The following is a 56,432-nucleotide window of genomic DNA, read 5'->3' as shown; positions in this document are numbered from 1 at the left end:
CCTCCTCGCGCCGCAGGCCGGGGGTGCGCCTGCGCGGGCCCGGGGCGAGCCGCACCATCTCGGGCGTGATCCGCTCGCGCCTCGTGCGCAGGAACGCCGCGAGGTCGCTCCGCTTGCTCTCCTTGATGTCCGCCATCGTCATGTCTCCACTATGGGCCGCCGGGCAACAACGATCCAGGTGGTGCCAGTACCAGTATAAAGAGGCTCTCGTTACTGGTACCGGAATGCCCTCATCCTAGAACCATGACCCAAACAGCCGTTTCCCCCTCTTCTCCGGCCGTACAACAGCCGGAGAGGACCAGGGCCGGCGGTCTGCTCCTCACGGTCATCCTGGTGGGGCAGTTCCTGGCCATCCTCAACGTCAACATCGTCAACGTGGCCACGCCGACCATCCGGGCCGACCTGCACTCCTCCGGCGCGGGACTCCAGATGATCGTGGCCGGCTACACCATTGTCTACGCCGTCCTGTTGATCACCGGCGCCAGGGTCGGCGACCTGTTCGGCTACCGCAACGCCTTCCTGAGCGGTCTGGCGCTGTTCGCCGTCACCACGCTCGCCTCGGGCCTCGCGCCCTCGACCGGGTGGCTGGTCGCCTCCCGCCTGGCCCAGGGCGCCGGCGCGGCGCTGATGATGCCGCAGGTGATGACGCTCATCCAGCGCAACTACCAGGGCGCGGCCCGGGGCCGGGCGCTCGGCCTGTGGTCGGCCGTGATCAGCGGCGGCATCGTGGTCGGCCAGGCGCTGGGCGGCGTCCTGCTCGGGCTGGGCGCCGGCTGGCGGATCGTGTTCCTCGTGATGGTGCCGGTCGCCGTGCTGCTGCTGGTCGTGGGGATCAAGGTGCTGCCCCCGGACGCCGGCGGCGCCCGGCGCGCCGGTCTCGACCCGGCGGGCCTGGTGACCCTGTCGGCGGCCGTGCTGCTGTTCGTGGTGCCGCTCGTGCTGGGCAGGGACCTGGGCTGGCCGCTCTGGGGCTGGATCTCCATGGGGCTCAGCGTGGTGATGTTCGTGGTGTTCGTCCGGGTCGAGCGCTGGGTGACCGCGCGGGGCGGCCGGCCGCTGGTCGACGCGTCGGTGCTGCGGGCCCCTGGCATGCGGCCCGGGCTGGGCGTCCTGCTGTTCGGGCCGGCGACCTGGGGCGCGTTCCTGTTCACCTCGGCCCTGCACCTCCAGGGCGAGCTGCACCTGTCGCCGCTGGCCTCCGGCATGATGCTGGTGCCGTGCGCCCTCGCGTTCGCGCTGGTCGGCCTGGGCTGGCCGCGCCTGCCCGCGCGGCTGCAGCGCCGGCTGGTGCCGTTCGGGTACGTGGTGGCCGCGCCGGCGTACGTCGGCCTCGGCCTCGCGGCGGCGGGCGGCCTGCCGTACGCGGCCATGAGCGCGCTCATCGGCGCCGGGCTCGGCGTGCAGGTGGCCGTCACGAACCTGGCGACCGAGCAGGTCGCCGACGAGTACGCGGCGGACGCCAGCGGAGCGCTGCTGACCGTCATGCAGCTCGGCCAGGTCATCGGGGTCTCGACGGTCGGGACGCTGTTCGTCTCGCTCCAGGGCCACGCCTCGGCCTCCATGTCCACGGCGGCCGCGCTCGCGGGACTGGCCGTCCTGGCCGGGATCAGCTCCCTCTTCCTCGTACGGCGCCGCACCACCACGGCTCCCGTGACCTGAGCTCAAGACCGGCTCCGCACATGAAACGGCCCGTGCCCCCGAATCGGGGGCACAAGCCGTTTCGGCGTGTCAGGGTGAAATCATGTCCCCCCGCTTCGGCCATGATCGTTCGCGCCTCGTGGTCGCTCTGGTCACGGCTTTTTCGATCGGCTGCGTCATCGCGGCGACGATGTCATCGCCACTCCTGCTGCAAGCCCTTCTTCCGGTCGGGTACAGATGGCAGGAACTGAGCGACATCGGGCAGGCCTATGGCGTGGCCTCGGCCATTCTCTCAGCTCTTGCACTGGCAGTGGTCGGCCTGTCGTTCTTCCTCCAGGCCAAAGAGGCGAATTATGCGCGGCATACGGCGCAACGCACTCATCATCTGAACCTGATGCAGCTACAGATGGAACACCCGGAGTTGCACAATGCGTTAGGGGGCATGGCTTCCGGATTGAATCCGCGACTTCACCTGTACCTCAACCTCATCCTGTCCTACTGGGAGATGCTCTACGAGGTCGGGGAGATGTCCGGACCAGTGCTTCTGGAATACGCTCGCGCCGACTTCTTCGGCACTCCCGCGGGGAGGATTTTCTGGGAGAACACCCGAGAACACCGCCGTGCGGTCGCGCAGACCCGGCGAGCGGCCCGCTTCGTCTCGCTGATCGATCGCGCCTGGGAGATGGCCGGCCCGACGGAGAGCGAGCAGACGCCGATCCCCGCACGGACTCCTTCACGCCAGGCACGTCGCGCCATGGCCGTCGCCGCGGCACTCGCCACAGGTGCGGCGGCGGCGGTGCTCCTCCGCGCCCTACGGTCGCAGACCGGCACATGAAACGGGAGAAACAGGAACGGCCCTGGATCGCCCAGGGCCGTTCGGAGTCATACGCGTGGCGCTAGTGCAGCCACATCGAACTCACCCTCGCGCACCCCTGCCACGAACGCCGCCCATTCTTCTTCGGTGAAGACGAGCACAGGACTGCCGTCGATCTTGCTGTCCCTCAGTGCGACACCGCCGTCGCCGAGCGGGGCGACTTCGACGCACGTGTTCGAGCTGCAGAAGCTGCTCTTCTGCCAAGCGGCCGCGCTTATGTTGATCTGCATTGTTTCCTCGTATGGACAGAAGGGCTCCATTGCCCTTTCTTGCGCTAATCTCGCCACTGCATGGCTTTACGCTGGATGAGCACGCGAGATTCATCCTCATCAAGTGCCTCTGCACTCAGATATTCGAACGCCGCCTCATAGCCGGCGACGCGCTCGAGATTTTCGACGAAGTGCCCTGAATAAAGCTGCTCCAGGTACACGACATCATCGAACCCCGCACATTTTAGGTGGACAAATCCTCCCGTATTGACCGCGTGTAGCGACTCCAAGGTAAGTACGCGAATGCTGACGTGCGGTCGCAGCGAAGTCTCCAGGAGATGCTCCATCTGTGCCCGCATGACCGAGGACTCGCCGTATTTGCGCATCAGGACCGACTCGTCCAGGACGAAACGTACGTCCGGCGGATCGGGGCGGTGCAGGACGCGCTGCTGCCGGTCCATGCGCGCCTCCACCCGGCGCTGGACACCGCTGTGCGTGAATCGGATGATGCTCCGAAAGGCTGAGATCACCTCACGCGCATAGTCCTCGGTTTGAAGGAGGCCTGGCACGATCTGGGGTTCCCAGTTGCGTTGGCACACGGTCTCCGCCTCCAATCCGAGGAATTTCGTGTACTCCTCGGACAGAGCGTCTTCGTAATCCTCCCACCACCCCCGCTGATCCGCGTCCCGCAACAGGCCGAAGAGTTCGTCAAGCTTCGCGTCGTCCGCACGGTAGAGCTTGGCCATGGACTCGACGTCCTCGGCACTGGGCATGGTCTTGGATGCTTCAATGCGGCTCACCTTGCTGGCGGACCAGCCGAGGTCGCGGGCGGCGGCGGCCCCCGTGAGCCTTCGGCGCTCGCGAAGGAAGCGGAGCTCCTGGCCGAGCCGGAGCCTGCGGACAGTCGGGCTGCCCTGTTGCGATGGCACCGTCCACTCTCCTCGTCGGGAAGGAAGGTGTAACCGGATGTGTCGTTTGGAAACCGGAGACGGGTGGACCGTTCGCCCAATCTTACCTTGCAAGTTGCATTCGTCACTGCACAACAGCCAGCGGCGTCTGAGTGACATCCCCAGTACAGCGCGCTTCCATGCAACTTGCACCGCAATTGGTGCGGCAAGGTGCGAAGAAATCTAAATCTTCTCTTGCGCAAGCTCTTGCAAGCAAGGAATGCCGGGAGGACCATCAAGGCCAGGAGGGAGATCGAGCGTACGAGGAGGCCGGGATGACCAGGACACGGCCCGGCTCCGAGAGCTCCTCCCCCACGATCACGCGCGGCCACGCGGGCCGCACCACCGGCAACGGCGCCGTCCCGGATCCGCAGATCTACGCCAGGGAGGCCGCTTGCCGAAAGGGTCCCGCAACCGTCTGAGAGAACGCCGCGCACGCAGCTCCGCCCGGCCGTCCGCCACGAGCGCCGCTCATCCGAGCACAGGTCAGGGGAGCACCGAAGAGCCGGACCCAGGCCGGGCACCGATTGCCGCATATGGGCTGCCACCCTGCGACGACGCGGTCACCAGCCTGCAGTCCGGCTTGAGAAGCCACCTCGAGTAATGCCGCGAAAGGGGGTCTTCTATGTACCCACAAGGTACCAAGGGACTCAGCCGAATCAAGTCCCGGATCCGGGAACTCATCGCCTGGGCCGACCGAGAGATCTGCATGGAGCCCGACGAGTTCGCCTACCGGCGGGGCTGGACCGTGAACCGCGCCGGGTTCGGCTGCCGCGTGTACCGTGACCCGCGCTTCGACCAGCTCACGCTTCCCGCCAAGGTGGCCGAGGAGGTGTCGTGAGCATGCCGCGCAACCCTCGCAACCAGATCTATCCCGCCAACGAGGACCTGCCGGCCGCGGGCCGCGGCGGCCTCCTGGCCCGGTTCTGGCGCTGGCGCACCGAGCTGCTGCTGCTCGCGCTGCTCGGCCTGGTCGCGCTCACGCTGCCGGCCGCCGTGCGGGGCGGCCACTGGACCCCGTTCGCCGTGCTGGCCGGGGCGGTCTCCGCGCCGGCCGTCACCCGGACGGGCCGCAACTGGGCGGTGGCGCACTTCTGGTGCGTGGTCTCCCGCCACCGCCTCCAGCGGACCTGCCTGGAGACGACCATGCACACCCGCTCCGGCCGGATTCCACTGGTGCTGTGGATCACGCCGACGCGCACCGGCGAGAAGGCACTGATCCTGACGAGGGCCGGCATCAGCGCCGCGGAGTTCGAGGCGTACGCGGAGGAGATCGCCGCGGCGTGCTGGGCGAGGAGCGCGAACGTCTACCGGCACCGCCGGTGGGCCCAGCTCGTGGTGGTCGAGGTCGTGCGGCGCGAGGAGCTGCCGGGCGCGCTGCCGCCCGGCCTGGAGCGCCTGTACGGCAGGCGGGCCTGGATGGCGCTCCGCCACGACCTAGAGGAGCCGCCTGATCTCCTCCCGCGCGAACGGGCCCTGATCGCGGCCTGACCCGCCCGATGAGCCCAGGGAGCGCCCACCGCGCCGGGCGTTCCCTGGCCGAAGCCCCGGAGATCGCGGGGGCTCCGGGGCTTCCCCCTCCGGTCGGTACGAGCCAAGATGAGTTCAGTCCGCGAACCCAGGAGTGGCGATGACGACCGTCCACCGGACCTGTCCCCTGTGCGAGGCCGTGTGCGGCCTGACCCTTACCCTCGACGAGGGCGGGCACGTCACCCGCGTCCGCGGCGACGTGGACGACCCGTTCAGCCGCGGCTTCATCTGCCCCAAGGGCGCCAGCCTGGGCCGCCTGGACGAGGACCCCGACCGGCTGCGCCGGCCGCTGATCCGCGAGGGCGACCTGTGGCGCGAGGCCGGCTGGGACGAGGCGTTCGACCTGGTCAAGGCGAACCTCGACCGGGTCGTCGAGACGTACGGCCGGCAGGCGCTCGGCATCTACCTGGGCAACCCGAGCGTCCACAGCATGGCCGGCTCCCTCTACGGCGGTCCGCTCATCAAGGCCCTGGGCACCCGCAACGTCTTCACCGCGAGCACCGCCGACCAGATGCCGAAGCACGTGGCCAGCGGCCTGATGTTCGGCCACCCGCTGGCCATCCCCGTGCCCGATCTGGACCGCACCGACTTCCTGCTCATGCTGGGCGCCAACCCGCTGGAGTCCAACGGCTCGCTGTGCACGGCGCCCGACTTCCCCGGCCGGCTGAAGGCGCTGCGCGCGCGGGGCGGCCGGCTCGTGGTGGTCGATCCGCGCCGCACGCGTACGGCCGCGCTGGCCGACGAGCACGTGTTCGTCCGGCCCGGCACCGACGCCTACCTGCTGTTCGGCCTGGTCCACACGCTGTTCGCCGAGGACCTGACGCGGGTGGCGCAGCCGGTCGGCGGCCTGGACGAGGTGCGCGAGGCGGCCAAGCACTTCCCGCCCGAGGCGGTGGCCCGGCGTACGGGCGTGCCGGCCGACGTCGTCGTACGGCTGGCCAGGGAGCTGGCCGCGGCGCCCACCGCCGCGGTGTACGCCCGGATCGGCACCTGCACGACCGAGTTCGGCACGCTGGCCCAGTGGCTGGTGGACGTGCTCAACGTGCTGACCGGCAACCTCGACCGGCCGGGCGGCGCCATGTTCCCCAAGGCGGCCACCGAGTCCCCCGGGCGGCGCCGGCCGTACACGGTGGGGCGGTGGCGCAGCCGCGTCCGCGGCCTGCCCGAGGCCAACGGCGAGCTGCCGGTGGCCACCCTGGCCGACGAGATCGAGACGCCGGGCGAGGGCCGGATCCGGCTGATGGTGACCGTGGCCGGCAACCCGGTGCTGTCGGCGCCCCACGGCGACCGGCTCGACGCGGCCTTCGCCGGGCTCGACTTCATGGTGAGCGTCGACCCGTACCTCAACGAGACCACCCGGCACGCGCACGTCATCCTGCCGCCGCCGCGCGTGCTCCAGTCCGGCCACTACGACTTCGCGCTGCTCGGCCTGGCCGTGCGCAACTACGCGCGGTACTCGCCGCCGTCGCTGCCGCTGGACGGCCGGCCGTCGGAGGCGCTGATCCTGTCGCGGCTCGCGGGGATCGCCTCCGGGCTTGAGGGGGACCTGGACGAGTTCGTCATCGGCGGGATGCTGGCCAGGGCGGTGGAGACGCCGGGGTCCGCCGTGGAGGGCCGCGACGTGGCCGAGCTGAGGGCCGAGCTGGACGGCCAGACGGGCGCGGAGCGCCGGCTGGACCTCATGCTGCGGCTCGGCCCGTACGGCGTGTGGGCCGGCAAGGGCGACCTGTCGCTGCGCAAGCTGCTCGACCACCCCCACGGGCTGGACCTCGGACCGCTGGAGCCCCGCCTGCCCGAGGTGCTCAGGACCGCGTCCGGCATGGTGGAGCTGGCCCCGCCGCAGCTCCTGGAGGACGTCGAGCGGCTGCGCGGGCGGCTGGAGGAGGAGCCGCCGGAGATCGTGCTGATCGGCCGCCGGCACCTGCGCTCGAACAACAGCTGGATGCACAACGTCGCGCCGCTGGTGGGCGGCAGCAACACCTGCACGCTGCAGATCAACCCGGCGGACGTGTCCCGGCTCGGCCTGGACGGCACGGCCGTGGTGCGCTCGGCCCGGGGCGAGCTCACGGTGCCGCTGGAGCCGACCGACACGATCATGCCCGGCGTGGTCTCGCTGCCCCACGGCTGGGGGCACGCGGGCAGCGCGCAGGCGGTGGCCGCCGAGCACGCCGGGGTCAGCGCCAACACCCTCACGGACGAAACGGCGATCGATCTTCCTTCCGGAAATGCCGTGTTCAACGGGGTGCCGGTCACGATTTTGCCAACTGGGGTGATCACCGCACATTAAGGTGTCGCGCGTGACTATCGCACCAGAAGAGGACCGCCTGACCGCCCAGATCGCCTTCGCCGTCGAGATCGACAAGTTGAAGCGGGTCATCCGCCGCAACCTGCTGATGGACGGCTCGCGGCGGGAGAACGACGCCGAGCACTCCTGGTACGTAGGCATGCTGGCCCTCGTGTTCGCCGAGCACGCCCCACCCGGCACCGACATCCAACGGGTGATCGCCATGCTCCTGGTGCACGACCTCGTGGAGATCGACGCCGGCGACACCTTCATCTACGACCCGGTGGCGGTGGCCGCGCAGGCCCAGGCCGAGCGGACCGCCGCCGAGCGGATCTTCGCGCTGCTGCCGGGCGACCAGGCGGCGTCGATGCGGGAGCTGTGGGAGGAGTTCGAGGCGCGGGAGACCCCCGAGGCGAGGTTCGCCAAGGCGCTCGACCGCTTCGCGCCGATCCTGGCCAACCACAACACCGAGGGCGGCACGTGGCCGCTGTTCCGGGTCACGGCGTCGCAGGTCAAGGAGAAGGTGCGGCTCATCGAGGAGGGCTCGCCGTCGCTGGGCTCGTACGCCATGGAGCTGGTCGAGCTGTCCGTCGCGAGAGGTCACCTCTCCGAGTGATGCCCTCACCCCTGGGGTAGGGGACTTGTCGTGAAAGAGATAGTACGACCGAGACGTAGGCAGATGCGTGTTTTGGGGGGACCGCTGGACCTGGCCGACCGGCTCGAGAAGTCCAAGGCCATGGACAAGCCCATCCAGAGGCTGGCCAAGGCCGTGCGTGACCGGATCCGGCCGGGCCTGCTGCGGGACGTGCTGCACGGCGTCCCCACGGGCAAACCCCTGCACCCGCCGCTGGCGACGGTGAGCCTGGGCTGCTGGGCCTCGGCCGGCGTGCTCGACCTCACGACCATCGACCCCCGGGCCGCCCGGCTGCTGCTCGCCGTCGGCATCGGCAACGCGCTCCCCACGGCCGCCGCCGGCCTGACCGACTGGTCCTCGCTGCACCGCGAGCAGCAGCGCGTGGGCTTCGTCCACATGCTGGCGAACGTGACGGCCCTCGGCCTGTTCACCGCCTCGCTGGCCACCCGCGTGGCCGGCCGCGAACGCGTCGGGCGCGTCCTGTCGTGGACCGGGCTCGGCGTGGGCAGCCTCGGCGCCTACCTGGGCGGCCACATGGCCTACCGGCAGGCGGCCGGCGCCAACCACGCGCCGCAGGTGGCCCACCTGGTGCCGCTCGGCTGGCACGACCTGTGCCGGCTCAGCGACCTGCCCGACGGCCGGCCGGTCGCGCGCCGGCTCGGCTACATCCAGCTCTTCGTGCTGCGGCGGGGCGAGGCCGTCACCGTGCTCGCCGACCGCTGTCCCCACCTGGCGGGCCCGCTCCACCAGGGCCGGCTGGTCTCGGAGAACGGCGAGGTCTGCGTGGTCTGCCCCTGGCACGGCAGCACGTTCCGGCTGGAGGACGGCTCGGTCAAGCACGGCCCGGCCACGGCCCCCGCTCCGGCGTTCGAGGCGCGGGTGCGCAAGGACGGCACGATCCAGGTACGGCCGGGCTTGATCTGAACCTAGCTTGAGGTTCTACGGTCGGAGGCATGAACAACATCCTCGTGACCGGTGCGACCGGCAACGTCGGCAAACACGTCGTCTCCCAGCTCGCGCAGGCCGGGATCCCGGTCCGCGCGCTGGTGCGCGACCCGTCCCGGGCCAGGCTCCCCGAGAACGTCCAGGTGGTGGCCGGCGACCTGACCGCCCCCGAGACGCTGGAGCCGGCGCTGCGCGACGTGGACTCCGTCTTCCTGGTCTGGCCCGGGTTCGCCGCCGAGACGGCCGAGCCCGTGGTGGAGGCCGTCGCCAAGCACGCCCGCCGTGTCGTCTACCTGTCGGCGGACGTGCCCGGCGCCGGCGACGACGACGAGCCGACGATCTTCCACCAGCGGATCGAACGGCTCATCAAGCGCACCGGCATGACCTGGACCTTCCTGCGCCCCGGCGGTTTCGCCGTCAACACGCTCGGCTGGGCCGACCAGATCCGGGAGGGCGTGGTGCGCTGGCCGTACGGGGCGGCCTCCCGCTCGCTCATCCACGAGAAGGACATCGCGGCGGTCGCGACGCACGTGCTCACCTCCGGCGGCCACGCCGGGGCGGCGTACGTGATCACCGGGCCGGAGCGGCTGACACAGGCCGAGCAGGTGCGCGTCATCGGCGAGGCGGTCGGGCGGGAGGTGCGCTGGGAGGACATGCCGCCGGAGGAGGCGCGCCAGGTGCTCACCGCCGCCTGGGGCGACCCCGGCTTCGTGGAGTCGGCGCTGCGCGGGTGGGAGTCGTTCGTGACCGCGCCGGAGAAGGTCACCGACACGGTGGAGCGGCTGCTGGGCCGGCCGGCGCTGACGTTCCACGAATGGGCGCGGGACCACGCCGCCGACTTCCGCTGACGATCCCTGCTGCTTACGCCGTCAGTCCTCGCCCCCGCCGTCCCCGGCGTACCGCCGCGCGGAGTTCTCGTCGGCGGGGTGCTCCACCAGGGCGAGGATGCGGCTGGACATGAACCGCGCGGTCCGGACGGCCGTGCCGCCGCGCGTGACCTCGCTGACCTCGACCAGGCCCCGGCGCGTGGCCACCTCGACGCGGCGGCCCGCACGGGTGGCGACCACTTCGTAGGTGCGCGGGGTGCCCCCCGCATCGATGACGATCTCCACCCGATCACCCTTCATGTACGGATTTATGCCCAAAAAGCTGAGAAATTATCCGTACACCAGTTTGATAATCGCGACGATCCCCACCGCCACGATGATCCCCCGCAGCACCGGAGCCGGGATGCGCCGCCCGATCCGGGCCCCCAGGAAGCCGCCGGCCGTGGCGCCCAGCGCGACCGCCAGCACCGCCCACCAGTCGATGGGAGCGATGAAGAGGAACAGCACGGCCGCGGTGGCGTTGACGACCAGCGACAGCACGTTCTTGGCGGCGTTGACCCGCTGGATGCCGTCGTCGAGGAAGCTGCCGAGCAGGCCGATCAGCAGCACGCCCTGCGCCGCGCCGAAGTAGCCGCCGTACACGCCCGCGGCGAAGACGCCCAGCCAGAGCGCGATCCCGCCGTGCGGATGGGGATGCTCGCGGCGCGCCGCCAGCCAGCCGTTCAGCTTGGGCTGGATCACGACCAGGACGCACGCCAGCGCGATGAGCACCGGCACCACGACCTGGAACACGCCCCGGTCGAGGAACAGCAGCAGGATCCCGCCGATGAGCGAGCCGAGGCAGGAGGCCGGAGCCAGCCGCAGCAGCCGCTCGCGCTGGCCCTTGAGCTCCTCGCGGTAGCCGTAGGCGGCGGTGAAGGAGCCCGGCACCAGGCCGATGTTGTTGGAGACGTTGGCGACGACCGGATCGACGCCCACGGCGACCAGGGTGGGGAAGGTGATCAGCGAGCCGGACCCGACGACCGCGTTGATGGCCCCTGCCGCGACACCGGCCGCGCAGACCGCGACCCCTTCCCAGAACATCACCCGCCCGAGCCTAGAGGGCCCGCCCCCGCGCGGAAGCGCTGGGGTGCCGGGTCACAGGGCGCGCGCGTACCAGCGGCCACCCGCGCTGCGGTCGAGCGTCAGCGGCACCCCGAACGTCTGCGACAGGTTGTCGGCCGTCATCACGTCGTCGAGCGCCCCCTGCGCCACCACCGAGCCGTTGCGCAGCAGCAGCCCGTGCGTGAACCCGGCCGGCACCTCCTCGACGTGGTGCGTGACCAGCGCCAGCGTGGGCGAGCGGTAGTCGTGGGCCAGCACCGACAGCCGGCGCACCAGGTCCTCCCGGCCGCCCAGGTCGAGGCCCGCGGCGGGCTCGTCGAGCAGCAGCATCTCCGGGTCGGGCATCAGCGCGCGGGCGATCTGCACCCGCTTGCGCTCGCCCTCCGACAGCGTGCCGAACCGGCGGCGGATCAGGTGCGCCGCCCCCAACATGTCGATCAGCTCGACGGCCCGGGTCACGTCGTTGGAGTCGTACTCCTCCGTCCAGCGGCCCATGATCCCGTACGAGGCCGTGAGCACCAGGTCGATGACCTTCTCCTCCGGCGGGATGCGCTCGGCCAGCGCGGAGCTGGCCAGCCCGATCCGCGGCCGCAGGTCGAAGACGTCGGTCTGCCCGAGCCGCTCGCCCAGCACCTCGACCACGCCCTCGGTCGGGAACAGCAGCGTGGCCGCCACCTGCAGCAACGTGGTCTTGCCCGCGCCGTTGGGCCCGATCACCACCCACCGTTCGTCCTCGTTGACCGTCCAGTCGATGCCGCGCAGCAGGGCCGCTCCGTCGCGCCTGACGACGACGTCCTGGAGCCGCAGCACCTGACCACCCATCCCCGGATCCCTCCTTTAGGAGAACGCTCGGGACAAACCTATTGCAGGGCGAGCGCATATCGTGGACCGGTGCACCCTGAATCGCCTGTCTGCCGGGTCATGGTCGCCTGGGGCAACGCCTGGCTCGCCGGTCACGTCGGCCTCGACGAGGCCGCCGACCGGGTCGAGAGCGCCGGCGGCCCCACCGTCCTGGGCGAGGTCACGCTGCGCCGGCACCTGGCCGACCTGCGCGGCGACGGGCTGAGCGAGTTCCGGCTCGCGCTGCCCGCGCCCGGCGACCCGCTCGGGCTGTCCGGTCCGCCCGAGTTCAACGCCGCGGCCGTCGAGGCGCGCCAGGCGGTCATCGCCGTGCTGCCCGAGCGGCGCCTCGGGCTGGTGCCCTTCACCGACCGGCGCGGCTCGTCGTACGTGGGCGTGCGGATGTCGGTGCACGAGGCGGGGCCCGTACGGCACGACCTGCCGTCGGTGGCGGAGGCCGAGCGGGAGCTGTCCGGCGCGATGCGCGCGGCCACCGAGGTGCTCGCCGGGGTCGACGGCCCCGCGCCCGTCCGGCCCGACCGGCTCGGAGCCGGGGGAGGCGAGCTGGCGCCGGGCTACCCGGCCCGGGCACACCGCGTCGCCTCGCTCGCCGCCCGGCTCGCCACGGTGCTGCGGCTCGCCGGGGAGCGCGGGCTCACCTCGGGGCAGGTCACCGCCCGCGACGCCGCCCTCCGCGAGCTGGACCACGCCGTACGGCGGGCGCTCGTGGCCTCCTGCCACGCCATCCTGGAGCCGTCGCCCGACCGGCCGTAGCCCCTCCGGCGGGAGGTCAGGCCAGGCCGTGGCGCACCGCGTACAGCGCGGCCTGGGTGCGGTCCTGCACGCCGAGCTTCATCAGCACGTTCGACACGTGGGTCTTGACCGTCTTCTCGGCCACGGCGAGGCTCCGGGCGATCTCCCTGTTGGAGCGGCCCGCCGCGATCAGCGCGAGCACCTCACGCTCCCGCTCGGTCAGCGGCGCCGGCCCGGGCACGCCTCCCCCGCCGCCCGCGTGGGCGCCCGCGGCCGCGCCGAGCATGGCCTCGGCCGCCTCGGGCGCGAGCAGCACCTGGCCGCCGTGGACCGCCCGCACGGCCTGCGCCAGCGCCGACGGGTCCACGTCCTTGTAGAGGAACCCGGCCGCGCCCGCCCGCATCGCCGGCGCGACGTCCGACCGGTCGCTCACCGACGTGAGCACCAGCACCCGGGCGGGCGAGCCGGACAGCCGCTCCAGCGCGCCCAGCCCGTCGAGCACCGGCATCCGCAGGTCGAGCAGCACCACGTCGGGGGTCAGCTCCGCGGCCAGCTCGACGGCCCGCTCGCCGTCGCCCGCCTCGCCCACGACCGTGATGTCGTCCTGCAGGTCGAGGAACGTGCGCAACCCCTGCCGCACCACCGGATGATCGTCGGCGATCAGCACCCGGATCACACGCCCACCTCCACGCGGACCGTCGTGCCCCGGCCCGGCGCCGAGTCCACGGTCATCACCCCGCCCACCGACTCCGCCCGCTCCCGCATCGACACCAGGCCGAGGCCGCGCGAGCCGCCCTGCTCGAAGCCGCCGCCGTCGTCGGAGACCGACAGGGAGAGCTTGCCGCCGGCTTGGCGCAGCCGTACCGCCACCTCGGCGGCGCCCGAGTGGCGCAGCGCGTTGTGCAGCGCCTCCTGCGCCACCCTGAGCAGCGCCACCTCCACGGCGGGGTCGAGCGGCGGCGGCTCGTCGCAGTCGAAGACCACGCGCGCCGGGTGCAGCCGGTCCAGCAGCCGTACGTGCTTGCGCAGCGTCTCGGCCAGGCCGTGGCGGTCCAGCTCGGCCGGACGCAGCTCGACGATCACCGCGCGCAGCTCGGCCAGCGCCTCGCCGGCCAGCCGCTGCACGCGCTCCAGCTCGGCCGCCGCCCGGTCCGGCGCGCGCTCCAGCATGGTCGCGGCGGCCTGCGCCGTCAGCCGCAGCGAGAACAGCTTCTGCGTCACCGCGTCGTGCAGCTCGCGCGCCATCCGGTTGCGCTCCTCCAGCATGGCCAGCTCGCGGCCGCGCTCGTACAGCCGGGCGTTGGTCAGCGCGATCGCCGCGTGCGCCGCGAACAGCGTCAGCAGCTCCTCGTCGGCCGCCGTGAAACCGCCCGGCGTGCGCTTGTTGGCCAGGAAGACGATGCCGAGCACCTCGTCGCCGTCGCGGATCGGCACGCCGATGAAGTCCTTCATCACCGGGTGCGCCTTCGGCCACCACTCGAAGCGGGGATCGTCGCGCAGGTCGGGCAGCCGCACCGGGGCGCCGTCGCGGAGCATCGCGCCGAGCATGCCGTGCTGGCGGGGCAGCGGCCCGATCGCGTCCCACTGCCGGTCGGTCAGCCCCTCGGCGACGAACTCCGCGAACGAGCCGTCCTCGTCGGGGACCCCGAGCGCGGCGTAGCGGGCGTCGAGCAGCCGCTGCGCCGAACGGACGATGACCTGGAGCACCTCGCGCACCGACAGGTGCCGGGTGACGGCGAGCACGGCGCCGCTCACGGCCTGCAGGATCTCCTCGCGGTCCGACGACCGCGCGGGCAGCCCCTCCGGCGGGGCGTCCTCGCGGTCCGGACCCTCCTGCGGGGCGTCCTCGCGGTCAGGCCCCACAGCCCCGCTGTCCTGCGGGATCTCCTCATGGTCCGACGTCACGAGACCCACTCTAGGGTCCCCCTCACCGGAGTCCCTCCCGCGAAGGTCCTAGGACGAAGTGCCCAGACCTGGACGGGTCCGCGGCCCGATGTCGTACGGGCGCCGCCTTCCTACCGTCGAGACATGACGAACACCGCACTGATCACCGGCGCCTCCCGCGGCCTCGGCCTGGCCCTGGCCCGGTCGCTGGCGGAGGCCGGCTGGGACCTCGTGCTCACCGCGCGCGGCCGGGACGACCTCGACCGGGTCGCCGCCGAGCTGGGCGCCACCGCCATCGCCGGCGACGTGACCGACCCGGCGCACGTCGAGCGGCTGTCGCTGGCCGTGCCGGAGCTGGACCTGCTGGTCAACAACGCCAGCGACCTCGGGGTGACGCCGCTGCCGCCGCTCGCCTCGTACTCGCTGGAGGCGTTCAAGCTGCTGCTGGAGACCAACGTCACCGCGCCGCTCGCGCTCGTCCAGGCCACGCTGCCCGCGCTGCGCCGCCGGAGCGGCGCGGTCGTCAACGTCACCTCCGACGCCGCCACGGGCGCCTACCCCGGCTGGGGCGGCTACGGCGCCACCAAGGCCGCGCTGGAACAGCTCTCCAACGTGCTGGCCGCCGAGGAGCCCGGCCTGGCCGTCTGGTGGGTGGACCCCGGCGAGATGAACACCCGCATGCTCGCCGACGCCGTGGGCGAGCAGGAGGCCGCCGGCGCCACCGACCCCGCCAAGGTCGCCGCCGCGCTGCGCGACCTGGTCACGTCCCGGCCCGCCGGCGGAAGGGTGAGCCTCCAGTGACCGCGACCCTCGACTTCGCCCTGCCCGACGCCCTGTCCGCGCACGAGCCGCCCGAGGCCAGGGGCCTGGCCCGCGACGGGGTGCGGCTGCTCGTCTCGCGCGGCGACGACGAGCCCGCCCACCACCGGTTCACGGACCTGCCGTCGCTGCTCGCACCCGGCGACCTCGTCGTGGTCAACAACTCGGCCACGCTGCCCGCCGCCGTCCGGCTCGACCGGCTCGCCGTCCACTTCTCCACCGCGCGCGAGGACGGCACCTGGCTGGTCGAGCTGCGCCGCCGTACGCGGGCCGCCTCCGAGCCGTACGCGGGAGGGGAGCCCGGCGAGTGGCTGCCGCTGCCCGGAGGGGCAACGCTGCGGCTGCTCGGCCGGGAGACGCCCCGGCTGTGGCGGGCCCGGCTCGACCGGGACGTGGAGGCGTACCTACGCGAGCACGGCATGCCGATCCGCTACTCGTACGTGGCCGAGGACTGGCCGATCGACGCCTACCAGACCGTGTTCGCCACCGTGCCGGGAAGCGCCGAGATGCCCAGCGCGGGCCGGCCGTTCAGCGCGGAGGTCGTGACGGCGCTGGTGGCGCGCGGCGTGCGGATCGCGCCCGTCACCCTGCACACCGGCGTCGCCTCACCCGAGAAGGACGAGCCGCCCTACGCCGAGCGGTACGAGGTGCCGGCGCCGACCGCGCGGCTGGTGAACCTCACCCGGCGCGACGGCGGGCGGGTCGTCGCGGCCGGCACCACCGTCGTCCGCGCCCTGGAGACCGCGGTGGACGCCGGCGGGCGGGTCACGGAGTCGGCGGGCTGGACCAGCCGCGTCGTCACCCCCGACGACGGGGTGCGCGTCGTCACCGGCCTGCTCACGGGGCTGCACGAGCCGCGCTCCAGCCATCTCATGATGCTGTCGGCCGTCGCCGGGCGGACGGCGCTGGCCCGGGCGTACGAGGCGGCGCTGCGGGAGGGGTATCTGTGGCACGAGTTCGGCGACTCCCACCTGCTGCTGGCCGGGTGAACGCCAGTGATCCACGTCATGAACACCCACCCCTGGTCCGCGTCCACCCCGCGCGGCACAGTAGCGTGACTGGATGTGGACCAGCGGACCCTCCTGATCACTCTCAACGGCCCTGACCGGCCCGGCGTCACCTCCCGGCTCTTCTCCGTCCTGTCGGGCTTCCCGGTGACCGTCTCCGACATCGAGCAGGTCGTCATCCGGGGGCGGCTCACCCTCGGCGTGCTCGTCGCCTACGCCGGAGGACCGTCCACCGGCACGGGCACCACCCTCGGGGCCCTGTGGACCTCCGTGGAGCGCGTGGCCGAGGACCTCGGCATGGAGGTGGAGCTCTCCACCGGCTCCCTGGCCAAGGAGAAGCGCCGCCGCGGCCGGCTGTCGGTCAGCGTCCTCGGCGCCACCCTCCAGCCCGCGGCCATCGCCGGCATCGCCGGCCGCATCGCCGCCGCGGGCGCCAACATCGACCGCATCGAGCGCCTCGCCCAGTGGCCCGTCACCTGCATCGAGCTGTCCGTCTCCGGAGCCGACCCCGACGCGCTGCGCGTCCAGCTCGCCGCCGAGGCGGCGACCCAGCAGGTGGACGTGGCCGTGCAGCGCACCGGCCTGTCCCGGCGGGCCAAGCGGCTCGTCGTCATGGACGTCGACTCGACGCTCATCCAGGGCGAGGTCATCGAGCTGCTCGCGGCGCACGCCGGCTGCCTGGACGAGGTCGCCCGGGTCACCGAGGAGGCCATGCGGGGCGAGCTGGACTTCGCCGAGTCGCTGCGCCGCCGGGTCGCCCTGCTCGAAGGGCTGCCGGCCGACGTGCTGGAGCGGGTGCGCCAGGAGGTCGTGCTCACGCCCGGCGCGCGCACCCTCGTCCGCACGCTCAAGCGGCTCGACTACCGCTTCGCCATCGTCAGCGGCGGCTTCACCCAGATCACCGACGCGCTCGTCGAGGACCTCGGCATCGACTACTCCGCGGCCAACGTCCTGGAGATCATCGACGGGCGGCTCACCGGCCGGGTCGCGGGCGAGATCGTCGACCGGCCCGGCAAGGCGCGGGCGCTCGAACGGTTCGCCAGGGAGGCGGGGCTGCCGATCAGCCAGACCGTGGCCATCGGCGACGGCGCCAACGACCTGGACATGATCGCCGCCGCCGGCCTGGGCATCGCCTTCAACGCCAAGCCGGTGCTGCGGCAGGCGGCCGACACGACCGTCAACACGCCGTACCTCGACTCGATCCTCTACCTGCTCGGCATCTCCCGGGACGAGGTCGAGGCGGCCGACGCCGAGGACACCGCGCTCACCCGCTGACCCGCCGGCCCAGGGGCGCGGCGGCCTCGCGGGCCAGTTCGAGGGCGTCGGAGCACAGGGAACGCAGCGCGGGGTGCGCCGTCACGGTCAACCGGAGCTGACGGCGCACCGCCGAGGTGTCCACGGCATGGGAAGGCGTCGCGGCCTCCTCCCGAGGCGCGTGCCCCTTCTCCTGGGGAATGTGCTCCTTGGCCGCCGCCTCCTTCGCGGCCTCCCTGGCCACCGCCTCCTTGATGATCGACGTGACCTCGCCGGCCAGCTCGGTGAGCCGTTCCTCCAGCTCGTCCGCCTCCGGAGGGGGCTCGCCGCTGCGCACGGTCTCGGCCACGGCCGCCAGCCGGTCCGCCACCGCGTCCAGCACGGCGACCGTGGCGTCGGAGCCCACCTCCGATCCGCGCAGCACGGACGCCACCGCCAGCGCGTCGTCCCGCAGCCTGCGGGCCGCCGTGACCGCCTCCCGAAGCTCCCGCGGCACCTGTCCGCCCGGCTCCTTGTCCAGCTTGTCCAGCGTCGCGGTGACGGCGTCGGCGGCCTGTCCCGCCGCTTCCGCGTGTTCCACCACGGTGTGGAGGTCCCGCTCGCCCACCGCTTCCACCATCGCCCCGTGCTGCTCCAGCAGCTCCGCGGTACGGGTGCGCAGCCGTCTCCTCTCACTGCGCGGCCACAGCAGCCGCGCCGCCGCCAGCGCCAGCAGGCCGCCTCCCACGGTCAGCAGCACCCGGACCCCGGCCGCCCGCCAGTCGAGCGGGGTGGAGAAGTCGGCGAGCATCATGGCCAGCGGCGTCGCGAACACCATCCAGTAGGCGTAGCTCACCTCCCGTAGCGCGTACCCCACCGTGGCGAAGCCGAGCACGGTCGCGGCGATCGTGTACGGCCCCGGGACGGCCGCCAGGACCACCGCGGCCACGGCCGCGCCGAGCACGGTCCCCGCCACCCGCAGGACCACCCTCTCCACCGTGTCGCCGTACGTCGACCGCAGCGCCAGCATCACGGTGATCACGAACCACTTGCCGTACACCTCGTGCGTGCCGATCATGAGCGTCATCGCCGCGGTAACGGCGATGCCCAGCCGTCCCGGGTGCTCGGCGGTTCCCTCGGCCCGCAGCGCCCGCCACGCCCGCCGGGGCACACGGGCCGCCCGCCGCCACGCCCTGCGCAGGCGCGCCGGCCGCCACCAGCCGTGGCCGCCCCGCCAGATCGGCCGCCACACCACCGGCCGCCACGCCCTCGGAACCACGGCCGGCACCCGGATCCCCCGCGCGGCGAACACCCCAACCCCGCGCACCCCCACCACGATCCGGTCCAGGCAGCGCCGCACCTGCCCCAGCACCGCCATCCGCCGCAGCGACGCCGGATCGGCGCCGATCCTGGCCCGCTGCTCGCCCACGTACTCCCCGAAGGCCGCCGCCGCGGCCAGCGCCGCCTCCACGTCCTGCGGCGTCTTCGTGCGCAGCGCCACGGTCAGGGCCCGTACGACCGCGTCGATCCCGCAACGATCCCCCACGGCGAGTGCCCGCACGACCTCCTCACCCCCGCGACGATCGCGGTCCCCCAGAAGCGGCGTGACCTCGTCACCCCCGCCACGCCCCACGTCCGGCCGAGCCCGCGCAACGTCGTCACCCCCGCGGGGATCCTCTTGCCCCAGCCCCCGCATGACCCGGTCGCCCCTGCGGCGGTCCTCCTCCGCCGCCTGCGCGCGCAGCCCGCGCAGCGTGACCGTCTCCACGAAGACGCGGACGAGGGTCCGCACGTAGGCGTCGGCCGAGCGGGTGTTGTCCTCACCGGCGTGGAAGGCGGCCGACGCCGTGCCCGCCGCCTCCAGCGCCTTCGACGCGCGTTCCCGGCGCTTCCCCCACCCCTCGTCGTCCAGGTCGACGCCGTCGAGCATCGAGGCCAGCGACTCCCGTGCCCCGCTCAGCGCCTCGTGCAGCGGGTCCAGCCGCCGCACCGGCCACGGAGCCAGTGCGAGGACGGAGAACCACACCGCACCCAGCGCCATCTCCAACGGCCCTGACGGCCCGACCGGCGCGTGCAGGTAGAAGCCCAGAACCGCCGCGATCGCGGGCGGCGTCCCGACGATCCGCCACCGGGCCGCCGCCGCCACCAGGCCGATAGCCACGGCCCCCCACCACGGGTACGGCGCGACCAGCATCCCCAGCGCCATCCCCGACGGCACCAGCACCAGCTTGGCGACCAGGTTCCAGGCGCGTTGCGCGTACGGCTTGCCGTACATGTCGCCGAAGGCCGTCAGGTACGCACCGAGCGCCACGAACGCGCCCCCGTGCGGCACCCCGGCCGTCACCCCCGCGAACAGCGGACCCGACACGGCCGCCCCGCACAGCAGCCCGTACCCCCATGGAGGCCGCGCCGGCAGCGCGAACCCCACGCGCAACGCTCTGGCGGCCCCCCGCATGCGTGTCGCCCTTGGTCAGTGTTCCTTGGGATCCCAGCGCGTGACCAGGTGTCCCTCCCCTGGGGACAGGTCTACCCAGGACGATTGCGTCCGGATCACCGCGAACGACCCCGGCCGGAATCCGTACTCGCCGCCCGCCAGACCGAGCGCCAGCTCGTGGACCCCAGGGTTGTGCCCGCACAGGACGAGCGTGCCGACCTCGGGGTCGGTGCGCCTGACCAGCTCCAGCAGCTCGTCCGGGTACGCCTCGTAGATGTCGCGCTCGTAGCTCACCTCGACGTCCGGGAAGGCCAGCTCGGCGGTGCGCCTCGTGCGTACGGCCGGTGAGCACAGGACGAGGTCGGGCACCAGCCCCATGGCACGCACCCCGTCACCGGCGCGCCCGGCGTCACGCTCGCCCCGCTCGGTCAGAGGCCGCTCACGATCGCTCAACCCGGGCACGTGCGCGGCCTTGGCGTGGCGGAGCACGATCAGCGTCGGCACCTCCTCACACCCCCCTCGACGCCCACATGGCCAGCGCCACGATCGCCGCCAGAATGATCAGCATCGCGAGCAGGATGAAGGCCAGCGTCTTTCCACCGGTCGGCCGCTTGTCGTTCATCCGCACAGTTTCCCATCGAGGGGGTCAGGTGTCCCGTACGGGACCGATCACCTGCCCCTGAGACACCCCGCACACGACCTCCCGGCCTGGCCCCCCTTCTCGCAGTACCCCCGCACCCCGCACCCCGCACCCCGCACCGAAAGGGCGAAGCACCAAACCCGACGTCCCGAAGCCCTGAAACCCTGAAACAGCCGCCCTTCTGCGTGAGACGCCCACCCCAGAAGGCGCTCACCCCAGAAACGCCCCAGCCTCCCCCGGGCCCGAAACGCGAAAGCGCCCGCCCTCCCCGGCATCACCGGGAAGGACGGGCGCCTCAGACGACGCGACCCGCCAGGACCAAGAGGCCAGCCCTAGGAGGCCAGCACCACGAGAGCGAGCCCCAGAAGGCCAACCCCAGAAGGCAGGACGCGACCTGCGCTCTAGGACGCGACCGGGGTCTGCTCCCGCTTGTGGTTGTTGGCCGGCTCGCTGGTCGCCGAGCGGCGCTTGGAGACCACGATGGCCCCGACCACCACCGCCAGCGCTAGCACCGTGACCCCGACCCGCAGGGCGGTGTTGCTCGCGTACATCACGACGGCCGGCGCCACCAGCAGGGCGACGAGGTTCATCACCTTGATCAGCGGGTTGATGGCCGGACCGGCGGTGTCCTTGAACGGGTCGCCCACCGTGTCGCCGATGACCGTCGCGGCGTGGGCCTCGGAGCCCTTGCCGCCGTGGTGACCGTCCTCGACCAGCTTCTTGGCGTTGTCCCAGGCGCCACCGGAGTTGGCCAGGAACACCGCCATCAGCGTGCCGCAGGCGATCGCGCCGGCCAGGAACGCGCCCAGCGGGGCGTACCCGAAGGCGAAGCCGACCGCGATCGGCGTCATGACCGCCAGCAGACCGGGCGTGGCCAGCTCGCGCAGCGAGTCACGGGTGCAGATGTCGACGACCCGCCCGTACTCGGGCTTCTCGGAGCCGTCCATGATGCCCGGCTTGTTGCGGAACTGGTCGCGCACCTCGAACACCACCCGCATGGCGGCCCGCCCGACCGCCATGATCGCCAGGCCGGAGAAGAGGAACACCACTGCCGCGCCGACGATCAGGCCGACCAGCACGTTCGGCTGGTCGATGCTGAGGCTGAACGACGACGTCTGCGCGAGTTGCGACTCCACCGCCGTGCGGAACGCGCCGAACAGCGCGGTCGCCGCGAGCACGGCCGTGGCGATCGCGATGCCCTTGGTGATGGCCTTGGTGGTGTTGCCGACGGCGTCGAGGCTGGTCAGCACCCGGGCGCCCTCGCCCTCGACGTCGCCGGACATCTCGGCGATGCCCTGGGCGTTGTCGGAGACCGGGCCGAAGGTGTCCATGGACACGATGACGCCGACCGTGGTGAGCAGACCGGTGCCGGCCAGCGCCACCGCGAACAGCGCGATCGTCACGTTCCCGAAGCCCAGCAGGAACGCGCCGTAGACCGCGCCCGCGATGATCAGCGCGGAGTAGACCGCCGACTCCAGGCCGACGCTGATGCCGGCGAGGATGACGGTGGCGGGGCCGGTGGCCGAGCTCTCGCCGATCTCACGGACCGGGCGGCGGTTGGTCTCGGTGAAGTAGCCGGTCAGCAGCTGGATGGCGCTGGCCAGGACCAGGCCGATGAGCACGGCGCCGATGGCGATCAGCCGCGGGTCGGCGTCGGACTTGACGGCCGAGCCGCTCAGACCGCTGAAGCTGTCCGGCAGGTACCAGAACGCGGCGGCCGCGACGAGCACCGCGGAGATGGCGGCGGAGATGAAGAAGCTGCGGTTGATGGCGGACATGCCGCTGCGGTCGCGGTCGCGCATGCCGGTCACGAAGATGCCGATGATGGCGGTGACCACGCCGATCATCGGGACGATGAGCGGGAAGATCAGACCCTGCTCACCGAACGCGACCTTGCCCAGGATCAGGCTGGCCACCAGCATGACCGCGTACGACTCGAACAGGTCGGCGGCCATGCCGGCGCAGTCGCCGACGTTGTCGCCCACGTTGTCGGCGATGGTCGCGGCGTTGCGCGGGTCGTCCTCGGGGATGCCCTGCTCGACCTTGCCGACCAGGTCGGCGCCGACGTCGGCGGCCTTGGTGAAGATGCCGCCGCCGACACGCATGAACATCGCGAGCAGCGCCGCGCCGAAGCCGAAGCCTTCGAGCACGCCCGGCGCGTCGCCCTGGTACAGGAACACGACGACCGCCGCGCCCAGCAGGCCGAGGCCGACGGTGAACATGCCGGCGACGCCACCGGTGCGGAAGGCGATGCGCATGGCGCGCTTCTCGCCGGTGTCGCGGGCCGCGGCGGCGACGCGCACGTTGCCGCGCACCGCCAGCCACATGCCCATGAACCCGGTCAGCGCGGAGAACACCGCGCCGACCACGAAGAAGATGGAGCGGCCGATGCGCACATCGGTCTCGCCCGGTAGCAGGAGCAGCAGGAAGGGGATCACGACGACGAAGATCGCCAACGTGCGGAACTGCCGCGTCAGGTAGGCGGCGGCGCCTTCCTGCACGGCCCGGGCGATGTTCTGCATGCGCTCGGTGCCCTGGTCGGCGCGCAGCACTTCACGCACCAGGCCGCCGGCGACGGCAAGGGCGATCAGTGCGACCGCGGCGACCACGATCACGATGGTGAGATTGTTACCGTTCAGGGCCAGATTGGACGCTGGCTCAGCGGCCAGCACGTGCCTAAACATCGGGTTCTCCTCGGCAAGACCGGTCGTCCTGCCCGGGCGGTGCTGCGAACATCGGCTGGCGGGTGCGGCACCATCCGGGTTGTGGGTGCCGCTTCCGGTTGAGTCCGCAGTTCCGCCGGATCACCTTGGCCGGTGCCGGGAGTCTACGCAGCGTCTGCCAGGATATGAAGGCTCTGCAGCCGGTTAATTGTGCGCGCGTCCAGTAAACCGCTGACAGGGGGGCGATTTGGGAACTGACAAGGCAAATTTCCGCCAGTTTACGGCCCTGACAACAAGCGATAACGACACGCCCGAAAGACCCCCCAGCCCCAGGGGCACCCTTACCACCGATCCCGCACTTCCCTCAGGCTGCTGAGCACCGCCCTGGTTTTCCACCGTCGTTCGTCGGGACACCGTCCCTACGGATCCTGCTCGGGGGCGCGTCACCTCTCCAAGCTTCCCGGGGGGCACGTCACCCTCAGGACTCAGTCCCGCGTCGCGCCATCCCACAGAGCCTTCTCTGGCGCGCACGTCACCCCTCAAAGCGCCTCCGGAGGCGGGGCAGCCCTCGGAACCTCAGTCCGCTCCCTGAATCCACATCCCGGCTCTCCGCCCTGAGCACCATGGGCTCTCCGAACTCCGGCCCCCGAGTTCTCCCCCTCATCGACGTCACGTGGTTTGCGCTCAGGCCCGGAAGTGTTGTGCACAGTCAGGGGACTGCATGTGCATCCAGAGCTACGGGTGCTGTCGGCCGGAAGTTCAACTCCACCCGAAAGATCAACATCAACTTAGCGGCTGACATAAACCCGGCCAAGCGGTCAGCATTTTCTCAATGATCAAACTCGACCGGAAGATCAAAGTCGCCCTTGGCGACCGAATCCTGAAAGGCGATCAATCCCCGGAGGCGTTCCACGCCCTGGCAGGAAGCCCGCCCCCGAGCAACGATTCAACGCCTTGGAAGGAAGCCCGCCTCCCAAGCGACGATCCACGCCTCCGGAGGAAGCCCACCACCCGAGCGACGATCCACACCTCCAGAGGAAGCCCACCCCCCGAGCGACGATCCACACCTCCAGAGGAAACCCGCCCCCAAGAGGCGATCCACACCTTGAGAGTCCAACCGGCGCAGGGAATCCGACCGTGCAAGAGGAGTCCTGAGGCGACAGATCGGCCACCGGAGGTATCCCCATCTCAGCTGGCGAGCCTCACCCGGCCGACAATGCCCCCCGATTCACGTGCTCCGGCTGCACTCGACCACGCATCGACCCACCTGTATCGACCCACGCATCAGGTGCAGGCATCGACGCAGTGTCAGATGCACGTATCGACCCACCTGTCGGGGGCACGCCTCGGGCTGATCACGCCTCGGGCTGAACCAGAGCGTGCGCCTCCTCCTCCCGCCAAGCGGAGGCCATGGGTCCGGTGCGCACGTCACGGCGCTCAGCTTGCGCCGCTGGAGGAGCGTGCCCCTGGACAGCGCCCAGCCCCGGTCGGCGGATGGGGCCCACCGTGCTGAGCCGTACAAGCTGGATCGACCACGAGAGGCGAAACGGCCGCACGCGCCCGCCGAGCCCCCAGCAAGCCAGCCCAGCCGAGCCCGCGCACCAACATCCACTCATCGAATGACTGACTGCGGCTCCTGATGCCGGCCAGCGCGCAAGTGCCCGCTACACCCCCGCACGGCCCCGCCCACACCTGAACACGCCAGGCTCATGCACGCCTATGCGGCCGCCACATCGCCTGTGGAACGCAGCCAGCAAGGGCGACGACTTAGCCGATGCACGCCCACTGAACCCACTTCTAGGAACCCACTCCCGGGGAAGCCACCACAGGCGCGCACGCCAAACGATGCGTGGGGGCACAGACACCGAAGCACCTTCTACGCTCCGGAACCCCGAGAAACCGGGCAGCCCAAGCCGCCATCCACACCCGAGAAACCGTGAAACCCAAGCCGTCCGCGCCCCGAAGGCCGAACCTCCCCACGGCCGCCAACAACCACGACCGCCATCAACCACGACCGGGGATCCCGCCGACAGCGGATCGCCCCTCACATCGGCCCTACCGCCACGCCGGCCCTGTCGACCGCCGGACCTGCGGGCGCTGCGAAGAGGCGGCCACGTGGGCACCGTACGAGGAGCGCCGGCACCCACGCGAAACACCAACCATCACATAACCACGTGAAGCCCACGCAACCACATGAAGCACCAGAAAAGGGATCTACGGGGATCTACACGGGAAGGCGGCCGTTGGGGGCGGCAGGCCAGCTCATGCGGATGCGCATGCCCTTGGGACTGGGGAATACCTCGACATCGTCGGCCAGGCCCGCGATGACCGCGATGCCGAAACCCGTCGCGAACGGGTCCGAGAGCATCCCCAGATCCAGGGGCTGCTCCGGCTTGATCTCGTCGCTGGGGGCCTGGTCGCTTACCGTTACCTCGAAACGTCCGGAGTCGTCACGCAGCTCGATGCGGATGGGCTCGCCCGGGCAGTGGGCACGATGGGCCTCCACCGCCCGAGAGCACGCTTCACCCACGGCGAGCCTGACCTCGTCCAGCAGTGACTCCTCCACGCCCGTGCGCCGGGCGATCGCCGTGGCCACCAGCCGGGCGGTCCGCACATGCGCGGGGAGGGCACTGAACGTGAGCTCGACAGTGGCCATGACTACTTGTCTTTGCCGTGAGCTTCCTTGGCTTCGTCGACGGAAGCGTAGATCCCGAAGACCTTCGTCAGACCGGTGATCCGGAAGATCTTGAGGATACGCTCCTGCGTGCAGACCAGCTCCAACGAGCCGTCGTGCGCCCGAACCCGCTTGAGCCCCCCGACCAGCACGCCCAGGCCGGTCGAGTCCAGGAAGTCAACCTTCTCCATGTTGACGAGAAGGTGGAAGTTGCCCTTGTTCACCAGATCGATGAGGAGCTCACGCAATCTCGGCGCGGTGTAGACATCGATCTCACCCTCAACCTCGACGATGGTGAGTCCGTCTTCGGTGCGGTGATCCAACTTCAGATCCACAGATCCTCCAGCGCCTCGCCTGCGAAAGTACCCTTATGAGCCTGGTCGTCCGGAGCATAGCCCCTGGCCGACCGACCCTGACGCGCGGCATTCAACCATGCGTCTCGCTTGTGTCTACACGAAATCACGATTCCCGACGACTTTGCCCACGGATGCAGACTGGAAACAGTGACTTCCACCGCTTCCTCCCCACACCGACCAGGTCCACTCCTGCGGCACCTGCTCGGCGTTCCCGCACGTCACGAGCGTGTCACCCATGTGGAGCATGTTCCAGCACGTCAAGCCGGTCAAGCGAGATGGCCGAACTGGGCGCCGGAACTCCTGGTTACGCGCTTGGCGAACCGCGGCATCCCCGGCATGTGGCCTCATCAGTACGAAGCCGCCGACCTGGCCTATCGTGGCCGAAACGTGATCATTTCCACGGGCACGGCCTCGGGCAAGTCGCTGGCGTACCTGACTCCGGCGGTGGCCTCCTGTCTCGACGGCGGCACCGTTCTCTATCTGACGCCGACCAAGGCGCTGGCCGCCGACCAGTTCCGCGGGCTGCGCGAGCTGCGCATCGCGCAGGTGCGGGCGGCGACGTTCGACGGTGACACACCGTTCGAGGAACGGACGTGGGTGCGCCAGCACGCCAACTACGTCCTGACGAACCCCGACATGCTGCATCGCAGCATCCTTCCCCGGCACTCGCAGTGGTCGTCGTTCTTCCGCCGGCTACGCCTCGTGGTGGTGGACGAGTGCCACGGCTACCGAGGGGTGTTCGGCTCGCACGTGGCGCAGATCCTGCGCCGCCTGCGCCGGGTCTGTGCCCGGTACGGCTCTCGTCCGGTGTTCATGCTGGCCTCGGCGACGGCCAGCGAGCCGGGGGCGTTCGCGCGGCGGCTGACGGGGTTGGAGATGGACGAGGTGACCGTGGACGCCTCCCCCAAGGGCGCGACCACGTTCGCTCTGTGGGAGCCGCCTTTGACGGAGTTGCGCGGCGAGGGCGGCGCCCCGGTGCGCCGCACGGCGACGGCCGAGGCCGCCGACCTGCTGGCGGACCTGGTGCTGGCCGACGTGCGCACGCTGGCCTTCGTCCGCTCGCGCCGCGGCGCCGAGACGGTCGCCTTGTCGGCTCGCGCCAAGCTCGCCGACGTCGCTTTCTCCCTCGGTCGTCACGGCCTTCGCGCCTCCGGCTCCCACGGCCACCTCGAGGCAGCCGCCCCACCACAACTCCCTGACCACCATGACCTCCTTGATCCCCACTTCCACCTGAACGAACTGCCGGGCCAACGATCACCAGAGGATGACTTCACCCCCCTCTCGTCCACGATCGATTCGTCGGCGGACCGCACCGAAGGCGGCCCGACCACGGCCCACTCGCCGGCAGCCGCCTCGTGGACGTTGCCCGGCGCGTCGGCCGGTACGTCGCCCGACGCATCGGCCAACGCATCGGCTGGTGCGTCGGCCGACGCGTCCACTGGCCCGTCCCCCAGCCCGTTGTCCAGCACGCCCCTCGACGCCTCCGCTGGCGCGTCATCCAGCACGCCGATCGACGCCACCGCTGACGCGTCATCCAGCACGCCGATCGACGCCACCGCTGACGCGTCAACCGACGCGTTCACTGGCCCGTCGCCCGGCCCGTCGCCCAGCACGTCCGCCGACGCCTCCGCTGGCGCGTCATCCAGCACGTCCGGCGGCCCGTCGTCCAGCACGCCCGTCGATGCGTCCGCCGGCCCGTCGCCCAGCACGTCCGCCGGCGCGTCGTCCAACGCTTCTGCTGACGCGCCGCCTGGGGGCCACTCCGGCGTGGCGGATCTGCCTGCCAGAGTCGCCGCCTACCGGGCCGGCTACCTCGCCGAAGACCGTCGGGAGCTGGAGAGGGCGCTTCGCTCCGGCTCTCTCATGGGCCTGGCCACGACGAACGCCCTTGAGCTGGGCGTCGACGTCTCTGGATTGGACGCCGTGCTGATCGCCGGCTGGCCCGGCACCCGGGCCTCTCTCTGGCAGCAGGCTGGTCGGGCGGGTCGCGACGGTCAGGACGCGCTGGCCGTCCTCATCGCTCGGGACGACCCGCTGGACACTTACCTGGTTCACCACCCGGAGGCGCTGTTCGGCCGACCTGTCGAGGCCATCGTGCTCGACCCGGACAACCCGTACGTCCTCGGTCCGCATCTCTGCGCGGCGGCCGCGGAGATCCCGCTGACCGAGGACGATCTGGCCACCTTCGGCCCCACGGCCCCGGGCCTCCTCGACGACCTGGCGGCCCAGGGCCTGCTGCGGCGGCGTCCCGCAGGCTGGTTCTGGACCCGGCGGGACAGGGCCACCGACCTCGCCGACATCAGGGGCGCTGGCGGCGCTCCGATCCAGGTGGTCGAGGTGTCCACCGGCCGGCTCCTGGGCAGCGTGGACGAACCGTCGGCGCACACGACGGTCCACACGGGCGCTGTGTATCTGCACCAAGGCGAGACCTTTCTGGTCGAGCAACTCGATCTGGAAGCCGGGGTCGCTCTGGTCAGCAGCAGCGAGCCGGACTATGCGACGTTCGCCCGGGATGTCACTGACATCTCCGTGCTGTCCTCCGTTCGCTCGCAAGCCCTGGGACGGGGCGAGCTGCACTTCGGCGAGGTCGAGGTGACCCGCCAGGTCGTCTCGTACCTCAAACGACGTCTCCAGTCGGGCGAGATGCTCGGCGACGAGCCCCTCGACCTCCCGCCGCGCACTCTCCGCACCCGGGCCGTCTGGTGGACGCTTCCCGCCTCGGTACTGGTGCCGCTCGCCGAGGACGGCATCGACCTCGGCGGCGCAGCCCACGCCGCCGAGCACGCCTCCATCGGCCTGCTGCCGCTCTTCGCCACCTGCGACCGCTGGGACATCGGCGGCGTCTCCACCGAGTTGCACGCGGACACGGGTCTGCTCACGGTGTTCGTGTACGACGGGCACGAGGGGGGTGCGGGCTTCGCCGAGCGCGGGTTCGCCCGCGCGGCCGACTGGTTGACGGCGACGCGCGAGGCCATCGCCTCCTGCGAGTGCGAACGTGGTTGCCCCTCGTGCATCCAGTCCCCCAAGTGCGGCAACGGCAACGAACCCTTGGACAAGCGCGGCGCCATCCGCCTTCTGAACACCCTGCTGGGCGCTGATGTGGATTGAGTGCAGCGCAGGCTGCTGTGTTGTCCACGAATTGATCATTGATGTGGCGTGTGATCTGCGTGGTCTCACTCATGCCGACAGAGGGGGTCTGTGGGCGCTCTTCACACGGTGTTGGGCATGCGTGATCAGTGGCCGGGCTTCGTCCAATTAGAGGTTGCTCGACGTTGCTTGATGCCTGGATTCATGGCGTTGCGGTGATGCAGGCCGATCGAGCGCGCTTGGCGATTCCGCTTGATCGACAGCTTGTCCTTCACGGCCTGGGCCGGCGCGTGAGCGGCCCGTCAACGATCGGGGCCCCACGAATGGCAGTCGAGCCGTTAGGGATGTCCAGACATCAGCGATCTCATCGTTCATCTGACACTTGATGAGAGTCGCGCCGTTCTCCGCAGCCACGATGGCCGCCCTCCGGCACGCCTCGTCCGGGTCCGCTATCGCCAGCTTGGCCGCGGCCAGTGCGCTGAGATCCGCGGCGGTGTTCACCCGATGGCGGGCCACTCGCGCGGCCGCCACGGCAGCGAACGCCATGGCGACCGACATCAGGATCCCCATGAGTGCGACACCCCACAACGTCGCGGAGCCTCGGTCGCGTCCGCCGACTTCTCGATTCAGGGGAAACACTTCAGGCCTTTCTCCATGTATCAGCACCTCGCCTGTATCAGCACTTCGCCTCAGGTGTCCTGTACGCGTCGGCGCCTCTTGGGCTATATGCACCGGTTTTAGTCAGCTTCGTCGGTGCCGCGCCGCTTGTCTTACACACGAAGGCATCACACCTCTTGTTGTCTTCATGCGCAGGCACGCTTCTCGTCGCCGGCGGACCGGCCACGCGGCACGGTGCAGGGCAGTCCTGCCGGTCGGGCGGCCCCGGCGCGCCGTCTCCCATGCGTAGGCATCACGTCTCTACGCCTCATGCGTCGGCAGCGCTCTTCCTGAATCTTGTCCGTGGATCACTGCGTCTCTCGGAATTGAGGCTCAGCACTTCGTGGTCACTCACTGCTGCGACATGTCGGGGCAGCGGCGGCTGTTCTCCTGCCGCTTCTCGGCAAGGAGGCGCTTGTTGTTTTCGGTGCGGCGTCGGGGCCGTGGAGCCCGGCGACTCGATGGTCGTTGGCGAGTTGGCCACCGGTTGTCTCCTGGTTCCACACTTGTGCACGGAGTCCTGCGGGCGTCGTCTGGCTCCGCGCCTGTCTGCGGCGGTCGGGGGCGAGTCGCCGCCCACCGTTGCGCCGGAATCGTCCTCTTCAGTTTTCGGTCGCTGCGGAAGCGGTGGCCGATACCTGTACTGGCGGGAGAGCCGTACCCCAAGCCGGTCGTACGTCCACTGCCACCCTCACCTGCGTACGCTCCGGACCTCGGAGCACGTCCACGCGGGCATCGGGTCGGGTCGCCGAGCGGACCACCTCGCGTACTTGGTCCACGGGCTCCCCTCGGGCGGCTGCCCGCGCTCCCACGCGAGCCGCGTCCACGCACTCGAGATGTGTTCCCACGGCCTGGATCGCCCACAGCGCTGCGGCCAGCACGATCATCAGAGCGGGTAGGACGGCCGCCGTCTCGGCGGTCACCGACCCCCTGGACTTCGATCGCGTGAATCGTCGGGCCGCAGGCGATCGGGGCAGGGTCACGTGCCCGTCTTGAGGGCGCGGTCGATGAGCGCCGAGAGCATCTGCTGCACCTCCGGGCTGCTGACCACCTTGAACAGCAGCGCCGCGAAGGCACAGGCGGCGATGGTGCCGACGGCGTACTCGGCTGTGGACATGCCTCGATCACCGTTGGCCACTGCGTAGTGGGCCCACTCGGCGAGCCGGCGCCTGGCACGGCGGCGCCAGGCGTCGCCCTGAGAGGCAGCCATGGGCTCCTCGGGGGCCGGGGGGAAGGTCTCTCGCGGGGTGATGGGGTCGCACATCATGCCTCCAGGCGGCTCGGTGCCGGGGTGGGCCCGGCGTTGCGGTCAAAGCGTCGCGGGAACTGGTGTGGGGGCGATCCGCCGAATGGCGTTCTGTGGGTAAGGAGCAGCGATGGGAGCTTGGCTGTGGATATCTGTGGGCGAACGATCCGGGAGGGCGGCGATGGAAGCTCCACCGGAGCGCGGGACGGAGCGGGACGGGGATGACGGCGAGGGTTGGTTACTTGCGGATATTGAGGTGCCGGGGTCCGAGTTGTGTCGAGTGAAGGGCTCGCGGGATGGCGGTTCCTGGCGCATTTTTGCGGCGATGGGGATGGGAAGATTCCGGGACCTAAGAGCAGTCGCGGATCCGCGCGCCGCAGGCCGGAGACGCGCGGGCCGCAGGCCGGAGAGTTGTGGAAAGTGAAGCCGCGGGATGGAGCGCTTGAGGGACGGCGTCTCGGCCTACGCTTGCGCGTTCCGGACATGCCTGGCGAGACAGAACTCCTGCCACACTGCCGCGAAGTGCGGCCACGGGTGCGGTGATCGTCTGGGGCCGGGGTTTCCGGCTGCTGGCCCGGCCTCGTCTGCTTGGGCGAGGATTCGTTTCGGTCCACCGCCGACCGCCCAGGTGGCCGCCGCCAGCGTGGTGACCAGAGCCGTCGGCACGCCCGCCCAGGCCAGCCCGTACGGTCCACTCTGCGAGGTGTGATCACAGAGCCTCGGCCCCACCGTCAGGTAGACCGACCAGATCAGCGGCGGTCCCGCCGTGCCCGTGATGACGCCGGATGCCGCGTTGGCGTCCCGGCGGGCCGTCCTCACTGCCACGACGGCGGTCAGCGGGAGATGGCGGCATCCTCAGATGACCGACGGCAGCGGGGGAACCCGCGCAGGTCAGCCGCGACGGCCGGTGCCTGGGTCAGGGGAGGACGATTGTGGACGCCAGGCCGGCCACGACGGGGATGATGCCGAGGAGGACGAACGCCGGGAGGAAGCACAGGCCGAGGGGCGCCACCGCTTTGACGCCGACGCTTCGGGCGGCGGCGACAGAGGTCGTCCGGGCGGTCTCGCGAGCGTCGTCCGCCACGCGCATGAGGACTTCCGCGACCGGGGCGCCGCTCGCGGCGGCGCGGGTCATGGCTCGGGCCAGTTGCCCCGTGGAGGGGTCCCGGGCCAGGTGGGCCCAGGTCGGTTCCGGGTCGGCGCCGAGCCGGAGCTGGGTGCTCACCCAGGAGAGGCGTTGACCGAGCGGGCCTGCGACCGCGTTGGCGGCGATCTCGGTGGCCGCGCCGACGGGTCGGCCCGCGACGAGGCAGGCGGCCATCAGGTCTGCGGCGAACGGCAGATCGGCGGTGATCTGCTCCTGGGCACGGCGCATCGCAGGGTCTGGTCGGCGGTGCAATGCGACACCGACTACAGAGAGGGCCAGCAGGCCGGCTACGGCTCCTGGGATGCCGCCGATCACGAGGGTGGTCATGACGCCCGCGGTCACACTGACGATCACGGTACGGCGGTCCGGCCGTCGTGACGTGGCTCTGGACGTCGCCGCTGACCAATCGGGGAGACGGCGCGGATCTTCGAGGGCGCGCGGGTTGTCTTCTTGGTGCGGGTTGCCTTTCTGGAGTGCTTCGTCCGCCATGTGGGGGGTTGCGAGTGCTTGCTGTGGCGACGGTTCATTGGCTTCGAGAGTGGTTTCTGGCCGGGGAAGCAGGTGGGCCAGCCGCTCGGCCGGGGTCGCCGGGGAGATGTACAGCCACACGGCCAGGCCGGTGCACAGAGCGGACAGCAGGGGCAGCATTGGGAGGTCCGATTCGGTCGGAGCGGTTGTTGAGTCGGCGGGCGTGGATGCCTGGGCTGCGTGGATCTCTGGTGACTGACGGTCGGCTCGCCACGTGGGGCCGTAGGTTGCCATTGCCGAGTCGTCTCTTTGGCACCACCTTGGTGGTCATGTTGCTGCTTCGGGGCTCGACTGCGACTGGTCTGCCCTCCGGGTTCTCAGCGCAGTCGGACTCATAGTCCGCAGGGCGTGATGAGGCCCAATGAGGCGATCTGTGTACGCGGTGGGCGGCACCGGCGGTCTCAGCGGGTTGACGTGGGGCTCAGTTATGTAGGCGGGTGTGTATTCGCCGGGGCTGCGCTCATCGATGTTGGTGAGTGAGGGACGTCGTCCCGTCCACTGGTACGGACCGGCCTGGTCAGGACGCTTGGGCTCGTACCGCCATGCGGTGCGTCCACCACAGGCCACAGGCGTCCAGGGCGATGCCGACCGCGAGGCAGGCCAGCCCTGGGAGGCTGCCGAACAGGAAGTCCAGCGGATGCATGTTCAGCGCCGCGGCCATGACGATGCCGAGGACCGGCAGAGCGGCGAGCATTCGGGCCGTGGTGCGGGGGCCGGCGAGTTGGGCGGCGACGTCCTGCCTGTGAGTCTGGGCCGTGCGTAACGTGCTTCCGACCCGGTCCACCAAGGCCGCCAGACCGGCTCCGGCCGTCACGCTGACCTCCCAGCACGCGGCCAGGCGGCGCAGTCCCTCGCCTCCCTGAGCCGGCGCCACCGACGCGAGGGCGCTCGCCACGTCCCCGCCGTCCCGGGCCGCCGCGACGACGGGCCGCAGAGCGTCCGGGTCGGGGAAGTCGACGGCTTCCAGGGCTCTGGTCAGGGCCTCGCCGGGGGTACGGCCTGCTGTGAGCTCGGCGGTCAGGGACTGGCACAGCTCGATCGTGGCTCTGCGCCAGGTGTCGGCTCGCCTGGCCGGGCTCGGGCGCGTCGCCAGCCGTCGTACGGAGTGCCACAGGAACGGACGCCCGAGTGTGGTCGGCGAGATCATGCGACGTAGCCGGGTCTCGGCGGCCTCGGGGCCGGTCCACAGCCAGACGGCGATGGTTGCGCACATCGCGGCCGTGAGCGCCGTCATCGGGGTTCTTCTCTCCTTCCTGCTGTTGAGGGGGCGTGTCTGCCTGTTGGGGGCGTGCCAACCCTTTGAGGGAGTGCGCCTGTCCGTTGAGGGGGTGTCTGCCTGTTGAAGGGGCGTCTGCCCGTTGAGGGGGTGAGGGTGGCGTCCATCGGTGACTGTGCAGTGGTTCGCGGCTTCTTTGCTGTCGTGGTTGCACAGATGTGCCCGACGGGACGAAGTGGGTGGTTCGCGGTCGGGTTGGTCTCGCCGGACTGTCCAGCGTGTCGGCCTGTCGGAGTGTCGGCGTGGTTGCTTCATGGTCAGGTCGGCTTCGCCAGGCTCCTCGGTGTGTTCATCCAGCGCGTTGCGGGGCCGCACCCTGGTTGTGCCGGTGTGGGTGGCGTGACGGCATCTCTGCTGCCCTCGACCTGATCAGGCGGACGGCATCATGTTCGGTCATGAGGCGACTGACCTTGCGTGCCCGCCATGTCAGAGCTGGGACGTTCACGGCGGTGTTCTTGTCGTCAAGGCGTCGTAGCCGGGGCCGAAGTGGGAGCGGCCGTGTGCGTCGAAGCTCAGGGCCGGGACAGCTTCCACGAAGCCTGTGGGTGTGCGGGACAGAAGGCAGATCTCCGCCACCCGGCGGCGGCCGTCCGCGCGTCCGCGTGCCAGGTGCACCACCACGTCGAGGGCCGCGGCGAGCTGGCTGTGGACGGCCTCTCTGGTCAGCCCGGCGGCGCAGCCGAGCGCCTCCAGCCGTGGCGGCACGTCCGCCGCCGCGTTGGCGTGAAGTGTGCCGCAGCCGCCCTCGTGGCCGGTGTTGAGGGCCGCGAGCAGGTCCACCATCTCCGCGCCCCGTACCTCGCCCACCACAACCCTGTCCGGGCGCATGCGCAGCGCCTGCCGTACGAGATCGCGGAGTTCCACCCCTCCCGCTCCCTCCAGGTTGGCGGGACGGGACTCCAGACGTACGACATGCGGGTGCAGAGGGCGCAACTCGGCCGAGTCCTCCACGAGGAGCAGGCGCTCGCGGGGGTCGGCCAGCGACAGCAGGGCCGACAGCAGGGTGGTCTTGCCCGTGCCGGTGCCGCCCGTCACCAGGAACGCGAGCCTTCCCGACACCATCGACGTGAGCACGGGGACGGCCGCGGGTGGCACGGTGCCCGCCTCGACGAGGCTCGCCAGCGTGAACGTGCGCTTGGGCGGTAGACGCAGCGACAGGCAGGTGCCGCCGGGAGCCACCGGAGGCAGGACGGCGTGCAGGCGGACGCCACCGGCGAGCCGAGCGTCCACATAGGGGGAGGCGTCGTCGAGCCGTCTGCCCGCCGCGGCGGCCAGGCGTTGGGCCAGCCGGCGCACGGCCCCGTCGTCCGTGAAGGTGACCGAGGTACGGCGCAGCCCATGGCCGGTGTCGACCCATACCTCCCTCGGGCCGTTGACGAGGACATCCGTGACGTCCGGCTCGGCCAGCAGAGGCTCCAGCGGGCCGGCACCGATGAGGTCGGCGCAGAGCGCCCGGGCCACCGCCAGGATCTCGGCGTCGCCGTACACGGACTTCTCGGCCCGGAGCGCCACGGCGACCTGGGCGGCGCTGGGCTCGACGCCTGCCCTCGCCAGGCGCACCCGCACGGCTTCGACGAGGTCGGGGGAAACGGTCATGTCTTCGCGGGTTCCTTTCGGACTTCTGGTCAGGTTTTCTGAGCTGCCGGCCCTACTGAGGCTGCGGCTCTGTTCAGTTCTGAGGCGTGCGTCTCTGGGGCGCGCCTTTGCGCCACCGTGGTCATGTGGCGTGACGGGCGGCGTTCGCTGGGCCGGCACGTTGGTTGGTCGCCCGTTGTGGAGCGTGGGCTGGTCACGCGGGGAGAAGGTCGTTGAGGAGGGCGGCGCACGCGGTGCCCAAGGGCGTGCGCGGGCCGAGCTTCGGGAGCTCGCCGTGGTTGAGGGTGGCGGTCAGGCGGGGCTGGTCGGGAAGGCGGCCGGCCACGGGGATGTGGAGCGAGGCGGTGATGACCTCCTCCTCCAGGACGCCTGGGCGGATCACGGCGCGGACGTCGGCCGCGTGGCGGGTCGTTTCCTCAAGCACCCGGGCGGCGGCGAGCACGCCCCGGACGTCGGCCGTGACCACCAGGAGGGTGGTGCTCGCCCTGGCCAGGGCCTCGGCGGCGGCCGGGTCGATGTGGCGGGGCAGATCCACGACGACGAGGTCGAAGCCTCGGTGGCCGGCTTCGAGGACGGAGCGCATCGCCTGGGCCGGGATGCGCCGGACCTCGTCGCGGGGGAACGAGAGCACGCTGAGCTCTCCGAACGCCGGTAGCGCCGCCTGAAGGGCCGTCGAGCTCACCCGGCCCTCCCGGGCCACGAGGTCGGTCCAGCGGGCCCCTCGTGTCTCCTCGTGACCGAGCAGGGCGTCTATGCCGCCACCCAGAGGGTCGGCGTCGACCAGGAGTGTGCGCAGGCGTTCCCGGGAAGCCCTGAGTGCCAGGCAGGAGGACAGGACACTCGCCCCCGCGCCTCCCCTGCCGCCGATCACGCACAGGACCCTTCCGGCGCGCGGCTCCGGCTCCATCGCGTCGGCGAGCTCTTCCACCAGGCGGCGTTCACCCGCGGGCAGGGCCACGACCGCCTGGGCGCCCACTGCCACACACTTGCGCCACTTGTCCGGGTCGTCAGGTTCTTGGACGACCAGCAGCACGCGGTCTCTGGCAGGCGGGGAGGCGGCGGCCACCGCGTCGGCCAGGTCGTCTCCCACGAGCACCAGCGGAGCGGGGTTCCAGAGGGGGCGGGCGTGGGCGGGGGCATGGGCGACGTCCAGTTGCGCGCCTGCTGCGGCGGCTATGCGGACGAGGTCGTCGAGGAGGTCGCGGTCCTCGGTGATGACCAGTGGGCGGTGCATCGGGGCCTCCCTTGGGTCGGGAGGTCCACCTTGGTGGGGAGGGGGGATGGGGGGTGGGGGCGAACGTGGTTCTGTGGACGGCGGTGAGGGGACGGGACGAGGTTGTGGATGACTACTTCGGTACTCGCAGCCGTCGTCAGGCAGCCGTCTTGGAGTAGGCGTCCGCCACGCGTTCCGGGGTGGACGGGCGCGTGCCGTACTGGCCGCTCGCATGCCGTACTGGCCGAAGGCGGAAATGGCGCGGCCGCGGGTGGACGTGCCTGTCCCCAGGGGACCGCGCTGGCCGAAGGGGGCGTCCTGGCAGAGGTCAGCGTAGGTGGGACCGGGATGTTCCGGGCGACGGCCTGCGTGCCGGGGGACGCGCGGCGCTGCTACGGCGTCGTGCCGGGACGGATGGCCGTGCGGGAGCCCGACGACGGAGGCGAGCCGGCACGCCTCGTGGGAGCTCTCCGAGCGCCGGCGCTCAGGACATTGGCGGAGCAGCGCCGAGCGCCCTCTCGGATGCTCGGCTCGGGTTGTGGACGGCCCCAGGTCGTATGCGGAGCTTGTGCATGCCGGCGAGCACGGATGCGTCGCGATCGTGTGGAGACCCGGGTGTCGGTACCTCGCCGCACGAGGTGCGGGCGACCGGTCACAAGTCAGAGGCGATCCGCCCCTGCATCCGGAGGCGAGGCAGCGGGAAAAGGGGCGACCCCCGCCGGGGGGGGAGAGCGGGGGTCGCCTGATCGGTCCGGCTCCGGGGGGGTAGAGCCGGTCCCGTTTCAGAAGAAAGCTTTCATCACATGACCGGAGCATGGCAAGGGACTCGCAAAGCAATCCCGTGCACACTCACTCCAGTTTCTGCGATACCTCCGTATGCTGCCCGATCGACTCGAGTTACGTCGAGGAGCAAACTCGCATTTTCGCCAAGTTTTTTTCGATCCAGCATAACGATCACATAAAGACGATCACGCTAAGTGATCGTCACGGATTGGTAACCGGCGGGTATGGCCGTTCCCTCGGAAGCGCCTTCACGGACTTGGCAAAGCTCTTGTTCCAAGGGGTTCCCATCAGGTCGGATCCGACGTACAAAGGTGACACGGACCACTTGTCCGGGTGCGCCAGCTGGGCACCCACGCGCGACCAGCCGCGGGAGGCGCGTCGAGGCGGGCTTGACCCGACCCGACGAATAGAGGTGCACGCTTGGTAACCCAGCGTGACGTACCGGCAGACGGCGTCTCATCCGAGACGCCGTCCGCTATGTCTGCGGCCGCCGCGGCTCCCGTGAGGTCACTCTCCGCGTAGGCACGCCTGAGAGCGTCGGCGCGGGCGCGCCCGAGGTCAGCCGCGCTGCAGGGCCTCGCAGACGGCGGTCGCCTCACGTACGCCGAGGGTTACCGCGGAGGCACACTGCTGTACCCACTGCGCCACACCCTCGCTCGTCCCCGTCAGATAGGCGCGCAGCCCCTCCGCGTACGGCAGCTCCAGGTGCCCAACCTCGACGGCCACCAGCGACTTCGGGTCCAGTCCGTACTCCACCAGCGTCAGCCGTTCCGCGGCCCGCGCCACCAAGCCGTCCGCCGTGCCGAACGGGCGCAGGACGGCCAGCTCGGCGTGCACCACCGCCGCCAGGACGATCGCGGGCGCCTTCGTCGGCGTCGCCAGCAGCTCGAACAGGCCCTCCATCCGGACGCCGGTCTCCTTCGCGCCCGGCGCCGGGCCGAGGCCGAAGGGGTCGTCCCCCGAGGCCGGCTCATCCGCCAGTGCGGGCCCACCAGCCGGGGAGGGCCCACCAGCCGGGGAGGGCCCACCAGCCAGGAATGTCCCACCAGTCAGGGAGGGCCCATCCGCCGTCACAGGCTCATCCGTGCGGGCAGGCTCATCCGTGCGGGCCGGTTCGCCCGGTGCCCCGTGCGTCTCGGAACTCCGCGAGGTCATGCCCGTACGCGAAGAGCCCGAAGAGCCCGACAAGTTCGATGAGTCCGACGAGCCCGTACGCGCGGAGAAAGTCCCAGGCGCCAGGTCCGGGGTGTCGGTGCGCGGGCGGCCCAGGCTCGCGGCGTCGGTCAGCCCCGCGGCGGCCACCGTGTGCAGCCGGGCCAGGACCTGCCGCGGCGCCTGCCGCCAGGTCGGCCCCAGCCGCCCCAGCTCGGCCGACGCCCGCAGCGCCCCCTGCACGACCGGGTCGGGGACCTCGTCCCGGCGCAGCGCGTCGAGCGGCACGTCCACGCCCTCGATCGCCGCCGAGGCCCGCGCGCCGCGCAGCGACGACTCCGCGGACACCGTCGGGCTGGCACGGCGCAGCACGCGGTGCCGGTACAGGAGGTCTACGGCCCGCCGGGCCTCCTCCACCGCCTCGGGGACGCCGGGGAGCCGCGCGATGACGGCCAGTGGGTCACTCACGGAACCAGACCTTACCCGTGAGTACTACCTGCTCCACGGGCCAACCCCCGGAATACGGCACCCGGCCGCACGGCCCGCCGAGGGGCCCATAAACCGCCGCCATTCGGCCCCCTCCAGCTTTGTTCCATTTCGAAGTGGCAACGTTTCAATAGCTTTTGCCATGCATTTCCGATAATCACGCCGCACTTCCTCCCTCTTGGTACAGACCTGTCTAGACCTCTTGTGTGCGCACCCCGTGAGCTGGTGAAGTGGGACACGACCTAACAACCTGGCCATAGAAGGAGCACGAGGTGGCCCCGGAGACCCCTGGCACCGAGCCCCAGGCGCTGTCGAACCTCCTGCAGGAGAACCGCCGGTTCGCGCCCCCAGCCGACCTGGCGGCCGCCGCGAACGTGACCGAGGCGGCGTACGGAGAGGCCGCCGCCGACCGTCTGGCCTTCTGGGAGGGCGCCGCCGACCGGCTGACCTGGGCCAAGCGCTGGGACACCACGCTGGAGTGGAACCCGCCGTTCGCCAAGTGGTTCCTCGGCGGCGAGCTGAACGTCGCCTACAACTGCGTGGACCGCCACGTGGAGGAGGGCCGCGGCGACAAGGTCGCCTACTACTGGGAGGGCGAGCCCGAGGGCGACACCCGGGTCCTGACCTACGCCGACCTCCAGCGCGAGGTCTCCAAGGCCGCCAACGCGCTGCAGGAGCTGGGCGTCGCCAAGGGCGACCGGGTGGCGATCTACATGCCGATGATCCCCGAGCTGCCGATCGCGATGCTCGCGTGCGCGCGGATCGGCGCGATCCACTCGGTGGTGTTCGGCGGCTTCTCCGCCGGCGCGCTGAAGAGCCGCATCGACGACGCCGACGCCAAGCTGGTCATCACCTCCGACGGCGGCTACCGTCGCGGCGCGCCGAGCGCGCTCAAGCCGACCGTGGACGAGGCCGTCGCCGAGTGCCCGCAGGTCGAGCACGTCCTGGTCGTACGCCGTACGGGCCAGGAGGTCGCCGTGAACGAGCGCGACCTGTGGTGGCACGACGTGGTCGACCGGCAGAGCGACCAGCACACCGCGCAGGCGCACGACTCCGAGCACCCGCTCTACATCCTCTACACCAGCGGCACGACCGGTAAGCCGAAGGGCATCCTGCACACCACGGGCGGGTACCTGACCCAGACCGCGTGGACGCACGACGCGGTGTTCGACCTCAAGCCCGACAACGACATCTACTGGTGCACCGCCGACATCGGCTGGGTCACCGGGCACTCCTACATCGTGTACGGCCCGCTGGCCAACGGCGCCACGAGCGTGATGTACGAGGGCACTCCCGACACCCCGCACCGCGGCCGGTGGTGGGAGATCGTCCAGAAGTACAAGGTCACGCTGCTCTACACCGCCCCGACGGCGATCCGGACGTTCATGAAGTGGGGCGACGACATCCCCGCCAAGTTCGACATGTCCAGCCTGCGGATCCTCGGCTCCGTGGGCGAGCCGATCAACCCCGAGGCGTACGTCTGGTACCGCGAGCACATCGGGCACGAGCGCTGCCCGGTGGTCGACACGTGGTGGCAGACCGAGACGGGCGCCATCATGATCAGCCCGCTGCCCGGCGTGACGCACAGCAAGCCGGGCGCCGCGATGCGCCCGCTGCCGGGCATCGTCGCCGACGTGGTGGACGACCAGGGCAACAGCGTCCCGAACGGCGGCGGCGGATTCCTCGCGGTGCGTGAGCCGTGGCCGTCGATGCTGCGCACGATCTGGGGCGACGACCAGCGCTACATCGACACGTACTGGAGCCGGTTCGAGGGCATGTACTTCCCCGGCGACGGCGCGAAGAAGGACGAGGACGGCGACCTGTGGCTGCTCGGCCGGGTCGACGACGTCATGCTGGTCTCCGGCCACAACATCTCCACCACCGAGGTGGAGAGCGCGCTGGTCAGCCACCCGAAGGTGGCCGAGGCCGCCGTGGTGGGCGCGACCGACCCGGTGACGGGGCAGGCCATCGTGTCGTTCGTGATCCTGCGGGGCAGCGCCGAGGAGAGCGACGACATCGCCGCCGAGCTGCGCGGCCACGTGGCCAAGACGCTCGGTCCGATCGCCAAGCCGCGGCAGATCCTGGTGGTGCCCGAGCTGCCCAAGACCCGGTCCGGCAAGATCATGCGGCGCCTGCTGCGTGACGTGGCCGAGAACCGCAGCATCGGCGACGTCACCACCCTGGCCGACAGCACGGTGATGAACCTCATCTCGGAGAAGCTCCCCAGCGCCAAGTCCGAGGACTGACCCGAAAACACCCCAAAGGGCCGCCGATCCCGAAATTTCGAGAGATCGGTGGCCCTTTGCCGTCTCCCCCGGCCCGCCCGCCGTCCAGCCGTCCGGGTCCGCCGTCATCAAGGTCCGCAGCCCCGGCCGAGCCGGGCCGCCACCCGCGGCGTTATCGTCTCCGATTGGGTAAGAACCGTCACCAGCGGGTCCGCCCGTCCGGCGGCGCCGCTTCGGCGTAGCCGCCTCGTACAGGTACCGCAAGCAGGGACGCAAGCGGCGCTCCTCGTACGGGCCCACAAGCATCGCGTACGGGGCCGCAACCGGGGCAAAGCGCTGGATGATGTTTGACACGGCCACCAGGCCTCGATAGGAGACGTTCATGCCGCAGACTCCCGAGGAAGAATCCCTGGGCTCGCTGGTCGCCCAGGCGAGCAACCACATCTCGACCCTGGTCCGTTCCGAGATCGAGCTGGCCAAGGCCGAGTTCAGGTTCGACGCCAAGCGGGTCGGCACGGCCGGCGGCCTGTTCGCCGCCGCCGCGTTCATGGCGCACCTGTGCCTGATCCTGGCCTCGTTCACGATCGCGTACGCGCTGTCGCACTGGCTGCCCGACTGGTTGTCCTTCCTCATCGTGACCGTGTTCTACCTGCTGGTCGCGGCACTGCTGGTCTTCATCGGCGTCCGCCGGCTCAAGGGGCTGGCCGGGATGAAGCGCACCGCCCGCTCGATCAAGGGGCTCAAGGAGATCGCCTCGCCCGAGGAGGCGGAGGCCGTCCCCGCGGCCACCACCGAGGCGTCGGCCGGCCAGGTCGGGCTGCACCGGGAGCCGGTGAGCCGCGATGGCACCTGACGAGTCCGCCGTCCACATCGAGGGCCCCTGGAAGCACCGGCAGGTCCACGCGGGCGGCACCCGCTTCCACGTCGTGGAGGCGGGCGACGGGCCGCTGGTGCTGCTGCTGCACGGCTTCCCGCAGTTCTGGTGGACGTGGCGGCGCCAGCTGCGCTCGCTGCCCGAGGCGGGCTACCGGGCGGTCGCGGTGGACCTGCGCGGCTACGGGGGCAGCGACAAGCCGCCGCGCGGCTACGACCTGCCGACGCTGGCGGCCGACGCGACGGGCCTGATCCGGGCGCTGGGCGAGACGGGCGCGATCGTGGTCGGTCACGACTGGGGCGGGCTGCTCGCCTGGACGATGGCCGTGCTCGACGCCAAGTGCGTGCGCCGCCTGGTGACGGTCTCCGCCCCCCATCCCGTACGGCTGCGCGGCGCCCTGCTCACCGACCCGTTCGGCCAGCTCCGGGCCAGCAGCCACCGCCTCAGCTTCCAGTTGCCGTTCCTGCCCGAGCACCGGCTGACCCGCAAGGGCGCGGCCATGGTCGGCAGGCTGCTCGACGAGTGGTCCGGGCCGGGCTGGCCCGACGCCGAGACGGCCGGTGTCTACCGCGAGGCGTTCGGCATCCCCACGGTCGCCCACTGCGCGCTGGAGTACCACCGCTGGTTCGGCCGCTCCCAGCTCCGTCCCGACGGGCGGCGCTACGCCCGCGTGATGCGCACCGAGATCGAGGCGCCGACCCTCCAGCTCCACGGCGCGCTCGACACGTGCCTCCTGCCGCGCACCGCCCAGGGGTCGAGCCGCTACGTGGCCGCCCCCTATCGGTGGAAGCTGCTCGAAGGCGCCGGCCACTTCCCCCATGAGGAGACCCCCGACCTGTTCGACGCCGAGCTGCTGGGCTGGCTGTCGGATCCGGAGCCCGACCGATGAGAGATCGCGATCCCGAGGGCAGGCCGCGCAACGCCAGGCCGCGCGACGCCTACGGCAGGCCGCTGCCGTACGGCTCGCCCGGCATGCCGCGCGTGCCCGACGACTACGCCCCCACGACCGAGCAGGCGCTGGCCGACGGCCGTCGATTCCTGGGCGAGGGCCTGCCGTTCAACGCGCACGAGGTGTTCGAGGGCCGCTGGAAGTGCGCGCCCGAGCAGGAGCGGGAGCTGTGGCAGGGGCTGGCGCAGATCTGCGTGGGCCTGACGCACCTCCAGCGCGGCAACGGTCGCGGCGCCCTGACGTTGTTCGACCGGGGCGCCGCCCGCGTGCAGTCGTACGGCGAGCCGTACGACGCGGTGGGCCGCAGCGCCTCGGCCCTGGGCCCCGACGCCGACCCCGAGCAGGCGATCAAGACCATCATGGACGACCTGCCGGTGGAGAGCCCCTAGTCGCACTCCTGGGTGCCGGCGGGCGTGGTGTCGTTGCGGCCCTGGTCGGCGTCGGGCCTCACCTCGGCGGCGGTCAGCACGTAGCCGGTGTCCTCCTGGCTGACGGCGGCGGCGAAGATCACGCCGTACACCTTGCCGTCGACCGTGAGCAGCGGCCCGCCCGAGTTGCCGGGCAGCACCTTGCCGCGGATCGCGTAGACCTGCCGGGTGACGTTGTTGGCGCGGTAGATGTCGGGCCCCTCGGCTTCGAGGCGGCTGCGGATACGGGCCGGCTCGGCGGTGAAGCCCTGCCCCTTGGGGAAGCCGGCGATGATGGCGTTGTCGCCCTTGTCGGCCTCGCCCTCGAACGGAAGCTGGGGCAGGCCCAGGCCGGGCACGTACAGGATGGCGATGTCGCGCTGCGGGTTGTAGCGCACCACGGTGGCGGAGCGGCGCCGGTTGGCGGAGTCGATGACCGTCAGGTCGCGCGTCACGCCGGCCACGACGTGCGCGTTGGTCATGATGCGGTCCCTGGCGTAGACGAAGCCGGTGCCCTCGATGTGCTTGTTGCAGCTCTCGGCGTTGCCCTGGACCTTGACGATGGCCCGCTGGGCGCGGCTGAGCCCGGCGCCCTTGAGGATGCTGCGCGGCGCGGGCGGGACGTCGATGATCTGCCCGGCGCCGATCGCGTCGAAGACCGGCGGGAACTCCGAACGGTCGATGAACTTCTTGAACGGCTGCTGCCAGTTGCGGGCGGCCTGCGGGATGGCCTCGTCGACGGTGGTCAGCAGCATGGAGCTCTTGACCTGCTCGACCAGCAGCGAGAACGACGTGGAGACGACCAGCGAGCCGATCAGCCAGGCGATCACCAGCACCGACAGGGCGCTGGCGAACGTGCCGCCGACGGCGTCGGCCACCTTGGCCGGCTCCCAGGTGACGTGGCTGCGCACGACCGCACCGATCGTCGAGGAGGCGAACTGCCCGATCGTGGCCGACAGGAACACGATGACGATCGCGAGCAGGGCCTGCGGGGTGTCGCCGTCGACCACGGCCTTGGAGATGGGCGGCGCGATGAACACGCCCAGCACGGCCCCGCCGACGAAGCCCACGAAGCTCATGGCGCCGATGATGAACCCCTGCCGGTAACCCGACACGCCAAAGGCGATCACAAGGCCGATCAGGATGAGGTCGAGCAGATCACCGCGCACGCTTCAAAGGTAACCAGCGATAGGGTCAAGTGTGCACGTCTTGCCGGAGCGCAGCGTCCCCTCCTGACTACCTTGAGCGTTATGCCGCCGTTGGAGGGAACCGTCCGCGGCCTGGTCGAGACGGCTCTCTCCGACGCCGACCCCGACGGGCCGCTGCGGTGGCACGTGATCTCCGAGCTGTGGCAGCGGGCCGACCTGGAGTCGTTCGTCGAGGCCAGGCGGCTGTGCGAGGCGGGCACGGTCAAGGAGCGCCTGCTGGGCGTCGACGTCATGGGCATGCTGCGGCCGTTCGCCGACCGGGCCCTTCCGGTGCTGCGCCGCCTCGCGGCGGGCGAGGACGACCCGATGCTGCTCTACTCGGTGCTCATCGCCTTCGGGCACCTCGCCGACCCGCGCGCCCTGCCGTCGGTGATCGACCTCTCCGGTCACGCCGACGCCAGGGTGAGGTACGGCGCCGCGTACGCGCTCCAGCACGTGCTGGGCGACCCGCCGGACCAGGCGGGTCTGGACGCGCTGCGGGTGCTCGCGGCGGACGGCGACGCGGACGTGGCCGCCTGGGCCGCCCTGGGCGTCGCCCTCGCGATGGGCGAGGACGTCTAGGACGTCCCTTCCCCAGGGCCTCCAGCCGCTCTCAGGACGTCCGTTCCCCAGAGCCCTCCAGCCACGCTCAGGACGTCAGCCGCGGGCGAGGACGTCGGGCGGCATGGGCTCCACCCGGCCGGGGTCCCAGGGCCGTTCCAGCCCGGCCTCGCGCAGCACCGCGTCCAGCACCATCGCGGTGAACCCCCACACGAGCATCCCGCGCACCCGGAACGCCGGCCCGGCGAAACCGCGTGGATGCCGCAGCGTGAACCGGTTGCCGGGATCGACGAGCTCGGCGATCGGCACCCGCTCCACCGAGTCCACCTCGTCGGGCGAGGCCGCGTGGACGGCGGAGGGCTCGTGCCACCAGCCGACGACGGGGGTGACGCGGTTGTCGCTGCGCCAGACGTACAGCTCGGGCATGGAGCACAGCACGGTCACCCCGGACGGTTCGAGGCCGGTCTCCTCGGCCGCCTCGCGCAGGGCGGCGCCGACGGGGCCGCCGTCGCCGGGGTCCACCCCGCCGCCGGGGAAGGCCGGCTGGCCCGCGTGCCTGCGCCCGCGGGTGCTGCGCTGGATGAGCAGCACGTCGGGGCCCAGCGGGCCCTCGCCGAAGAGCAGCAGCACCGCGGCCGGGCGACCGCCTCGCTCGGGCGGGCGCAGCCCTTCGGGGACGGGGATCCGTACGGCCTGCGCGGCCAGTCTGTCGAGCCAGTCGGGGACCACGATCACGCCATCTCCAACACGCCGCCCTCCGCGAGACTTCCCGTCCCCGTCGATCGGGACGGCCTCGTCGATGGGGCCGGTCACGAGAAGGGGCCGGGGCGGACGAGCTTGGCCGCCTGGGCGGCGTCGGTCGGGCCGGCGCCGTACGAGGGGCAGAGCGCGGCGAGCGGGCACACCCCGCAGGCCGGACGGCGGGCGTGGCAGATGCGGCGCCCGTGCCAGATGAGCCGGTGGGAGAACACCGTCCACTCCCGCTTGGGGATCAGCTCGCCCACGAAGTGCTCGATCTTGACCGGGTCGGTCTCGTCGGTCCAGCCGAACCGGCGTACGAGCCGCTGGAAGTGCGTGTCCACGGTCAGGCCGGGCACGCCGAAGGCGTTGCCGAGCACGACGTTGGCGGTCTTGCGGCCGACGCCGGGCAGCGTGACCAGGTCCTTCAGCTTGCCGGGCACCTCGCCCCGGTAGCGCTCGGTCACGGCCTTGGCCATGCCGATGATGCTGTTGGTCTTGGCCCGGAAGAACCCGGTCGAGCGGATGATTTCTTCCATCTCGGATGGGTCTGCAGCGGCGTAGTCCTCAACAGTGGGATACTTCGCAAAGAGGATGGGAGTCACCATGTTGACCCGTTTGTCCGTGCACTGAGCGGACAGGATCGTCGCTACCAGCAGCTCAAGCGGGGTACCGAAGTCGAGCTCGCAATGTGCGTCGGGGTAGGTTTCCGCAAGGATGCGATTCATCCTGCGGGCACGACGGACGAGGGCGAGCCTTGACTCTTGGGGCATTCCCCTAGCCTATGTGCGGCGCCTTCAGTGGGGTGCGTCACAATGGCAGCAGAGGAGGCAGAGTGAACACCGAAGATGTGCTGGGCAAGGCCCCCCTGTTCGCCGCGCTCGACCGCGAGAGCGCAGCGGCGCTGCGCACGAGCATCACCGAGGTCCAGCTGTCGAAGGGGCAGACCCTCTTCCACGAGGGCGAGACGGGCGACCGGCTCTACGTCGTCCTCGAAGGCAAGATCAAGCTCTCGCGCCAGTCGCCCGACGGCCGCGAGAACCTGCTCAGCGTGCTGGGTCCCAGCGAGATGTTCGGCGAGTTGTCGCTGTTCGACCCCCGGCCGCGTACGGCCAGCGCCACGGCCCTGACCGAGGTGCGGCTGGCCGGGCTCGGCCACGACGACCTGCGCCCCTGGCTGACCGGCCGTCCGGAGGTGGCGCTCCACCTGCTGCGCGCCCTGGCGCAGCGGCTGCGCCGCACCAACGACGTGCTGGCCGACCTGGTGTTCACCGACGTGCCCGGACGGGTGGCCAAGCAGCTCCTCGACCTCGCCGAGCGGTTCGGCACCAAGACCGAGGACGGCCTGCGCGTCCACCACGACCTCACGCAGGAGGAGCTGGCCCAGCTCGTCGGCGCCTCCCGCGAGACCGTCAACAAGGCGCTGGCCGACTTCGCGCAGCGCGGCTGGCTGCGCATCGAGGCCAAGGCCGTGGTCATCCTCGACATGGACCGCCTCTACAACCGCTCCAGATAGCCGAAACGGCCGCTCCAGCAAAACGGCTGCTCTCGCAACCTGAGGGCCGCCCCGGCAAGACCCCTTGGGGTGTCAGGTGGGCTGCTCCAGGTAGTCGAGCTGGGCTCGGACCGACATCTCTGCGGCGGGCCAGAGCGAGCGGTCCACGTCCGCGTACACGATCTCGACGATGGCGCGCGACGTGCGCGCGCCCTGCGCCATCGCCGCCCGGATCTGGTCCAGTCGCTCGCGCCGGTGGGCGATGTAGCCGTCGAGCGCGGCGATCGGGTCGGGCAGCACCGGGCCGTGGCCGGGCAGCAGCGCCCGCGCCTCCAGGCTCTCGGCCGTCGCCCGGAGACGGTCGAGGCTGCGCAGGTAGTCCCCCAGGCCGCCGTCCTCGGCGATGACGGTGGTGCCCCGCCCGAGCACGGTGTCGCCGGTGAGCATCGCCCGGTCGGCCGGCAGCCAGAAGCACAGCGAGTCGAACGAGTGCCCCGGCGTGCCGTACACGTGGATCTCCACGCCCCCGGCCGTCACCACGTCACCGTCGGCCAGCCCCTCGCCGCCCAGCCGGTGGCGCGGGTCGAGGGCGCGCACGGGGGCGCCGACCAGCTCGGCGAAGCGCCGGGCGCCGCCGCTGTGGTCGACGTGCCCGTGGGTGAGCAGGATCTCGCTCACCCTGCGCTCCCCCAGGCGGTCACGGACCCGGAGCAGGTGACGCTCGTCGTCGGGGCCCGGGTCGACGACGGCCACCTCGTCCGCGCCGCCGACGACCCACGTGTTGGTGCCGTCGAGAGTCATGATCGACGGGTTGGGCGCGAGGAGGTTCTCGGCGTGCTCGGTGCGCGAGCCGTCGGGCGTGCCGATCGGGATGTGCAGCCCGCTCACGCGACCACCGCCCGCGGCCCGCTCAGGCAGCGCGACGACCGCGACCGGCTCACGCGACCACCAGCCGCAGCTCGCCGCCGACCTCCACGACGCGCGGCATGATCGTGACGATCTCGCGCGGGGCGGCCAGCACGCCGTCCACGCCGTCCACGCCGTCGTGCTCCGCCAGCTCGGTCAGCGTGCGGTACGTCGGCGGCATCAGGAAGATCTCCCCCGCGCGGGCCTGGTCGAGGGCCTCGGCCGGGCGCCGCCAGGTGGCGTGGTCGGCCTCGCCACTCACGTCGCGGGCGCGCTGCCCCTCGGGGAGCACGGCGACGAAGAACCTGGTGTCGAAGCGCCGCGGCTCGATCTCCGGGGTGATCCAGTGGGCCCACGGCTTGAGCAGGTCGGAGCGGAGCACGAGCCCGCGCCGGGACAGGAAGTCGGCGAAGGCGAGGCCGCGGTCGATGAGGGCGAGCCGGTCGGCCTCCCAGTCGTCGCCGGTGGTGTCGGCGACAACCGACCGCTCGTCGGGGCCGGCGAGGAGCACGCCGCACTCCTCGAAGGTCTCCCGTACGGCCGCGCACACCAGTCCCCGCGCGACCCGCTCGTCCGCGCCGAGCAGCCGCCCCCACTCCTCGGTGGACGGGCCGGCCCAGGCGACGGCCTGGTCGGTGTCGCGCGGGTCGACGCCGCCGCCGGGGAAGACGTGCGCGCCCGCCGCGAAGGCCATGGTCGACTTCCGCCGCAGCAGGTAGACCTCAAGCCCGCCCGGCCCTTCGCGCAGGACGACCACGGTGGCGGAGTCGCGCGGCGGCTCCGGCGTGACGCGGCCGGACAGGACGTCCCTGGCACGCGCGGCCAGATCGCCCGGAAGCGGAAGACCTGTCACATGACCTCCTTCAGAACACCACTCGGTCATCGTGACATATCCGGATCCGGGGTTTTTGCCTCAGGAGACCTCGGCGATCAGCTCCACCTCGACCGGCGCGTCCAGGGGCAGCGAAGCCACCCCGACCGCGCTGCGCGCGTGCCGCCCCGCCTCGCCCAGCACCTCGGCCAGCAGCTCGCTCGCGCCGTTGGCCACCTGCGGCTGCCCGGTGAAGCCCGGGTCGCTCGCCACGAACACGACGGCCTTGACGATCCGGACGATCCTCCCCAGGTCGCCCACCTCCGACTTGAGCGCGGCGAGGGCGTTGAGCGCGCAGATCCGCGCCATCTCCCTGCCCTCGTCCACGGTCAGCTCCGCGCCGACCTTGCCCACGAGCGGCAGCTTGCCCTCGACCATGGGCACCTGGCCGGAGGTGTAGACGAGGTCGCCCGTGCGCATGGCCGGCACGTACGCGGCCAGCGGCGGAACGACCTCGGGCAACGTCAGACCGAGCTCGGCGAGTCTCTGCTCCGGGGTCACTGCTTCTCCCTCTTGAAGTAGGCGACGAGCTGCTCCGGCGAGGCGCCCTGCAGGATCTGGACCAGCTCCCAGCCGTCGGCGCCGAAGTTGTCGAGGATCATCTTGGTGTTGTGGATCAGCACCGGGGCGGTGAGATACTCCCATTTCTTCATGGGGGCCACACTAATGTGAGCAATCTCAAAGGGCAGGCGTCGGCTGGCCGCAAGTGACCGTTCGGTAGCCTCAAAACGTGGAGTCTCGGGACACCGATTGGGACGGCGTGCGCCTGCACGTCGTCACCGGCAAGGGCGGAACCGGCAAGACGACGGTGGCCGCCGCCCTCGCCCTCGCGCTCGCCGCCGGTGGCCGCAAGGTGCTGCTGGTCGAGGTCGAGGGCCGCCAGGGCATCGCGCAGATCTTCGATCTGCCGCCCCTCCCGTACGAGGAGCGCAAGATCGCCGTGGCCCCGTCGGGCGGCGACGTCTACGCGCTGTCCGTCGATCCCGAGGAGGCCATGCTCGACTACCTGGAGATGTTCTACGGCATGCGCCGGGCCGGTCGCGCGCTGACCAAGATGGGCGTCGTCGACTTCGCCACCACGGTCGCCCCCGGCTTTCGCGACGTGCTCGTCACCGGCAAGACCACCGAGGCGGTGCGCAGGCGCGGCAAGAACGGCAAGCGCGTGTACGACGCGGTCGTGCTGGACGCCCCGCCCACGGGCCGCATCACCCGCTTCCTCAACGTCACCCAGGAGGTCGCCGGCCTGGCCAGGGTCGGCCCGATCAAGAACCACTCCGACCTGGTCAGCGGCGTCGTGAAGTCCCCGGAGACGGCGGTCCACTTCGTCACGCTGCTGGAGGAGATGCCGGTGCAGGAGACGCTCGACGGCATCGCCGAACTGCGCGAGGCGGGCCTGCCGGCCGGTGGCGTCTTCATCAACATGGTGCGGGAGTCCCAGCTCCCCCGCACCGCCCTTGACAAGGCTGTCAAGGGCGGATTCGACGTCACGGAGCTGGCGCTGGGCCTCAAGGCGGCCGGGCTCGCCGACGGCGCCGACGCCGACGCGGTGGCCGAGGCGCTGGCCGGCGAGGTCGTCGAGTACGCCCACCGCGCCGTGCTCGAACACGAGGAGCGCGAGGCGCTGTCCGAGGCGGCGCTGCCGCGCTACGAGCTGCCGCTGCTCGCCGACGGCGTCGACCTGGCCGGCCTGTACGAGCTGGCAGAGAGCATCCGCACCCAAGGAGCAGCGTGAAGGACGCGAAGAGGTCCGCGGCCAGGCCCGTCCCCCTCGACATCGACGCGATCATCGACGACCCGGGCACCCGGATCATCGTCTGCTGCGGGGCCGGGGGCGTGGGCAAGACCACCACGGCGGCCGCCCTGGGGCTGCGCGCGGCCGAGCGCGGCCGGTGCGCGGTCGTGCTCACCGTCGACCCGGCCAGGCGGCTCGCGCAGTCGATGGGGCTCACCGAGCTCGACAACACGCCCCGGCTGGTCAGCCGGCACGAGGGCGGCGGCCAGCTCTACGCCATGATGCTCGACATGAAGCGGACGTTCGACGAGATCATCGAGGCGCACGCCGACCCCGAGCGCGCCCGGCAGATCCTGTCCAACCCCTTCTACCAGTCGCTGTCGTCCAGCTTCTCCGGCACGCAGGAGTACATGGCGATGGAGAAGCTCGGCCAGCTCCGCCGCTCCGACGAGTGGGACCTGATCGTGGTGGACACGCCGCCGTCCCGCTCCGCGCTCGACTTCCTGGACGCGCCGGAACGGCTCGGCAGGTTCCTCGACGGCAGGTTCATCCGGCTGCTGACCGCCCCGGCCAAGGCCGGTGGGCGCAGCGCGTTCAAGCTGCTCAACGCCGGGTTCGGGCTCGTCGCGGGCGCCATGACCAAGCTGCTCGGCGCACAGGTGCTCAAGGACCTGCAGACGTTCGTCTCGGCCCTCGACGCCGTCTTCGGCGGCTTCCGGCAGCGCGCGGAGCTGACGTACAAGCTCCTGCAGGCGCCGGGCACCGCGTTCGTCGTCGTGGCCGCGCCCGAGCGGGACGCGATGCGCGAGGCGTCGTACTTCGTCGAGCGGCTCGCCGAGGAGCGCATGCCCCTCGCCGGCCTGGTGGTGAACCGCGTCCACGACGCGCCCGCGAACGGCCTGTCCGCCGCCCGCAGCGCCGCCGCGGCCGAGGACCTGGAGTCGCGTGGCGAGCACGAGCTGACCGCCGCCGTACTGCGGCTGCACACCGGCAGGATGCAACTCGTGGCCCGCGAGCACCGGGAGCAGGAGCACTTCGTCTCCGCGCATCCCACGGTGCCGGTCGTCCAGGTTCGCGCCATGTCGGAGGACGTCCACGATCTCGCGGGTCTGCGCCAGATCGGAGAGCTCCTGGCGAGCGCATGAGTACGGCCGGCGTCCGACGCCGGCCGTACTCCGGGCAGCTCAGCCCGCGATCAGCTCATTGGTGCGCTCGTACTCTTCCTTGGCGGACTCGAGCAGCTCGCGCCACGAGTCCACGTCAGGCCGCCGCCGGAGCAGGGCCCGGCGTTCCCGTTCCGTCATACCGCCCCACACCCCGAACTCGATGCGGTTGTCCAGCGCATCGGCGAGGCATTCGGTACGGACCGGGCATCCTCGGCAGATCAGCTTAGCCCTGTTCTGTGCGGCTCCCTGGACGAACAGCGCGTCCGGGTCCGCACCACGACAGGCGGCACGGGAGGTCCAATCCGTGATCCACATTTTTCGACCCCACTCCCCTTAGGTGGTCAGTCGTCATTTGGGGCCGACGGGCGCGGGCGCCGAGCCTCCGTATTCAGTTGCCGCAGAGGAGAACGTACGCAACTAGACGTTCGGGCCGACAGACCCCAGAGGACCAATTTCTCGCCGCTCCGTTGACCGGGAATGACTAGTCACCCCCGTCAGTCAAGGCGAAATGTGATCGAGTTACCGATAAGGTCACCCTTTCGACGTACCCTGGGTGCTGTGCAAGCTCAGGGTAAAGATCGTTCCTCACCGTTCGTGAACATCGTGCGCCTGATCGCCGCCGGCGCGGCGGCCGGCGTGCTGACGGCCGCGATCGCGCTGCCCGCCGTCGGCGGGGCGGGAATCACCGCGAACACGGCGATGAAGGAGATCAACCTCAAGCCGGAGAACCTCGAAGAGCCTCCGCTTCCCGAGCGCACGATCCTGCGCGACGCCGACGGCAAGCAGTTCGCGCAGTTCTACTACGAGAACCGCCAGTCGGTGACCCTGGACAAGGTCGCGCCGATCATGCAGACGGCGTTGATCGCGATCGAGGACTACCGCTTCTACCAGCACGGCCCGATCGACGTCGAGGGCACGGCGCGCGCACTGGTCAAGAACATGACGACCGGCGGCGTCACCCAGGGCGGCTCGTCGATCACCCAGCAGTACGTCAAGCAGGTGCTGGTCAACGCGGCCGAGACGCCCGAGGAGCAGCAGGCGGCCATCGCCCCGACCGTCTCGCGCAAGCTCAACGAGCTGCGTTACGCGATGGCGATGGAGAAGAAGTACTCCAAGAACCAGATCCTGGAGAAGTACCTCAACATCGCCTACTTCGGCGCGGGCGCCCACGGCATCCAGGCCGCCGCCAGGAGGTTCTTCGACAAGCCCGCCTCCGAGCTCAACCTCGTCCAGGCCGCCACCCTGGCCGGCGCCGTGCAGAACCCGGCCCGCACCGACCCGAGCGTCGGCAAGAAGGCCCAGAAGCTGCTGCTCGACCGGCGCAACACGGTCCTCGACCAGATGGCCAAGTACGGCAAGATCACTCCGCAGGAGGCGGCCGACGCCAAGAAGAAGAAGCTCGGCTACAAGGGCATCGCGGCGCCGGGCGGCTGCGAGGCGAGCAAGTACCCGTACTTCTGCATGTACGTGCAGAACGAGATCCTCAACAACGACGCCTTCGGCAAGACCCCGCAGGAGCGCCTGAAGCTGCTCCAGCGCGGCGGCCTGGAGATCAAGACCACGATCAGCCCGAAGATGCAGGCGGCGTCCGAGAAGGCGATCAAGGAGTACGTCAGCACCAAGGACAAGCCCGCGGCCTCACAGGCGATGATCGTGCCGGGCACGGGCGAGATCAGGGCCATGGCCGCCTCGCGCAAGTTCGGCGGCAACAAGAAGAAGAACGAGGTCAGCTACAACATCGTCGCCGACGCCAAGCACGGCGGCGGCGTCGGGTTCCAGCAGGGCTCGACCGCCAAGGCGTACACCCTGGCCACGGCGCTGGAGGAGGGCTACAAGTACGGCGACGGCTTCCCGTCCCCGGCCGGCTACTCCGCGCCCAGCTACGGCGCGTTCCGCGACTGCAAGGGCAACCGGGTCGGCGACCCGAAGCACGAGGTGCGCAACTCCAGCGAGGGCGGCGGCGGCTTCAAGACCCTGCAGACCGGCACGTGGGGCTCGGTCAACACGTTCTTCATGAAGCTGGAGGAGCGGGTCGGCCTGTGCAAGGTGGTCGACCTGGCCAAGCGGCTCGGCCTCAAGCGCGCCGACGGCGGCAAGCTCGGCGAGTACGAGACGTTCACGCTCGGCATCAACGAGGTCGACCCCGTCACCGTGGCCAACAGCTACGCCGTCTTCGCCTCCCGCGGCCAGTACTGCAAGCCGCTCGCCATCACCGAGATCAAGGACCGGTACGGCAAGAGCAAGCAGTTCAAGCCCAAGTGCTCGAAGGTCATGGACCCCGAGGTCGCCGACGCCGTCAGCGGCATCCTGTCGGGCGTCTTCACCAAGGGCACCATGACGGAGGTCGGCGGCATCGGCCGCGACGCCGCCGGCAAGACCGGCACCACCGACGACTACACCGCCGCCTGGTTCGCCGGCTACACGCCGAACCTGGCCAGCGCGGTCAGCCTCGGCGACCTGCGCGGCGCGTTCAAGCACAAGCTGATCGGCGTCACGATCGGCGGGCGTCCCTACTCGTACGTGTACGGCGCCACGATCTCCGGCCGCATCTGGAAGCAGGCCATGCTGGGGGCGCTCAAGGGCGTCGAGGCGGCCGAGTTCACCCCGGTCAACCACGAGCGCTTCGGCGGCTGCGGCGACAACTGCGCGCCCAAGCCGAAGAAGAAGCAGGAGGACGAGGGGCCGGCCGACCCCTTCGACCAGTTCCGTGACCAGTTCGACAACCGCGACCAGGACCAGGGCGATCCGGGCAACGGCCGCCGGCGTGGCCGCGGCGGCGACAACGGCGCGACCGACACCCGGCAGACGCCGCAGGTCATCACCGAGGACCAGATGAGGCGCGGCCGCTGAGCCCGCCCCCAGGCTGATCCAGCCGGAGGCCTCCGTCCCCCTGGGCGGAGGCCTCTCGCATGCCCGCCACGGGCCCTCCTGGGCCCGCCCGCCGGCTTCCTGGGGGACCTGGCGCCCCCGGCCCGCCTGCCGGCTCCCTGGCGACCTGGGGCTCCGGCCCGCCTACTGGGCCAGGCGCGCGCGGACCGCGGCGGCGACCCGGCCGCCCTCGGCGCGCCCGGCGACCTTCGGGTTGACCGCCTTCATGACCTGACCCATCGCCTGGGGCCCGGCCGCGCCCGTCTCCGCGACGGCCTCGTCGACGAGGGCCCGCAGCTCCTCGTCGCTGAGCTGCGCCGGCAGGTACTCCTCCAGCACCGCCATCTCGGCCAGCTCGGCGTCGGCCTGCTCGGCCCGGCCGGCGCCGCGGAACGCCTCGGCCGCCTCGCGCCGCTTCTTGGCCTCCTTGGTCAGCACCTTGACGACCTCGTCGTCGGAGAGGTCCCTGGCCTCCTTGCCGGCGACCTCCTCGACGTTCACCGCGGCCAGTGCCATCCGAACCGTCCGGAGACGTACCTCGTCCCGGGCCTTCAACGAGGCCGTGAGATCGGCCTTCAGCTTGTCCTTCAATGCGCTCATGACGTCCATCTTGCCGTCTGGCCGGACGGCACGTGCCCGTTGTCGGGCATCATGAGTACGTGAGGAAAGCCGTCGCAGTACCCCTGTCCATGCTCGGTCTCGGCCTGGCCGGGCTGGGTTACGCCTCCGTCGTCGAGCGCAACTGGTTCCGGCTGCGCCGCTTCGACGTGCCGGTCCTGGAGCGCGGCCGGCGGCCGGTGCGGGTTCTCCACCTGTCCGACCTCCACCTGACGCCGCGCCGCGACATGCTCATCACGTGGGTGCGCTCGCTCGGGGCGCTGGAGCCCGATCTGGTCGTCAACACCGGCGACTCGATCGCCCACCCCGACGCCGTCCCGTCGCTGCTGTACGCCCTGGAGCCGCTGCTGTCGCGCCCGGGCCTGTTCG

The 56,432-nt window shown here is 71.1% G+C and carries 53 protein-coding genes and 1 pseudogene (2 of these 54 cut by a window edge); 23 read left to right on the top strand and 31 right to left on the bottom strand.

Annotated elements, in window-relative coordinates; all coding sequences use genetic code 11:
* Positions 1-142, bottom strand: partial view of a helix-turn-helix transcriptional regulator gene (locus tag HTZ77_RS19610; protein ID WP_235994876.1) — the beginning only. It extends 692 nt beyond the left edge of the window; 142 of the gene's 834 nt are visible here — the first part of the coding sequence; its start codon is at positions 140-142; its stop codon lies beyond the left edge, outside the window.
* A gap of 101 nt (positions 143-243) precedes the next feature.
* On the opposite strand from HTZ77_RS19610, the gene HTZ77_RS19605 reads away from it, so the two are divergent.
* Positions 244-1,659 carry an MFS transporter gene (locus HTZ77_RS19605; RefSeq protein WP_175591060.1) on the top strand — a complete coding sequence of 472 codons (1,416 nt, stop codon included), beginning with the start codon at positions 244-246 and terminating at the stop codon, positions 1,657-1,659.
* 82 nt (positions 1,660-1,741) lie between these two features.
* Positions 1,742-2,473: a DUF6082 family protein gene (locus HTZ77_RS19600; protein ID WP_175591059.1), complete on the top strand. Its 732-nt coding sequence runs from the start codon at positions 1,742-1,744 to the stop codon at positions 2,471-2,473.
* A 47-nt stretch (positions 2,474-2,520) separates the two neighbouring features.
* On the opposite strand, the gene HTZ77_RS19595 is transcribed toward HTZ77_RS19600, so the two are convergent.
* The gene (locus HTZ77_RS19595; protein WP_175591058.1) at positions 2,521-2,742 is read right to left on the bottom strand and encodes a DUF397 domain-containing protein; all 222 of its coding nucleotides are present in this window, start codon (positions 2,740-2,742) and stop codon (positions 2,521-2,523) included.
* Between the two features lie 44 nt (positions 2,743-2,786).
* Positions 2,787-3,650: a helix-turn-helix domain-containing protein gene (locus HTZ77_RS19590; RefSeq protein WP_175591057.1), complete on the bottom strand. Its 864-nt coding sequence runs from the start codon at positions 3,648-3,650 to the stop codon at positions 2,787-2,789.
* 727 nt (positions 3,651-4,377) lie between these two features.
* On the opposite strand from HTZ77_RS19590, the gene HTZ77_RS47530 reads away from it, so the two are divergent.
* From HTZ77_RS47530 to HTZ77_RS19565, 6 genes are all read left to right on the top strand, one after another.
* Positions 4,378-4,509, top strand: a complete 132-nt coding sequence (locus HTZ77_RS47530) for a hypothetical protein (RefSeq protein ID WP_268960044.1) — start codon at positions 4,378-4,380, stop codon at positions 4,507-4,509.
* A 2-nt stretch (positions 4,510-4,511) separates the two neighbouring features.
* Positions 4,512-5,159: a hypothetical protein gene (locus HTZ77_RS19585; protein WP_175591056.1), complete on the top strand. Its 648-nt coding sequence runs from the start codon at positions 4,512-4,514 to the stop codon at positions 5,157-5,159.
* 139 nt (positions 5,160-5,298) lie between these two features.
* Positions 5,299-7,485 carry a molybdopterin-dependent oxidoreductase gene (locus tag HTZ77_RS19580; protein ID WP_175591055.1) on the top strand — a complete coding sequence of 729 codons (2,187 nt, stop codon included), beginning with the start codon at positions 5,299-5,301 and terminating at the stop codon, positions 7,483-7,485.
* A 1-nt stretch (position 7,486) separates the two neighbouring features.
* Complete coding sequence (locus HTZ77_RS19575; protein ID WP_175591054.1) at positions 7,487-8,098, top strand: HD domain-containing protein; 612 nt, start codon at positions 7,487-7,489, stop codon at positions 8,096-8,098.
* Positions 8,099-8,161: 63 nt separating this feature from the next.
* Positions 8,162-9,040 carry a Rieske 2Fe-2S domain-containing protein gene (locus tag HTZ77_RS19570; RefSeq protein WP_175591053.1) on the top strand — a complete coding sequence of 293 codons (879 nt, stop codon included), beginning with the start codon at positions 8,162-8,164 and terminating at the stop codon, positions 9,038-9,040.
* 29 nt (positions 9,041-9,069) lie between these two features.
* Positions 9,070-9,909, top strand: coding sequence for an NAD(P)H-binding protein (locus tag HTZ77_RS19565; protein WP_175591052.1), 840 nt, complete (start codon positions 9,070-9,072; stop codon positions 9,907-9,909).
* Between the two features lie 21 nt (positions 9,910-9,930).
* Here the strand turns inward: HTZ77_RS19565 and HTZ77_RS19560 are convergent, their stop codons facing one another.
* The 3 genes from HTZ77_RS19560 to HTZ77_RS19550 are packed head-to-tail and all read right to left on the bottom strand — an operon-like array spanning position 9,931 to position 11,814.
* Entirely contained in the window at positions 9,931-10,188 is a 258-nt protein-coding gene (locus HTZ77_RS19560) for a hypothetical protein (protein ID WP_175591051.1), read from the bottom strand.
* A gap of 30 nt (positions 10,189-10,218) precedes the next feature.
* A complete protein-coding gene (locus HTZ77_RS19555) occupies positions 10,219-10,971 on the bottom strand; it encodes a sulfite exporter TauE/SafE family protein (protein ID WP_205302911.1) in 753 nt (250 codons plus the stop codon).
* Positions 10,972-11,025: 54 nt separating this feature from the next.
* The gene (locus tag HTZ77_RS19550) at positions 11,026-11,814 is read right to left on the bottom strand and encodes an ABC transporter ATP-binding protein (protein WP_175591049.1); all 789 of its coding nucleotides are present in this window, start codon (positions 11,812-11,814) and stop codon (positions 11,026-11,028) included.
* A gap of 99 nt (positions 11,815-11,913) precedes the next feature.
* On the opposite strand from HTZ77_RS19550, the gene HTZ77_RS19545 reads away from it, so the two are divergent.
* Positions 11,914-12,606, top strand: coding sequence for a hypothetical protein (locus HTZ77_RS19545; protein WP_175591324.1), 693 nt, complete (start codon positions 11,914-11,916; stop codon positions 12,604-12,606).
* A gap of 16 nt (positions 12,607-12,622) precedes the next feature.
* Here the strand turns inward: HTZ77_RS19545 and HTZ77_RS19540 are convergent, their stop codons facing one another.
* On the bottom strand, positions 12,623-13,261 hold the full coding sequence (locus HTZ77_RS19540) for a response regulator (protein ID WP_175591048.1): 639 nt from the start codon (positions 13,259-13,261) through the stop codon (positions 12,623-12,625).
* The gene (locus HTZ77_RS19535) at positions 13,258-14,490 is read right to left on the bottom strand and encodes a GAF domain-containing sensor histidine kinase (RefSeq protein WP_328808660.1); all 1,233 of its coding nucleotides are present in this window, start codon (positions 14,488-14,490) and stop codon (positions 13,258-13,260) included. The genes HTZ77_RS19540 and HTZ77_RS19535 overlap by 4 nt, the downstream gene beginning before the upstream one ends.
* Before the next feature lie 123 nt (positions 14,491-14,613).
* On the opposite strand from HTZ77_RS19535, the gene HTZ77_RS19530 reads away from it, so the two are divergent.
* The 3 genes from HTZ77_RS19530 to serB all read left to right on the top strand — a co-directional run bounded on the left by HTZ77_RS19530 (position 14,614) and on the right by serB (position 17,570).
* Positions 14,614-15,270, top strand: coding sequence for an SDR family NAD(P)-dependent oxidoreductase (locus HTZ77_RS19530; RefSeq protein WP_175591047.1), 657 nt, complete (start codon positions 14,614-14,616; stop codon positions 15,268-15,270).
* On the top strand, positions 15,267-16,277 hold the full coding sequence (locus HTZ77_RS19525; RefSeq protein WP_175591046.1) for an S-adenosylmethionine:tRNA ribosyltransferase-isomerase: 1,011 nt from the start codon (positions 15,267-15,269) through the stop codon (positions 16,275-16,277). Before HTZ77_RS19530 ends, HTZ77_RS19525 begins: the two co-directional genes overlap by 4 nt.
* A 75-nt stretch (positions 16,278-16,352) precedes the next feature.
* Positions 16,353-17,570 (top strand): phosphoserine phosphatase SerB, encoded by a 1,218-nt coding sequence (gene serB, locus HTZ77_RS19520; RefSeq protein WP_175591045.1) that lies wholly within the window; start codon positions 16,353-16,355, stop codon positions 17,568-17,570.
* Here serB and HTZ77_RS48260 read toward each other — a convergent pair.
* The 5 genes from HTZ77_RS48260 to HTZ77_RS19495 all read right to left on the bottom strand — a co-directional run bounded on the left by HTZ77_RS48260 (position 17,560) and on the right by HTZ77_RS19495 (position 26,274).
* The gene (locus HTZ77_RS48260; RefSeq protein WP_175591044.1) at positions 17,560-19,956 is read right to left on the bottom strand and encodes an FUSC family protein; all 2,397 of its coding nucleotides are present in this window, start codon (positions 19,954-19,956) and stop codon (positions 17,560-17,562) included. The genes serB and HTZ77_RS48260 overlap by 11 nt on opposite strands.
* A 42-nt stretch (positions 19,957-19,998) precedes the next feature.
* On the bottom strand, positions 19,999-20,466 hold the full coding sequence (locus HTZ77_RS19510) for a SixA phosphatase family protein (RefSeq protein WP_328808659.1): 468 nt from the start codon (positions 20,464-20,466) through the stop codon (positions 19,999-20,001).
* A 537-nt stretch (positions 20,467-21,003) separates the two neighbouring features.
* Positions 21,004-23,286 (bottom strand): sodium-translocating pyrophosphatase, encoded by a 2,283-nt coding sequence (locus HTZ77_RS19505; protein ID WP_175591043.1) that lies wholly within the window; start codon positions 23,284-23,286, stop codon positions 21,004-21,006.
* Positions 23,287-25,489: 2,203 nt separating this feature from the next.
* On the bottom strand, positions 25,490-25,921 hold the full coding sequence (locus tag HTZ77_RS19500) for an ATP-binding protein (protein ID WP_175591042.1): 432 nt from the start codon (positions 25,919-25,921) through the stop codon (positions 25,490-25,492).
* A 2-nt stretch (positions 25,922-25,923) separates the two neighbouring features.
* Positions 25,924-26,274, bottom strand: a complete 351-nt coding sequence (locus tag HTZ77_RS19495) for an STAS domain-containing protein (protein ID WP_101786510.1) — start codon at positions 26,272-26,274, stop codon at positions 25,924-25,926.
* 357 nt (positions 26,275-26,631) lie between these two features.
* On the opposite strand from HTZ77_RS19495, the gene HTZ77_RS46340 reads away from it, so the two are divergent.
* Positions 26,632-29,403, top strand: a complete 2,772-nt coding sequence (locus HTZ77_RS46340; protein ID WP_175591321.1) for a DEAD/DEAH box helicase — start codon at positions 26,632-26,634, stop codon at positions 29,401-29,403.
* A gap of 147 nt (positions 29,404-29,550) precedes the next feature.
* On the opposite strand, the gene HTZ77_RS48745 is transcribed toward HTZ77_RS46340, so the two are convergent.
* From HTZ77_RS48745 to HTZ77_RS48740, 9 genes and pseudogenes are all read right to left on the bottom strand, one after another.
* Entirely contained in the window at positions 29,551-30,021 is a 471-nt protein-coding gene (locus HTZ77_RS48745; protein ID WP_407940526.1) for an Rv3654c family TadE-like protein, read from the bottom strand.
* A gap of 620 nt (positions 30,022-30,641) precedes the next feature.
* Positions 30,642-30,962, bottom strand: coding sequence for a TadE family type IV pilus minor pilin (locus tag HTZ77_RS46335; protein ID WP_328808658.1), 321 nt, complete (start codon positions 30,960-30,962; stop codon positions 30,642-30,644).
* 56 nt (positions 30,963-31,018) lie between these two features.
* Positions 31,019-31,249: a DUF4244 domain-containing protein gene (locus tag HTZ77_RS46330; RefSeq protein ID WP_235994875.1), complete on the bottom strand. Its 231-nt coding sequence runs from the start codon at positions 31,247-31,249 to the stop codon at positions 31,019-31,021.
* Between the two features lie 952 nt (positions 31,250-32,201).
* Positions 32,202-33,080 (bottom strand): type II secretion system F family protein, encoded by an 879-nt coding sequence (locus HTZ77_RS46325; RefSeq protein ID WP_235994874.1) that lies wholly within the window; start codon positions 33,078-33,080, stop codon positions 32,202-32,204.
* 397 nt (positions 33,081-33,477) lie between these two features.
* Positions 33,478-34,194, bottom strand: a complete 717-nt coding sequence (locus tag HTZ77_RS19470) for a type II secretion system F family protein (protein WP_175591040.1) — start codon at positions 34,192-34,194, stop codon at positions 33,478-33,480.
* A 483-nt stretch (positions 34,195-34,677) separates the two neighbouring features.
* Positions 34,678-35,832: a TadA family conjugal transfer-associated ATPase gene (locus HTZ77_RS19465; protein WP_175591039.1), complete on the bottom strand. Its 1,155-nt coding sequence runs from the start codon at positions 35,830-35,832 to the stop codon at positions 34,678-34,680.
* A gap of 193 nt (positions 35,833-36,025) precedes the next feature.
* Positions 36,026-37,066 (bottom strand): septum site-determining protein Ssd, encoded by a 1,041-nt coding sequence (gene ssd / locus HTZ77_RS19460; protein WP_175591038.1) that lies wholly within the window; start codon positions 37,064-37,066, stop codon positions 36,026-36,028.
* Positions 37,067-38,386: 1,320 nt separating this feature from the next.
* A complete protein-coding gene (locus HTZ77_RS46320; RefSeq protein WP_407940525.1) occupies positions 38,387-39,097 on the bottom strand; it encodes a Fic family protein in 711 nt (236 codons plus the stop codon).
* A pseudogene (locus HTZ77_RS48740) lies at positions 39,083-39,448 on the bottom strand (oxidoreductase); the annotation flags it as partial. The pseudogene HTZ77_RS48740 and the gene HTZ77_RS46320, both read right to left, overlap by 15 nt.
* Positions 39,449-39,738: 290 nt before the next feature.
* Here HTZ77_RS48740 and acs point away from each other — a divergent pair.
* The 4 genes from acs to HTZ77_RS19435 all read left to right on the top strand — a co-directional run bounded on the left by acs (position 39,739) and on the right by HTZ77_RS19435 (position 43,903).
* A complete protein-coding gene (gene acs / locus HTZ77_RS19450; protein WP_175591036.1) occupies positions 39,739-41,712 on the top strand; it encodes an acetate--CoA ligase in 1,974 nt (657 codons plus the stop codon).
* 361 nt (positions 41,713-42,073) lie between these two features.
* A complete protein-coding gene (locus HTZ77_RS19445; RefSeq protein ID WP_175591035.1) occupies positions 42,074-42,544 on the top strand; it encodes a phage holin family protein in 471 nt (156 codons plus the stop codon).
* On the top strand, positions 42,534-43,454 hold the full coding sequence (locus HTZ77_RS19440; RefSeq protein WP_175591034.1) for an alpha/beta fold hydrolase: 921 nt from the start codon (positions 42,534-42,536) through the stop codon (positions 43,452-43,454). Before HTZ77_RS19445 ends, HTZ77_RS19440 begins: the two co-directional genes overlap by 11 nt.
* Positions 43,451-43,903: a DUF309 domain-containing protein gene (locus HTZ77_RS19435; protein WP_175591033.1), complete on the top strand. Its 453-nt coding sequence runs from the start codon at positions 43,451-43,453 to the stop codon at positions 43,901-43,903. Before HTZ77_RS19440 ends, HTZ77_RS19435 begins: the two co-directional genes overlap by 4 nt.
* Here HTZ77_RS19435 and HTZ77_RS19430 read toward each other — a convergent pair.
* A complete protein-coding gene (locus tag HTZ77_RS19430) occupies positions 43,900-45,090 on the bottom strand; it encodes a MarP family serine protease (RefSeq protein ID WP_175591032.1) in 1,191 nt (396 codons plus the stop codon). The genes HTZ77_RS19435 and HTZ77_RS19430 overlap by 4 nt on opposite strands.
* An 81-nt stretch (positions 45,091-45,171) precedes the next feature.
* Between HTZ77_RS19430 and HTZ77_RS19425 the strand changes: the two genes are divergently transcribed.
* Positions 45,172-45,690, top strand: coding sequence for a HEAT repeat domain-containing protein (locus tag HTZ77_RS19425; RefSeq protein WP_175591031.1), 519 nt, complete (start codon positions 45,172-45,174; stop codon positions 45,688-45,690).
* Between the two features lie 75 nt (positions 45,691-45,765).
* Here HTZ77_RS19425 and HTZ77_RS19420 read toward each other — a convergent pair whose 3' ends face one another.
* On the bottom strand, positions 45,766-46,404 hold the full coding sequence (locus tag HTZ77_RS19420; RefSeq protein WP_328808657.1) for an NUDIX hydrolase: 639 nt from the start codon (positions 46,402-46,404) through the stop codon (positions 45,766-45,768).
* A gap of 74 nt (positions 46,405-46,478) precedes the next feature.
* Positions 46,479-47,180, bottom strand: coding sequence for an endonuclease III (nth, locus tag HTZ77_RS19415; protein WP_175591030.1), 702 nt, complete (start codon positions 47,178-47,180; stop codon positions 46,479-46,481).
* 62 nt (positions 47,181-47,242) lie between these two features.
* On the opposite strand from nth, the gene HTZ77_RS19410 reads away from it, so the two are divergent.
* Entirely contained in the window at positions 47,243-47,923 is a 681-nt protein-coding gene (locus HTZ77_RS19410) for a Crp/Fnr family transcriptional regulator (protein ID WP_312888605.1), read from the top strand.
* A gap of 72 nt (positions 47,924-47,995) precedes the next feature.
* Here the strand turns inward: HTZ77_RS19410 and HTZ77_RS19405 are convergent, their stop codons facing one another.
* Genes HTZ77_RS19405 through HTZ77_RS45320 form a run of 4 tightly spaced genes read right to left on the bottom strand, consistent with a single transcriptional unit; the run spans position 47,996 to position 50,332 of the window.
* Positions 47,996-48,790 (bottom strand): MBL fold metallo-hydrolase, encoded by a 795-nt coding sequence (locus HTZ77_RS19405; protein ID WP_175591028.1) that lies wholly within the window; start codon positions 48,788-48,790, stop codon positions 47,996-47,998.
* 49 nt (positions 48,791-48,839) lie between these two features.
* Complete coding sequence (locus HTZ77_RS19400) at positions 48,840-49,661, bottom strand: NUDIX hydrolase (protein WP_175591027.1); 822 nt, start codon at positions 49,659-49,661, stop codon at positions 48,840-48,842.
* Between the two features lie 60 nt (positions 49,662-49,721).
* Positions 49,722-50,180 (bottom strand): RidA family protein, encoded by a 459-nt coding sequence (locus HTZ77_RS19395; RefSeq protein WP_328808656.1) that lies wholly within the window; start codon positions 50,178-50,180, stop codon positions 49,722-49,724.
* Positions 50,177-50,332, bottom strand: coding sequence for a hypothetical protein (locus HTZ77_RS45320; RefSeq protein WP_205302867.1), 156 nt, complete (start codon positions 50,330-50,332; stop codon positions 50,177-50,179). Before HTZ77_RS45320 ends, HTZ77_RS19395 begins: the two co-directional genes overlap by 4 nt.
* Before the next feature lie 77 nt (positions 50,333-50,409).
* On the opposite strand from HTZ77_RS45320, the gene HTZ77_RS19390 reads away from it, so the two are divergent.
* Positions 50,410-51,411 (top strand): ArsA-related P-loop ATPase, encoded by a 1,002-nt coding sequence (locus HTZ77_RS19390; RefSeq protein WP_175591025.1) that lies wholly within the window; start codon positions 50,410-50,412, stop codon positions 51,409-51,411.
* Positions 51,408-52,556 carry an ArsA family ATPase gene (locus HTZ77_RS19385; RefSeq protein WP_175591024.1) on the top strand — a complete coding sequence of 383 codons (1,149 nt, stop codon included), beginning with the start codon at positions 51,408-51,410 and terminating at the stop codon, positions 52,554-52,556. The genes HTZ77_RS19390 and HTZ77_RS19385 overlap by 4 nt, the downstream gene beginning before the upstream one ends.
* A 39-nt stretch (positions 52,557-52,595) precedes the next feature.
* On the opposite strand, the gene HTZ77_RS19380 is transcribed toward HTZ77_RS19385, so the two are convergent.
* Complete coding sequence (locus HTZ77_RS19380; protein ID WP_148036282.1) at positions 52,596-52,892, bottom strand: WhiB family transcriptional regulator; 297 nt, start codon at positions 52,890-52,892, stop codon at positions 52,596-52,598.
* Between the two features lie 279 nt (positions 52,893-53,171).
* Between HTZ77_RS19380 and HTZ77_RS19375 the strand changes: the two genes are divergently transcribed.
* Positions 53,172-55,427, top strand: a complete 2,256-nt coding sequence (locus HTZ77_RS19375) for a transglycosylase domain-containing protein (protein ID WP_328808655.1) — start codon at positions 53,172-53,174, stop codon at positions 55,425-55,427.
* Positions 55,428-55,589: 162 nt separating this feature from the next.
* Here HTZ77_RS19375 and HTZ77_RS19370 read toward each other — a convergent pair whose 3' ends face one another.
* Positions 55,590-56,045 carry a GatB/YqeY domain-containing protein gene (locus HTZ77_RS19370; RefSeq protein ID WP_175591022.1) on the bottom strand — a complete coding sequence of 152 codons (456 nt, stop codon included), beginning with the start codon at positions 56,043-56,045 and terminating at the stop codon, positions 55,590-55,592.
* 89 nt (positions 56,046-56,134) lie between these two features.
* Here HTZ77_RS19370 and HTZ77_RS19365 point away from each other — a divergent pair, with 89 nt between their 5' ends.
* On the top strand, positions 56,135-56,432 hold the start of the coding sequence (locus tag HTZ77_RS19365; protein WP_175591317.1) for a metallophosphoesterase. It continues 566 nt past the right edge of the window; only the first 298 of its 864 coding nucleotides appear in the window; its start codon is at positions 56,135-56,137; its stop codon lies off the right edge, out of view.

The organism is Nonomuraea montanisoli (assembly GCF_013363975.1).
Lineage (GTDB): Bacteria > Actinomycetota > Actinomycetes > Streptosporangiales > Streptosporangiaceae > Nonomuraea > Nonomuraea montanisoli.
This window is presented reverse-complemented; position numbering and strand designations above follow the sequence as displayed.

What these genes read in the sequence shown, in the direction of transcription:
- HTZ77_RS19530 (WP_175591047.1), top strand. Translation starts at nt 14,614, where the DNA reads ATGACGAACACCGCACTGATCACCGGCGCCTCCCGCGGCCTCGGCCTG.
- HTZ77_RS19440 (WP_175591034.1), top strand. Translation starts at nt 42,534, where the DNA reads ATGGCACCTGACGAGTCCGCCGTCCACATCGAGGGCCCCTGGAAGCAC.
- HTZ77_RS47530 (WP_268960044.1), top strand. Translation starts at nt 4,378, where the DNA reads ATGGAGCCCGACGAGTTCGCCTACCGGCGGGGCTGGACCGTGAACCGC.
- HTZ77_RS19560 (WP_175591051.1), bottom strand. Translation starts at nt 10,188, where the DNA reads ATGAAGGGTGATCGGGTGGAGATCGTCATCGATGCGGGGGGCACCCCG.
- HTZ77_RS19550 (WP_175591049.1), bottom strand. Translation starts at nt 11,814, where the DNA reads ATGGGTGGTCAGGTGCTGCGGCTCCAGGACGTCGTCGTCAGGCGCGAC.
- HTZ77_RS45320 (WP_205302867.1), bottom strand. Translation starts at nt 50,332, where the DNA reads ATGAAGAAATGGGAGTATCTCACCGCCCCGGTGCTGATCCACAACACC.
- HTZ77_RS19425 (WP_175591031.1), top strand. Translation starts at nt 45,172, where the DNA reads ATGCCGCCGTTGGAGGGAACCGTCCGCGGCCTGGTCGAGACGGCTCTC.
- HTZ77_RS19545 (WP_175591324.1), top strand. Translation starts at nt 11,914, where the DNA reads ATGGTCGCCTGGGGCAACGCCTGGCTCGCCGGTCACGTCGGCCTCGAC.
- HTZ77_RS19465 (WP_175591039.1), bottom strand. Translation starts at nt 35,832, where the DNA reads ATGACCGTTTCCCCCGACCTCGTCGAAGCCGTGCGGGTGCGCCTGGCG.
- HTZ77_RS19585 (WP_175591056.1), top strand. Translation starts at nt 4,512, where the DNA reads ATGCCGCGCAACCCTCGCAACCAGATCTATCCCGCCAACGAGGACCTG.
- HTZ77_RS19605 (WP_175591060.1), top strand. Translation starts at nt 244, where the DNA reads ATGACCCAAACAGCCGTTTCCCCCTCTTCTCCGGCCGTACAACAGCCG.
- HTZ77_RS19505 (WP_175591043.1), bottom strand. Translation starts at nt 23,286, where the DNA reads ATGTTTAGGCACGTGCTGGCCGCTGAGCCAGCGTCCAATCTGGCCCTG.
- HTZ77_RS19565 (WP_175591052.1), top strand. Translation starts at nt 9,070, where the DNA reads ATGAACAACATCCTCGTGACCGGTGCGACCGGCAACGTCGGCAAACAC.
- HTZ77_RS19380 (WP_148036282.1), bottom strand. Translation starts at nt 52,892, where the DNA reads ATGTGGATCACGGATTGGACCTCCCGTGCCGCCTGTCGTGGTGCGGAC.
- ssd (WP_175591038.1), bottom strand. Translation starts at nt 37,066, where the DNA reads ATGCACCGCCCACTGGTCATCACCGAGGACCGCGACCTCCTCGACGAC.
- HTZ77_RS19370 (WP_175591022.1), bottom strand. Translation starts at nt 56,045, where the DNA reads ATGAGCGCATTGAAGGACAAGCTGAAGGCCGATCTCACGGCCTCGTTG.
- HTZ77_RS46330 (WP_235994875.1), bottom strand. Translation starts at nt 31,249, where the DNA reads ATGGCTGCCTCTCAGGGCGACGCCTGGCGCCGCCGTGCCAGGCGCCGG.
- HTZ77_RS19445 (WP_175591035.1), top strand. Translation starts at nt 42,074, where the DNA reads ATGCCGCAGACTCCCGAGGAAGAATCCCTGGGCTCGCTGGTCGCCCAG.
- HTZ77_RS46340 (WP_175591321.1), top strand. Translation starts at nt 26,632, where the DNA reads ATGTGGCCTCATCAGTACGAAGCCGCCGACCTGGCCTATCGTGGCCGA.
- HTZ77_RS19600 (WP_175591059.1), top strand. Translation starts at nt 1,742, where the DNA reads ATGTCCCCCCGCTTCGGCCATGATCGTTCGCGCCTCGTGGTCGCTCTG.
- HTZ77_RS19580 (WP_175591055.1), top strand. Translation starts at nt 5,299, where the DNA reads ATGACGACCGTCCACCGGACCTGTCCCCTGTGCGAGGCCGTGTGCGGC.
- HTZ77_RS19470 (WP_175591040.1), bottom strand. Translation starts at nt 34,194, where the DNA reads ATGACGGCGCTCACGGCCGCGATGTGCGCAACCATCGCCGTCTGGCTG.
- HTZ77_RS19555 (WP_205302911.1), bottom strand. Translation starts at nt 10,971, where the DNA reads ATGTTCTGGGAAGGGGTCGCGGTCTGCGCGGCCGGTGTCGCGGCAGGG.
- HTZ77_RS19570 (WP_175591053.1), top strand. Translation starts at nt 8,162, where the DNA reads ATGCGTGTTTTGGGGGGACCGCTGGACCTGGCCGACCGGCTCGAGAAG.
- HTZ77_RS19500 (WP_175591042.1), bottom strand. Translation starts at nt 25,921, where the DNA reads ATGGCCACTGTCGAGCTCACGTTCAGTGCCCTCCCCGCGCATGTGCGG.
- nth (WP_175591030.1), bottom strand. Translation starts at nt 47,180, where the DNA reads ATGCCCCAAGAGTCAAGGCTCGCCCTCGTCCGTCGTGCCCGCAGGATG.
- HTZ77_RS19595 (WP_175591058.1), bottom strand. Translation starts at nt 2,742, where the DNA reads ATGCAGATCAACATAAGCGCGGCCGCTTGGCAGAAGAGCAGCTTCTGC.
- HTZ77_RS19435 (WP_175591033.1), top strand. Translation starts at nt 43,451, where the DNA reads ATGAGAGATCGCGATCCCGAGGGCAGGCCGCGCAACGCCAGGCCGCGC.
- HTZ77_RS46325 (WP_235994874.1), bottom strand. Translation starts at nt 33,080, where the DNA reads ATGCTGCCCCTGCTGTCCGCTCTGTGCACCGGCCTGGCCGTGTGGCTG.